This window comes from Bradyrhizobium shewense (genome assembly GCF_900094605.1).
Taxonomy (GTDB): Bacteria; Pseudomonadota; Alphaproteobacteria; order Rhizobiales; family Xanthobacteraceae; genus Bradyrhizobium; species Bradyrhizobium shewense.
The window spans coordinates 114,198-170,473 of record NZ_FMAI01000011.1 but is presented as its reverse complement, the minus strand read 5'-3'; the positions used below and the strand labels follow the sequence as shown (position 1 = coordinate 170,473).

Genomic DNA, 56,276 nt, shown 5'->3' with positions numbered 1-56,276 from the left:
CTGGTCATGACCCGTCCACGACCTTCACGGTGCCGTCGGGCTGGACCACGCCCCTGATGATCACCCCGGTATCCGTGTTGCGCACCGGGATGAGCGCGCCGGACGCACCCGACTGCATCGCCGAGCCGTAAGTGACGATGGACAGGCCGCTGTCTTCCACCACGACCTTGACCATGGCGCCGCGGGCGACGGTCCAGGGGTCTTCCACCGAGTTGGTTGGGATGGGCTGGCCCGGCAGCAGCGCGCGCCGCGCCATGCGGCCGACCAGGACCTGGCGCCCTTCGATGAACATGGCGACGCCGAGCAAGCTCGGCGCGAAGGCGCGCTCGGTGATCATGTCGTCCCGGATCAGCTCGCCGGCACGGATCGAAACCGCCGGCACGGGAAGCCGCTTCTCTTCGGCCTCGGCGAGCCGCGCCGAAGCCAGAACCAGCAGCACGGCGGCCAACCCGCGCACGATCAGGCCCACCCTGTTCAACATCGAGACACCGGAACTAGCGCATGCCCTTCGATACTGTCTGGGCCATTTCGTCCGAGGCCTGGATGACCTTGGCGTTCATTTCGTAGGCGCGCTGCGCCGAGATCAACTCGGTGATCTCCTTGACCGGGTCGACGTTGGAGGCTTCGAGCCATTTCTGGTTGATCTTGCCGTATCCGGAATCGCCCGGCAGGCCAACGACCGGCGTGCCCGACGCCGTGGTCTCCTTGTAGAGATTGCTGCCCAGCGGCTCGAGGCCCGCCTCGTTGGCGAAGTTGGCGAGGTTGAGCTGGCCGATCTGGCGCGGGTTCACCTCGGTATCCAGCTTGGCGAAGACCTGGCCGGTCTGGTTGACCGTGACCTCGACCGTGCCCTGCGGTATTGTGATCGCGGGATCCAGCAGATAGCCGTCGATGGTGACCAGTTGGCCGTTGGCATTGGTGTTGAACGAGCCCGCGCGGGTGTATTGCACCTCGTTGTTCGGACCGAGCACCTGGAACCAGCCGCGACCGTTGATCGCCATATCGTAGGGGTTGCCGGTCTGCGTCAGCGCGCCCTGGATGTGCAGCTTGCGGATCGCCGCCGACTTGACGCCGAGACCGAGATTGGCGCCTTCCGGGATCGGCGACGAACCGTTGACGTTCGCGACGCCCTGCATGCGGTCCATCTGGTAGAACAGATCGGTGAACTCCGCGCGGGCGCGCTTGTACGACGTCGAGTTGATGTTGGCGATGTTGTTCGCGATGACTTCGATGTTGGTCTGCTGGGCGTTCATGCCCGTGGCCGCAATGGCGAGCGATTTCACAGCTTCATTCCTTCAGATCAAATCGACATCCGGACGACTTCTTGATAGGCCTGCACGACCTTGTCGCGAACCGCGACCGCCGTCTGCAGGGCCTGCTCGGCCGACATCAGCGCCTCCACGACTTTCCGGGTAGATTCCTTGCCCTGCATCGCCGAGATCGACGCCGCTTCGCCTGCCTTGAGCGTCCCGATCGCGTCGGTCGTCACCTGCTTCATCACCGATTCGAACCCGACATCGTCGGTGGACTGAATGGCGGTCGGCGCCGCCGGCGAGATGGCCTGCGCCTCGGTCGCACGGCTCGCCGCTTGCCCAGCGGAAATCGCAGTGGATGAAATTGCCTCAAGCATTGTCAGCTCCTCAAGAGGTCGATGGTCATGCCGAGCATCGACCTCACCTGTTTCACGACCTGGAGATTGGCTTCATAGGACCGGTTGACTTCCCGCATGTCGGCCATCTCGATCATCATGTTGACGTTCGGCAGCTTGACGTAGCCGGCCTTGTCGGCAGCGGGATGTCCCGGGTCGTACTCCACGCGGTACGGCGTGGTGTCGACCCCGATCTCCTTGACCTTCGCCAGCTGCGCGCCCGAGGCGCGGTCCATGGCGGCATCGAAGGTGATGGTCTTGCGCTGATACGGATCGGCGCCGGCGGCACGCCCCGTCGAGGTCGCGTTCGCGAGATTCTCAGAAACGATGCGCATACGCGTCGACTGCGCTTCGAGCCCGGAGCTCGCGACCGTCAATGACGCTTGCAGTGAGTCCAGCATCTCAATTCACCTCAGCTCTTCGCGCTCGACAGCAGCATGCGGTGAAACGACCGCACGACTGCCGAGTTCATCGAGTAATCGCGACTGACGTCGCTGCCCTTGATCATTTCCTGCTCGAGGCTGACCGAATTGCCGGAGTGAACCACTTCCCAGCTGTCCTTCTTCGCGGTCGCCCGCGTGTCGGTCTCGGCCGCGGCCAGCTGCATGTGCGACGGCGACGTCATGGCAAGCCTCACCGGCATGCCGTCGAGCACCTTGTTGAAGGGCTCGACGTCGCGCGCCTTGAAACCGGGCGTGTTGGCGTTGGCGACGTTGGTGGCGATGGTCGACTGGCGGAGTTCGAGGTACCGCGCCTGCGACGATGCGAGTTCGAAGAGATAAAGCGGTCCCACGACAGCCCCGTTCTGGTCCATTCGGGAGAAGCCTAGGGCGTTAAGCTTTCGTCAAGCTGTTGGGCCGGACGTCGTCCTCGCAATTCTACTGGACCTTCTCGGTGCGCGACGCCTGCTTCGACTGGAGGAAGTAGATGATCTCGGCCACGGGGCGGAAGAATTCCGCCGGAATCACCTGATCGACCTGGACCGCCTCGTAGAGTGCGCGCGCCAGCGCTTTGTTCTCGATCACGGGAATCCGGTTCTGCTCGGCGACCTCGCGGATCTTCAGCGCGATCACGTCCATGCCCTTGGCCACCACGAGCGGCGCCGGATTTTCCTCGCGCTTGTAGCGCAACGCGATCGCGAAGTGCGTCGGGTTCGCGATCACCAGCGTCGCGCGCGATGCGGATGCAATCATCCGCTGCCGCGAGCGGTCGCGCGCCAGCGAGCGCAGGCGCGCCTTGATCAGCGGGTCGCCTTCCGCCTGCTTGTGCTCGTCCTTGATCTCCTGCTTGGTCATGCGTAGTTGGCGCCGCCAGTGGAAGCGCGCCCAGGCGAGATCGATCGCCACCAGGACGATGGTCGCGATGCAGATTGCCGAGACGATCCGCATCGCGATATTGAGGATCATCTCCGGCAGCGCAACCGGATCGGTGTACATCGCCTCGAACGCCTTCGCCTCCGACGCGCGCAGCACGAAGGCAACCACGGAGGTCACGGCGGCCAGCTTGAACAGCGACTTGGCGAACTCGACCAGTCCCTGCGTTCCGAACAGCCGGCTCCAGCCGCTGATCGGTGAGATTCGCGACAGGTCGGGCTTGATGCGCTCCAGCACCAGACGCGGTGCGTTTTGCAGCAGCGAGGCGGCGAGTCCGAACGCGCCGAGGGTGACGACCAGCGGCACCAGGAAGCGCAGCGCCTCGAGACCGACCACGGTGAGCAGGTTCTGTGCGTCCGCGCCGGTCGAGAGCGGGAAGCCCTCGGGATCGTCCAGGAGGTTCTTCAACGTCGGCGTCAATTGCTGCACGCCCTGGCCGATCAGGAACGCCTGAATGACCATCAGCGCGGCCATCGAGGCGAAAATAGAGGCCTCCCGAGAGACCGGGATCTTGCCCTGTTCGAGCGCATCACGGACTTTCTTCTCGGTCGGCTCTTCTGTCTTGCTCTCCTGATCGGATGATTCTGCCATGCCCGTTCAGCGGTCAGCGGAAGACCAGCTCATCCTCCTGGTCGGGGTTGAGCTCGATTTCGCCCTTCTCCGCGAGGTCGAGCGCCAGGTCGGTGATGACGCGGCGCGCCTCCAGCACATCGCGCTGGTTCGACGGCTCGCCGATGGCGAGCTCGTGCTCGACGACGCGGCGGACGCGCGAGGCGACCGCGGACAGGATCAGTTCGCGGAAATGCTTGTCGGTGCCCTTCAGCGCGACGACGATACGATCGGTCGGCACCTGGTCGAAGATCATGGTGCGCGCCTTCGGCGCCAGGTTGATGACGTCGTCGAAGGTGAACAGCAGCTCCTTCAGCACTTCGGCCGACTTCGGCCGCTTCTCCGACAGGCTCTTCAGCATGTCCTCGATATGTCCGCGCTCCATCTTGTTGATGATGTCGGCGACGCGGGCGTAGGTGTCGGCGCCGAGGTTGCGGGCGAAGTTCAGCGTCAGATCCTCGTGCAGTGTCTTCTCGAGCACCCTCATGGCGTCGTCGGCGATCGGCTTGAGGCTCAGTACGCGCCGCATCAGTTCGTTGCGCAGGCTCGAGGGCAGCTGGCTCATGACCTTGGCGGCGCAGGCCGGCTTGACCTTGGACAGGATCAGCGCCGCGGTCTGCGGATGCTCCTTAGACAGGTAGCTCGCGAGCGAGTTCTCGGACACCGACGAGACACGGTCCCACACCGACCGGCTCGAATTGCCGAGCAGGTCCGACATGATCGCCGACACCTGGTCGGCTGGAAGCACGTCGCCGAGCACCGCCTCCAAGCCACCGAGGGTGCCGAGAATGTTCGCGCCCATCGAGAATTGCTGGGCGAACTCCTCGACGATGGATTCGAGTTCTTGCGCCGTGATCGGCCGCAGCTCGGCCGCGGCCTTGGTAACGATGCGAATGTCCTGCGGCTCGAATTGCGCAAGCACGCTCGCGGCCGCCTGCCGGCCCATGGCCAGCAGGAGCGCCGCGACCTTTTCCGTACCGCCCAGCGTGGCAACGCCTCGCTGTTTTACGGGAGCGATGCCGACCTGTGCCGCCATGGTCAGCTGTCACCCTGCCCCAAGGGACCGACGATCTCCGTGAGCGAGACGCCGAAGCGGGAATTGTCCTCTTCGACGACGACCACCTCGCCGCGGGCGACGATGCGGCCGTTGACAACGACGTCGACGGGCTCGCCCACCCGGTGGTCGAGCGGAACCACCGCGCCGCGCCCGAGCTTCATCAGGTTTGCCACCGGAATGGTCGCCGATCCCAGCACCACCTGCATGGTGACCGGAATGCGCAGGATGGCATCGACGTTGGCGAACTTGCCGCTCTCCTCCGCCGTGCGCGCGGCGATCTCCGCCAGCCGCTCCAACGGAGACGCTTCGGTATGGCCCTCGTCGGCGGCCGGTGCTCGTGTGGCAGACTCATAGTCGAAGGATTGCGCCATCTGGTATCGCCTCTTGGTATTTCCGCTCCCGGAGCGCCTTGGCGTTCCGCTCGTATTGGTTCTGCCGGCTCTCGCTTCAGTGCTTGTTCACCTCAGCGCCGCCTGCGGTCGCGGCCGACGTGAGCCCGCTCCTCGCATCGAGTGCTGCGATCGCCTCATGGGCCTGATCGATCTTGGTGGTCAGCACGTTGGCGAGCCGTCCGAGATTGGCTGTGGAATCATGCGCCGCGGTGATGACAGTGTCGAAGGCGCCCGCGGTCTCGTGGACGATGGTGGAGAATTCGCCCTGGTAGCTGCGCAGCCGCGCCAGCTCGCGGTGCATCCGGGTCACCCGCATGCTGGTGAAGGCGAGCGCGATCAACAGCACGGCATCAACGAGATAGGATATCATCGACGAACTCCCGTTTCTGATCGACGGGATCGGCCACCTGCATGGCGTAATAGCCATCGAGCTGGCCGATCTGGCACCAGAACAGCACCTGGTTGTTGCTCTCGAGACGCGCCAGCGTGCGCGGCGTCGCCTCCAGCTCGAGCACCTGCCCCACCTTGAATTTCACGACGTCCTCGAGCGAAATCATCTTCTCGTCGAGCACCGCGCTCAGCGTCACCTCGGTGCGGTGAACCTCGCTCTCCATCTGCTCGCGCCAGCGCGGATCGGTCGCCCGGCCGTCGCTGACGACGACGTGAGCGAGCTTCTGCCGCAGCGGATTGAGCGCGGAGTGCGGAATGATCAGGAACATCTGGCCGCCGCGGTAGAGTGCCTGCACCATCATGTTCGCGCAGATCGACATGTTGCTGGCGCGCCCGATCGCCAGCGAGGCCATCGCCGTCTCGACCCGCTCGACGCGGAAGGTGACGTTTGACGTGCCGGCAAAGGCGCTCTGCAGCGCCTTGGCGAACCGTTCGAACAGCGCCTGGACCAGGCGAATCTCGATGTTCGAGAACGTGCGTTCGACATCGAGCGGCGGTTCCGCGCCGTCGGATCCGAACATCGCCTCGACCATCGTAAACACGAAGTCGCGGTCCAGCATGATGATGACGCGCGAGTCCCACTGCTCGGCATAGAGCACCGCCGCGACCGCGTTGCCCTCATAGTCCTTGATAATGTCGCCGAGAGGATCGTTGGTGATGCCGTTGACCGAGAAATAGCACGGCGTTCCCGCCATCGGCTGCAGGCTGTCGGTACACGATGCCGCCATGCGATCGAAGATCACATTGAGCATCGGCATGCGTTCGATCGATATGCCGGCCGCGTCCAGCAAATAGTTCGGCAGCTGCTTGCGCTGATCGACCTCGACGTCTTCCATCATCATGCGCGGGCAGCCTTGGGTTCGGGCTCGGTGACGACGGCCTTGGGACCTGCGATGGTCTCGTTCTCGACGACGTCGATCGACGGCCGCTCGGTGCTCGCGATCATCTTGCGGCCGTGCTCGACGGCGATCTGCGGCATGGCGCCGTTCATGAACGCCAGCAGCGTCTGCTTGACGATGATGTAGGGCCGGCACTTTTTCTCGCGCGTCATCTTGATCTTGATCGCGAAGGGCGAAAGGACGCCGTAGGACAGGAAGATGCCGGCGAAGGTGCCGACCAGGGCCGCGCCGATGAAGCCGCCGAGCAGCTTCGGCGACTGGTCGAGCGCGCCCATGGCCTTGATGACGCCGAGCACCGCGGCGACGATGCCCAGCGCCGGCAGCGCCTCGGACACCGTCACCAGCGCATGATAGGGCGCCAGCTTGCTCTTCACGATGGTGTGGATCTCCTCGTCCATCAGCGCCTCGATCTCGTGCGTGCGCGCGTTGCCCATGATGATGAGGCGGACGTAGTCGCAGATGAACTGGAGCAGCGAGGGGTCTCCGAGCACGCTCGGAAACGCCTTGAATATCTCGGAGGACGCGGGATCGTCGATATGGGCCTCGACTTCGTTGCGGCCCTTGCCCCTGAGCTCTCGCATCAGGGCGTGGAGCGCGCCGAGCAGATCAAGGTAGTAGCGTTGGCCGGGCACCGCGCCGGTGATGGCCTGCATGCAGGCAACCCCGGTATCCACCACCGTCTTCCACGGATTGGCGACGATGAAGGTGCCGACCGCGGTCCCCATGATGATGACGAACTCCCACGGCTGCATGAGCACGGCCAGATGCCCGCCCATGGCGGCAAATCCGCCGAGCAGCGCCGCTACCGTGATGAAAATCCCCACGAAACTGCCCAACGCGCCGCTCCATCGCCAATCCCACCGGGAATATCTAGCCGGCGAGCCTTGCGCGAAGCTGGCTTCCCGCCTCGCCAGCCCCGCGCAAGCAATCGGCGGCAGCTTGGGGCGGCGTCGCAACAGCGGCCAGAGGGGCGCGTGTCATGCTATCCACCATCGCGGACTACACCAGACTGACCAAGGACATGGGCAAGTCGCTGACGCAGGTCGCGACACAGCCGGATGTCAGCCGCGAGACCGACTATTTCCTGAGCCATATCGGCAACGTGAAGACGATCGACGACTTCCTGAAGGACTTTCGCCTCTATTCCTACGCGATGAAGGCCTTTGGCCTCAGCGACATGACCTACGCCAAGGCGTTCATGCGCAAGGTGCTGACCGAGGGTGTCGGCAACAAGAACACCTTCGCCAACAAGCTGACCGACACCCGCTACCGGGAATTCGCCACCGCCTTCAATTTCGCCGCCCTCGGCAGCAACGCGACGAAGACCACCCAGGCCACGACCGGGACGGCGACCCATTATGTCACGCAGACGATGGAGCAGAAAGCCGGTGACCAGAACGAGGGCCTGCGGCTGGCGCTCTATTTCACCCGCAAGGCGTCCACAATCACGACCGCCTACCAGGTCCTCGCGGACAAGGCGCTGACGCAGGTGGTTCAGACTGCGCTCGGCCTGCCCTCGACGATCAGCGCGGCCAACATCGACGCCCAGGCCAAGATGATCACGAACAGGGTCAAGCTCACCGATTTCCAGGACCCGGCCAAGGTCACCAAATTCGTGCAGCGCTTCGCGGCGATGTGGGATGCGACCCAGGCCCAGAGCAACAGCTCGACCAATCCCGCGCTGGTCCTGATCGGCGGCGCCAGCTCGGCCAGCATGGATATCGACATGCTCTCGAAACTTCAGTCCCTCCGGTTCGGAAAGTAGATCATGCAATCGGCCCTCTATGTGGGATTGTCGGCCCAGGTCGCTCTCGAAAAGCGCCTCCAGACGATCGCCAACAACGTCGCCAACGTCAACACGGCGGCATTCCGCACCGACGTGGTGAAGTTCGAGACCGTGCTGTCCAAGGCCGGCGCGAACCCGGTCGCCTTCTCCTCGCCCGGCGAGAACATCATCTCGCGCGAGCAAGGCAACATCACCGAGAGCGGCAATCCGCTCGACGTCGCCGTGGTCGGCCAGGGCTGGATCGCCTTCGCAGGTCCCAACGGCACGGTTTACACCCGCGACGGCCGGCTCCAGATCGCCGCCAACGGCGATCTTCAGACCGTAAGCGGCTTTCCCGTCGTCGATTCCGGCGGCGCGCAGATCACGCTGGACCCGAACGGCGGACCGGTCTCGATCTCGCGCAGCGGCGCGATCACCCAGGACAACAACGAGATCGGCACCATCGGCCTGTTCAACATCCCCGCTGACGCCAATCTCGAGCGCTACGGCAATTCCGGCGTGACGCCGGACCGGCCCGCGAGCGCCATCGCCGATTTCTCCCGCGACGGCTTCAAGCAAGGCTATGTCGAGGGCTCCGGCGCCAATCCGATGATGGAATTGACCAAACTGATCGTGGCCTCACGCGCCTTCGACGGCACCAATTCGATGATCGAGGGCACCGAGAGCTCGCTGCAGAACGCCATCCGGACGCTGGGCGAACCCGGCAAGTAGACCGCGCCCCGCGCGCATTGAGATTGAGGTTGGACGGTTTCCTTGAACGCTCTTCGGCAACTCGAGTGGGCGCTGCTGGAGCTTCAGCAGAGCACTCCCCTGGCAAGCGTCAGCGGCGCGATCTCCGAGATCGCGCCGACGCATTTCCGTGTCTCCGGCCTGTCGCGCTTCGTCAGGCTCGGCGAGCTCATCGGCGTCAATTCGGGCGGCAAGCCGCAGATCGGCGAGGTGGTGCGAATCGACAGCGAGGGCATCATCGCCAAGCCGTTCGACCGGCAGTTCGCCGGCGGCCTCGGCTCGGTCGCCTACCGGATGCCGCCCTTGTCCTTTGCGCCCGATCCGAGCTGGAAGGGTCGCGTCATCAACGCTCTCGGTGCGCCGCTGGATGGATTGGGGCCCCTCACGCCGGGCCCACAAGCGGTCTCGGCGGAGGCTGAGGCGCCGTCGGCGATGAAGCGCGCACGCGTGCACAAGCCGCTGCGCACCGGCGTACGTGTCATCGATTTGTTCGCGCCGATCTGCGCCGGCCAGCGCGTCGGCATCTTTGCCGGCTCCGGCGTCGGCAAATCGACGCTGCTTGCGATGCTCGCCCGCAGCCAGGGTTTCGATACAGTCGTACTGGCCCTGGTCGGCGAGCGCGGCCGCGAGGTGCGCGAGTTCATCGAGGATGTGCTGGGCAACGATCGCCAGCGCGCCGTCACCATCGTGTCGACCGGAGACGAAAGCCCGATGATGCGGCGGCTGGCGCCGAAGACGGCCATGGCGTTCGCGGAATATTTCCGCGACCGGGGCGAATCGGTGCTGCTCATGGTCGATTCGATCACGCGTTTCGCCCACGCCGCCCGCGAGGTCGCGCTCGCCGCCGGCGAGCCTGCGGTCGCGCGCGGCTACGCGCCGACGGTCTTCACCGATCTGCCGCGCCTCCTGGAGCGCGCCGGGCCCGGCGAGGAAGGTTCCGGCACCATCACCGGGATCTTCTCGGTGCTGGTCGACGGCGACGATCACAACGAGCCGATCGCCGATACCATCCGCAGCACGCTCGATGGGCACATCGTGCTCTCCAGGCACATTGCCGACCAGGCGCGCTATCCGGCCGTCGATGTGCTGGCTTCGGTCTCGCGCCTCGCCCACAACGTCTGGGATCCCGAAGAGCGCGAATTGGTCAGCAAGCTGCGCGCCTTGATCGCCAAATACGAGGACACCCGCGACCTTCGCCTGATGGGCGGCTATCAGTCGGGACGTGATTCGGGCCTCGACCAGGCGGTCGACATGGTTCCGAGAATCTACGGCGCGATGCGGCAAGACGCTTCGGCTCCGCCGAGTGCCGATCCGTTCCGCGAGCTGCGGGACATGCTCAAGGGCGAATAGCAGCGCGAGAGGCCGCGACCGCCGGCAACATGCGCCGCTATCCTGCTCCTGCCCGTTGTTTTCGACAGGAGATTGCGCATGCCGCCACGCCGCCGGCGCATGCGCCGCACGGCCGTCGCCGGTTTTCCGTCCTAAGCGCCGTCACCACTCGGGTGAGAACAGCGGACGACAGCGCTAGAAGCGACCGCACCGGCGATTCTGCGAGCATAACGGTCAACAACCGACGCGTGTAGTTCCTCCGAGTTCCCTTGACGATTCTCCGGCTCCACCCACAAGTTGTGGATGACGTGCCGAACTCATCGTCGTCGTGCACAAGCTTCGATCAATTTGCGTCGATCACGGTCAGCAGGATGCCGTGCAATCATGGCGTCGCAGAATTGAGTGCATGTTGCTTGCCGGGCAGCGTATTGCGTTCACTATCATGTGTCCCGATGAGCGAGATTGTCTTGAACGTTACATTCGCCTGCAACGACATCTGGGCTCGCGAGCGTCTCTACTTGATTTTGTTGAGAAGCTCATTCATCGTTTCAATGGAATATAAGAAACGTCTGCGTGTGACTTGAACTCAGGGGCTTTGGTTGAACTATTCCGATCCATCGTCGGCTGGCGACGGCAACTCGGGCTCCCGTGCGACGACGCTGTTGGGACGCCAACGACGCAGTTCGTCACTCCGAAGCACGCGACGCGCATCGGTCCAGATCGGGCGCACTGCGATTCGTTCCTTCGAACGAGAGCTCGACACGACGTGTTCGCCGGACAGCTGCAACCGTTCGATGTCTTTCGATGGTTTCGCGGGCCAGGGTGCAAAGCGGCTTCGGGGCGCCGCAGACGAAGTTCCGGGGACGAGGTAGATTCATGCCGTTGGCACGGGAAGCCGTCGAGCTGCTGGTTCAGGCGGCGAGGGCTTGGTATTTCGAAGGCAATCAGCATGGATTGCGCGATCGCGAATGGATGGCGCTGCGCTTTCTCGGCCGCGCCAACAGGTTTTCGCGCACGCCATCCGCGCTGGCCGGCTTCATCGGCGCCACCAGAGCAACTGCATCGCAGATCGTGAAGACGCTGGAGAGCAAATCCTTTCTGGTGCGCAAGCCGTCGCAAGAGGACAAGCGTTCTGTCGTCCTGCACGTCACCGCCCAAGGCGAGAAATGCCTGAACCAGCACGACCCGATCAATCACGTGGTGAATGCGGTCACCTCGCTTGGAAACGACGAATGCGTCAGGCTGCGCGACTCGCTCCGCGAAGTTCTCAATCACCTCGACGCGGCCCATCAACGGCTCGATGCCAGCGTCTGCCGGGACTGCATGTTTCTCGCCGAACGCGGCCCGGGCACCTCCAAAGGTCGCGCGAGCGCCGAATTCATGTGCCGGCTGTATCGCGCTCCGGTCTCGCTCGATGAGACCGAACTGCTGTGCACCAGTTTCGAGCGCACCCGCGACCGCCCCAAGATCGAGGAGCATCTCGACCGCGCGCGGATGGCAAGCCAGGGCTGAGGCGCACGCAATTTCCGCGCGAGTGGTTGCGGCACAGCCCGCGGACAACTTCGCAGCGCCTGTCTCTGAACGACGCATGCAGTTCTCTCGTGTCCCGGACAAGCCGCAACGCTGACAGCGTTGCGGCGCAGAGCCGGGACCCAGAAAGCGACAGAGTGCGACGCGGATAGATGGGCCCCGGCGAGCAGTGTTATGACGCCCGCTCTCTCCACGCCGTCATTGCGAGCGCAGCGAAGCAATCCAGAGTCTTTCCACGAAAGGATTCTGGATTGCTTCATCACCAGCGCAAAATTGCTTCGCAATTTGTCGCGGGCTCCTCGCAATGATTGAGCGTCCTGCAATCACCACTGTCGCCGAAACCGAATTTCGATAGATCGGAATATTTGCGCGAGGAGCTTCTCAGAGCAGCGAAACAGGCTCGGTGCCGTGGCCCGGATGGAGCGCCAGCGTAATCCGGGACCGGCGCGCGGTACCGGGCGAACGGTCCCTACACCATCGGGCAGCGCATTCGCGCGACCCGTTGGCTCGATCCGGGCAACGCGGGCGTCAGGCATTACGCCGCATGCGCGCACAAAAAAACACCCGGCGGTTTCCCGCCGGGTGTTCATCACGTGGTTCGAAAGATCTTACCAGTTGCGCTGGGCGCGGAGCAGCAGGGTGACGCTGTCCTGATCCTTCAGCTCGTACAGGGCGGCCGGCTTGGCCGTCGTGCCGGCACCGGCGTAACCAACCGTGCCCGAGTACTTCTGGTCGAGACGGGTCCAGTTCAGGTCGCCCGAGAACGTCAGGTTCTTGACCGGGGTCCAGCGGGTGATGATACCGACCTGGCCGACGGCGAAGTCAGGGTTACAACCCGTGACACCGGCGAGACCGCCGAACACGCCGCCTGCACCGCCAGCGCCGCAGAGAGCGGTCTTGGCGACCGAGCCGTACTGCGCCTGAGCGTAGGCACCATACAGCGCGGTGTTCCAGTAGGGATCCCAGTTATGGGTGTAAGCACCGCGGAAGCCCCAGGTCTTGACGGTTTCCTGCTGGCCGCCCGTGACGAACACGGTATCCGGAGCATAGGCGAAGCCGACGCTCTGATAGGCAACGCCCGAGCTGCCGAACATCGAGTAGCTGCTGCCCGCCAGGTTCTGGAAGTTGTAGCGGGTCGCACCGTCGGTGTAGACGCCCGAAATGTTGATCACGTCACCCGCACCGGTCGGGATGTTCTTGATCGACAGAGCGAGCTGAACAGCCCAACCCCACTTGTCGTCGGGGTGGCCGGTGGCTTCGGTCGCGCCGTAGTAGGCGACGTGGTTGTCATGCGCAGCGACCGACGCCTGGAACATGCCCCAGGCCTGGTCGACACGGACCATACCGACGAGGTTCGGCGAACGCGAGCCGCCGATGGCGTTGGTGCCGTACGTACCGCCGACCATGCTGCCGACGGTCGCGCCGGTCAGGTTCACGTTGCCGGCCTGGTAGTAGGCCGTCGCGTCTTCCGCCGAGAACGAAGCCGTCACGCCCTGACCGAAATCAGCGGTGTAGGTGAACTGGTTGACACCAGTGACCGTGCCGGAACCGCCGACGAGGCTGTCGATGTTGTTGCCGGGATAGTTGGTCCAGGGCGCGTCGAACTGCGACACGGCCTTACCCATGGTGAAGCCGGCGAACTGGATGAAGGCGTAGTACACGCCGAGCGAACCGCCCGAGGTGTTGCCGTCGGTGCCGTTGATCGACGAACCAACGAGCGCCGGCGTCGCGCCGGAGGTGTTGAGGCCGAGGTTGCCGGTATAGACCGTGCCGCCCGTCGCCGAGCCGGAGCCCTGATAGCCACCGGTGGTCCAGGTGAACACGCCGTCGAAGAAGGTACGGACGACGCCGTATTCGGTCGCGGTGCGCGTGTCGATGTTGAGATCCTGACGAGCGCGCATCTGGTAGTAGTTGCTGAGGCGGTTGTGCGCACCGGCCGGAGAGCCGTTCGAAATGCCGTAGTTGCTGTTGGTGTTGAACGCGACTTCAGCGCGCAGATAACCACCCAGCTTGATGCAGGTGTCGGTGCCCGGGATGTAGTAGAAGCCGGCGCCGTACAGCGAGCAGATCTTCACGTATTCGACGGCCTTGGCCTTCACGGGGAGATCGGCTGCGAACGCCCCGGAGACGGCCATCAGGCCGGCAGCCGAGCCGAGAAAGAGCGTCTTCGTCAACTTCATTAGTAAACCTCCAGGTCGGTTCAGGGGGCTCGGCTCCTCGGAGGACGCCGCTTGACCCACTTAATTTCCGTTCAATTCAGGTCCGCACTGAAGGTCCGGACTGAAACGACAGTGAGGTGCCCCCCCTCCGTCGTAGCTTCACGTATAGTTTATAAAAACAACGGCCTCAATTTATTGATTTAGTGAATCGTAACTTCCGTCAGAGATGTTGCCCGATGGCAACAGAGGCGGTCGGAATGGCACCTAACTCCTTAATCCAAAACGAAAAAGCCCTCAGGGGGCATCCCGAGGGCTTTCTTGGAGGTCTCACATCGCTGTCCATCGACAGGGTCAAGAGCAGCAAAGATTGAGTGCTGCGAGACGTAATTTAATTAATTGCTTTTTGCAAGTACTAAACCGTCAAACCGTTTTCGCCGCGCGGTGTCCGCCACAATTGTCTATGCGCGATATGCGAGACGATTCCCCAATATCCCATTAAAAGAGTGAACTGAGGGAAACGGGGGGCAGCCACATGATCGAGAAAAAACTCGACAGGGCGATTACGGACTTCATCTGGAACGTCGTCGAAATTCACTCCCAGCTGGAGGACATCCATACCTGCTGGGCCGGACTGCTGGGCATTACCGAGCCGCAGTGGCTGATCTTGATGGCGATCACCGAACTGGACGACGGGCGCGGCGTCGCCGGCATCGACATCGCGAACAAGTTGCGGGTCCACCCGGCCTTCGTGACCAACCAGACCAAGAGCCTCGAAAAGGGCGGCTTCCTGTCGCGGCGGCCGGCACCGGACGATGCCCGCTTCGTTCTGATGTCGCTGACCGAGAAGGCCACGACGGAAATCGAAAAACTGTCCAAGAGAAAGCTCGCCTTGAATTCGACCATCTTCAACGAGCTCGACGAGAAGACCCTGGCTGAACTGAATGCCGCGCTCGCAACGATCGGCAGGAACGCCCGGCTGGCGGCACGATTGCTGGCTATCGACGTGTCGTGACGCGCGCCTCGGCTTCGAGACGATCGCCTCGAAGCATGGCCGCAAACACCGCTCTCGAAAGCGATCCCCCCAGGGCTAGAGGTAGGTCACGGGATCAAGCTGACGGGCCGTTCCGAGCTTGCTGCCGAGCCATTCGAAGACGAAGTCGTCGACAGCGATGAAATTCTCGACCTCGCCGAGCGGGTGCCGGACATTGTTGGGCACCACGACCGAGCAATCGGCTCCGGTCTGCCGATAGCCGGCTTGCAGATCGAGGGCGTCCTGCTCCCATATCATGGAGCGGCTCCCGACGACCATGAGCAGCGGGCACGGGAGTCGACGCGACGGCGCCAGCGAACCCGTCGAGGCTCCGTCAGGGACCGCCTGCCCGAAACCGGTCATCCAGCGAAGCGATGCTCGACGCATCACCGGCGTCAAAAGGCCACCGTCGCACACGGCGGCCGCTATTCTGCGATCCGAGAGGGCAAGGCGGGACGCATGAGAGGCGCCCTCCCCTTCGCCATAGATTGCGATCCGCCGCGCATCAACATCGGGGCGAGCCTCCAGATAGTCCAACCAGCACTGAAGCCTGTGCTCCGGCTTGAAGGAGCGATGCACGGTTGAATTGCCGGCATCGACGAACAAGAGCGACATGGTCCCGCAGAGTGAGGCCGGCAACAGCCTGCTCATCATCGAGCCCAGGGTGATGTCCTCGTCACTGAGGCAGATGACCGTCGGCGCGGAAGTCCCACGACGGAGCGCCGGCAGAAAGAAGGCGGCCAGCGCCCCCTGGTCGAAGCAATCAATCTTGACCCGCTCGATCGCCAGTCCGGCCTCCGCCTCGAAACCTCTCAGGCTGATGCCGACCTCGTCTGCGAGGCCGGCACTTTCGACATCTTCCGGACAAGACAAGCGTCTGACGACTTCGAGGGCCGTCAACGAACAGAGCCACGCTTCCCGCGAAACCCAGGCGGAACGGTTTTGGTGCGCGGATTCGGCCAAGGTCCGGTAGTCGTCCGCGACCTTCAACCACTCCGAAATCCACAGATGCCGGTCCGTCTCACGCCCAAGCTCCGCGACGGACAGGCTTTGGAAAAATTGGGACGCGCGATCCCGCAAGCGCGCCAGGCTTTGCCCGGCGCCGTCGCACGAGCCGTGCGGCCAATGATCACCTTCCATGTCAGCCCCCGAGCGGCGCCGTCAACGGTTGCCCGGACTTGCGCCCAGACCTGCCGGCTTCGCGTTCTGCGCAGCACCCTGCACACCTGCTCGATGCGATCGCTGCCGCCCCTGATCGCGTCCATCGCGCTTACGCCTGTCGATGCTGCCCGCCGCATCGACGTCTTTCGTCACCATTCCCAACCAGCCCGCTTGGGCACAAGGTCGAGGCCAGCCCAACTCAATCGTCACGTCCCAGCTCCATCGCTGAACACAGTTGTTTGCCGCGCACTCCGCCAGTCTTGCGATCAGACTTGCGATGCGGCCCTTGTCGTTTCTTGTTGCGATCGGCGAACCGAAATGACGTCAGTTCGCCGACGTAAAATACATGCCTGCGTAGGCCGGCATTGTGAAAGCACGATATGGTGAGAGATGCGGCGGATTGCCGCTTCATCGACGCCGATTGCGATGTGACGATAAGATGACAGCGAGACCGACGTGCCGATCATCGGCGCGAAGTGTGACGACTCCGATCGCGCCTCACAGCGAGCCGATGAGCGAAACATCCGACGGATCGAATTCGGTAAAGTCGCATGCGAGCGAGCCGATGGACCACCACACGTGGCGGGACAGCGAGGACCCGTCGGGTGATAAAATGAGGACCCGTCGCGGATGAGCGCCGCACAGCCGGGGTCATTGCCGGCGAGCGGAAGGATTGCCGGAGGGATGCTCTCACTCCGTACCGGCCGCCGGAATCCGGCGCCGCCTTGTATGCATTATCCCAGTTGCCATCCCCGCGCACTTCGCTTTACATGCCGGCAACTCGCCCGCGGATGACGGCCGGGGCTCAAAAATCACACACATTGTCAAAGGGACGGAATATGGCGCGCAACATATTGATTCTCGGGGCTTCTTACGGCTCGCTGCTGGGCACGAAGCTGCTGATGGCGGGGCACAATGTGACCCTGGTCTGCCGCGCCAAGACCGCGGAGCTGATCAACCGCGAAGGTAGCGAGGTGCGCATCAAGCTGCGTGACGAGGCGGTGCATCGGGCGATCTTTTCGCGCAACCTGCCCGGCAAGCTCGACGCCGTGACCCCCGCCAATGTCGACCTCTCCCGCTACGACATGGTCGGCCTTGCGATGCAGGAGCCGCAATACACCAACCACACCGTCCGCGTTCTCATGGTCAAGATCGCCGCGGCGAAGCTGCCGTGCCTGTCGATCATGAACATGCCGCCGCTGCCCTATCTGAAGCGGATCCCGGCGCTCGCCGACATGGATCTGGAAGAGGCTTACACCAATGCCCAGGTGTGGGAGCGGTTCGAGCCGGGGCTGGTGACGCTGTGCTCGCCCGACCCGCAGGCGTTCCGTCCGCCGGAAGAAGCCGCGAACGTGCTGCATGTCGGCCTGCCCACCAATTTCAAGGCGTCGGTGTTCGCCGACGAGAAGCACAACAAGGTGCTGCGCGAGCTCGAGGCCGACATCGACGCGGTGACGCTCGACGGCCACGACGTGCCGGTGAAGCTGAAGGTGTTCGATTCCCTGTTCGTGCCGCTGGCGAAATGGTCGATGCTGCTCACCGGCAATTACCGCTGCATCACGCCGCACGATCCGCAATCGATCCGCGACGCCGTGCACGGCGACCTCAAGCGCTCGCAGACGATCTACGACCACGTCGACGCCATCGCCCGCAAGCTCGGCGCCGACCCGCAGGACCAGGTGCCGTTCGCGAAATACGCCAAGGCCGCCGAGAGCCTGCTCAAGCCGTCATCGGCGGCGCGCGCCGTCGCGAGCGGCGCGCCCTTCATCGAGCGCGTCGACCTCCTGGTGAAGCTGATCTCGCATCAGCTCGGCGTGCCCAACGCCGAGATCGACCGCACCGTCGAGACTGTCGATCTGAAGCTGAACGAGAAGATCGTGCAGGGCGGATCCGGCGCGCAGTAAGCGCTTCCGGTGACGTCGGCGCTCACGCGCTCAGGAATGATTGAAGCCAGATCAGGCCGGTCACCGCGACAAGCGTGACCGCGCCGGTGCGCGTGACCAGGTCGGGATGCCCGAGACGGCGCGCGCCGCGGCCGAGCGTTGCGCCCAGAGTGATCCACGCGGCGCCAGCGGTGACAATCTGAAGCGCAATCGCGCCCAACCAGGGCAACAGTTCAAGCGGCCCAGCTCCAACTGGCAGGAGCAGGAAGGCGAAGACGAGCGCTTTCGGGTTCAACAGGGTTGCGAGCAGCACCTGGCCGAACGTCACCGGTGCACCGTCGCGCAGCTCGCGCGTGTTGACTCGCCAGAGCATGACGGCAAGGCACAGGATGTAGATGGTCACCGCGACGCGGAGCAGGACGGCCGCGAGCGGGATATCCATGACGATGGGCCCGAGCGCCAGCCGCAACAGCGCGATCGCCAGCAGATAGCCGGCGAGCTCCGCCACAAGCAGATGAAGCGAGCGCACAATGCCGATCCCTGCGCCCGATGTCGCGAGCAAGGTGTTGGTCGGCCCGGGCACGGCCAGCAGGAAATAGGTCGCCGTGAAGAAGGTCAGGAAGCTCATGCGCCTGAGCTAGCAGTCCCTGCCCAGGCTTGGTTTGATCCTCATCATCGAATCCGGTCGTCAAAGCCCGGAATCGACCCGAATCCGCCCATTCCGTGATCGCAGATTTGCGAAAACGTTGCATCCATGCGAGGTCTGGCCTTACGTAACAGAGGCCGCCGAGATGCCTCGGCAGAGACACCAGATGCCGGCTGCGGGCAGCAGGTTCCAAGCCTGCCCGCGATAGCCGGATTGACGGGCGAAAGAACAAGTCATCGAAGATGGATCAGTCGACGTTGCAGGTCGCTCGCGCGGTGGAGGCCGGCGCGACAACCATGAAGAGTGTCATCGACGCGACCGGATTGTCCCGTCTCAAGGTCGAGCGCGCCTTGAACACGCTGGAGAAGCAGAAGCTGCTGGTTCGCGACGGCCAGGGCTTCAAGGCAGCCGGCCAGCCGAAGACGGCGCCGTTCGCCCGGCAATGCGGATCCTGCAACGCCTGCTGCGACATTCTCGAGGTGGCCGCCGTCGACAAGCCGGTGAACCAGCTCTGCAAGCACTGGCAGACGGGCACCGGCTGCACCATCTACGACCGCCGTCCCCAGATGTGCCGCTCCTTCGTCTGCGCCTGGCTGCAGGGGCATCTCGACGACGACTGGTTCCCGGCGAAGTCGGGGATCATCGTCCATTTCAGCCAGGATGCCGTGAACGTCACGGTCGACGACCATTGCCCCGATCGCTGGCGCGAGGAGCCTTATTTCGGCAAGCTCGCCGAATGGTCGCTGAATGGCATCAGGCGGATCGGAAACCGGGGCTATGCGACCCTGATCGTCTCTGGCGCCGACCGCTTCCTGCTGCTTGGACGCACGGTCGTTCCCGAGCCAACCCTGTTCGGCACGGCCTTCGTGCCGCTGACCGCCGACACGTTCCGGTTCTGGCGGGCGACATCGCCGGAGCATTTGCAGCGATTGCATGAGCGCATCGCCGAGATGGAGCGGATCAGGCAGGAATTCGGCTCCTGCGTCATCCCGGAGAACGAGGACGACGATCCGCAAGCCCCCTATCGGCCCGCACTTTTACGGCTATCGAATCACGCCTGAACGCCGCCGTGGGCAACGCGGCTTGATCAGCGCCGTGCCGCTCGACGCGCCGCGGCGGGATTGATAAGCCCCTGTCCGCGAATGACGGGGACTTGAGTCGGGCATGACGGTTGCAATTGAGATGGGGCAGACCACGGCGGGCGCCCCGGCCGCCATGGACCTCGAGGAACTCTTGGCGACCCGTCTCCTGGTGCAGGGCAATTCGGGCTCCGGCAAGTCGCATCTGCTGCGGCGGCTGCTGGAACAGAGCGCGCCCTGGGTGCAGCAGGCCATCATCGACCCCGAAGGCGATTTCGTCACGCTGGCCGAGCGTTTCGGCCATCTCGTGATCGAGGCCGAGGATCACACCGAGCGCGGCCTTCAGGTCGCCGGCGAGCGCGCGCGGCTGCACCGCGTCTCCACCGTGCTCAATCTCGAAGGTCTGGACGCCGAGAACCAGATGCGCCGCGCCGCGGCGTTTCTGGGCGGGATGTTCGACGTCGACCGCGACCATTGGTATCCAATGTTGGTGGTCGTCGACGAGGCGCAGCTGTTCGCGCCGGCCGTGGCCGGCGAAGTCTCGGACGAAGCGCGCAAGCTGTCGCTCGGCGCCATGACCAATCTGATGTGCCGCGGCCGCAAGCGCGGGCTCGCCGGCATCATCGCGACCCAGCGACTGGCGAAGCTCGCCAAGAACGTCGCGGCGGAAGCCTCGAATTTTTTGATGGGGCGCACCTTCCTCGACATCGACATGGCGCGCGCCGCCGATCTGCTCGGCATGGAGCGGCGGCAGGCGGAATCCTTCCGCGATCTCGAGCGTGGGCAGTTCATGGCGCTGGGACCTGCGCTGTCGCGCCGGCCGCTGCGTTTGCATATCGGTCCGACTGACACGAGCCCACGCAATTCCACGCCGCGGCTGATGCCGCTGCCGGAATCCTCGCTTGAAGATATGCGCGCCGTGATCCTGGCCGCGCCGCCGCCCGATGCCAGCCGCCCGCAGCGCCGGCCGGCGCCTGATTTGCTCGAGCAACTCCGCGCCGCGAGGGCAGCCGCCACGCCGGAGATCCGGCCCGAATTGGTCGAGGTGCCCGTCAGCGCCGAGGAGCTCGCGGAACGGCGCGAGCGCGTGGCTCGTACGCTGCGTGCCGTGCTGGCCGAGCCCGACGCCGGCTTCCGCGCCATCGGCGTGCTCTATCAGGAGTTCGTGGTCCGCTGCCGCATCGAGGGCTTAGGGGCGGCCGTGCCCGATCTCAACGAGTTTCGCCGCATGCTGACGCATGCGCGCGCCGGCCTCGGCACTGATCTGGCTGAAGACGACGCCTGGCAGGACGTGTCGCTGCGCGCATCCATTTTGCCCGACGACATGCAGGGCGTGTTCATGATGATCGCGCGCGCCGCGAAGGAGGGCTGGCCATGTCCCGGCGACGTCGCGATCGCGCGCGCCTATGGCTCGCATTCGCTGCGCCGGGCGCAGCGGCTGCTCGGCTACATGGAGGAGCAGGGCCTGATCGTGGTCCAGCTCGACGGCGGCGGACGCAGGATCGTGACGCTGGTAGAGCTGGCCTGGGCCACGGCCCCCGGCGATCCCAATGGCGATGATCTGCCGGCGGAGCCAGCAGCGACCGCCGTGTCCGCCTGAGCGTCAGGCGGCCTCGGAGCCGCCGAGATAGGCGTCGCGGATTCGAGGGTCGTCCTTCAGCGCGCGTGCCGGGCCTGACAGCACGATCTTGCCGGTCTGGAGCACATAGGCTTCATGTGCGATCTCCAGCGCGAGGCTGGCGTTCTGCTCGACCATGAACACCGAGACGCCCTCCTGATTGATGGTCCGGATCAGCTCCAGCACGCGGTCCACATAGAGCGGCGACAGGCCCATGGTCGGCTCGTCCATCACGATCATCCTGGGACGGCTCATCAGCGCCCGCGCCATCGCGACCATCTGCTGCTCGCCGCCCGACAACGAGCCCGCGCGCTGCGACAGCCGCTGGCCGAGCTTCGGGAACAGCGTCAGCATCTTGTCGAGATCCTGCGCCACCGCGTCGCGGTCGTTGCGCACGAAGGCGCCCATCAGGATGTTCTCGCGCACGCTCATGTCCGCGAACAGCCGCCGCGCCTCCGGCACCGAGGCGATGCCGCGACGGACGATCTGCGGCGTGGTCAGCCCGATCAACGATGCGCCGTCGAACGTGACATCGCCCGAGCGCGGCTTCACAAGGCCCAAGATGATCTTCATCGTCGTCGACTTGCCGCTGGCGTTGCCGCCGAGCAGGCAGACGATGTGGCCGCGCGCGACCGTGATCGAGAGATCGAAATGGACCTGGGCCTGGCCGTAGAAGGTGTTGACGTTCGATAATATGAGCAGCGGCTCGGGAGAGGAGTTCGTCATGCTGCGCTCTCCTGCTCCGACGTTCCTGACAGACCGTGGCCGAGATAGGCCTCGATCACCTTGGGATCGCTCCGCACCGCGTCGCCCGGCCCTTCCGCGATCTTCTTACCCTCGTCCATGACGATGACGCGATCGGACAGGAGCATCACCATCTCCAGCTTGTGCTCGATCAGGAGGATGGTCAGTCCTTCCGCCTTGAGCTCGGCGACCAGCGCCTGCATCTCCGCGGTTTCGGTCGGGTTCATGCCGGCCGTGGGCTCGTCGAGCAGCAACAGGCGCGGCTTCAGCGCGAGCGCGCGCGCGATCTCGACGCGGCGGCGGTTGGCGTAGGACAGGCTATAGGCAGGCTGGTCGATGCGCGGCAGCAGCCGCTCGCCGAAGCGGGCGAGAATGGCTTTCACCTCCTCGCGCAGCCGCTCCTCTTCGTCCCTGACACTCGCGGGCCGCAGCAGCGCCAGTCCCAATTCCAGCAACGGGCCGATCACCGGCACCGCCGGCTTCACCGCACGCAGCCGCGTGTGCGCGCCGATCAGAACGTTGTCCATCACGCTGAGATTGCCGAAGACGCGGCCGAGCTGGAACGTGCGCGCGATGCCTTCGGCGGCGAGCCGCTCCGGCGACAGGCCCGTGATGTCCTGGCCTTCGAAGTGAACTGTACCCACGTCGGGCCGATCGAGCCCGGTGACGAGATTGAACAGCGTCGTCTTGCCGGCGCCGTTCGGGCCGATGATGCTGACAAGCTCACCTTTGGCGAGGTCGAGATCGATGGCGTCGACCGCGGTGAGGCCGCCGAAGCGCCGCGTCAGCCCGCGCAGGGACAGCATGGAATTGAGCTGTGCCATCACAGCGTCCCCAACAGGCCCTGCGGCCTGAACCGCACGAGCAGCAACAGCACGATGCCGTAGATCAGGATGCGATACTCCGCTGCGATCCGGAAGACCTCGGGCAGCCCGACCAGCGCGACCGCTCCGAGCATCGCGCCGACGACATTGCCGAGGCCGCCGAGGATGACCACGGTCAGCGCCAGGATCGATTGCTGCGTGTTGAAGGTCTCGTGGTTGATGTAGGAGTAGAGGTGCGCGGCGATGCCGCCGCTGACGCCGGCGGCGAACCCGCCGAAGATGAAGGCCAGCGACTTGTAGCGGTTCAGGCTGAGGCCATAGGCGCGCGCTGCGATGTCGTCGTCGCGGATGGCGCGGAAGCTGCGGCCGAGATGCGAGGTGAGCAAGCGTCCCTGCAGCAGCGCCAGCACGACCATCACTGTGAAGCTGAACCAGTAGATCGAGGTCGGGCTGATCAAATCGTAGCCGAACAGCGACAGCGGCGGGATGCCGGAAATGCCGATCGGGCCCCGTGTGACGCTTTCCCAGTTCAGGATCACCAGCGACACGATCTCGCCAATCGCGAGCGTGGCGATCGACACATAATGCCCGCGCAGCCGGAACGACGGCGAGATCAGCGCGGTGCCGAGCGCAGCGCACATCAGGCCGCCGCCGATGATCGAAAGGCCTACCGGTACGGAGAGGGTCAGTGACAGCAGCGCGGAGGTGTAGGCGCCGATCGCGAGCAGCGCGGCGTGACCGAGCGAGACCTGGCCGATCGTGCCCGCAACCAGCGTCAGACTGAGCGCGAGCATGCCGAGCAGCCAGGCATTGATCAGGGTCTGCAGCACGTAGAACGACACCGGGAAGAACGGCAGGACCGCGAAGATCGCGGCTGCAGCCAGCAGCGCCCAGCGCGGAATGCGCACCGGGCGGCTCGGCGCGATGAAGGTGCCGGTGAGCGGCTCGGGCGGCGCCTGCCGCGCGCTGGCGAACAGGCCGTTCGGCCGCAGCACGAGCACGACGACGAGAAGCAGGAACGCGAACAGATTGCGATAACTGGTGCCGAACACCGCGACGCCGTAGCTTTCGACGAGACCAAGCAGCAAACTGCCGATCACCGCGCCGGGCACATTGCCGGCGCCGCCGACGACTTCAGCGACGACGCCCTTGAGCGTCGCCTGCAGGCTCATCGCGGTGTCGATCTGGTTGTAATACATGCCGACCAGCATGCCGGAGACGCCGCCGAGCGCGGCGGCAATGCCGAACACCGCCTGATTGACGCGGTTGACGTCGACGCCCATCTGCATCGCCGCATCGCGGTCCTGCGCGGTGGCGCGCACCGCCCAGCCGAGCTTGGAGTAGCGCAGGAACACGAACAACAAGAGCGCGCTCGTGAGGCCGACGCCGGCAATGAGCAGATCAAGCGGGCCGATCGTGCCGCCGCCGACCTGGAAGCGGACATCCGGCAACTGGCTCGGCAGCGCGCGCGGATTGGGCGAGAAGGTCAGCATCACAAGCTGATCGAGCACGAAGCTGATGCCGATCGTCGCGAGCAGCGGCGCGATGCGCACCGAGTTCTGCAGCGGACGCAGGCCGAACCGCTCGATGATCAATCCGACGAGCGCGGCAGCCACCGCGACCACGATGATAGTGAGCGGCAGCGGCGTATGCAGCTGCACCACCGCGACCCAGCCGATATAGGCACCGACCAGATAGATCGAGCCCTGCGCGAAGTTGATCAGCCGACTGACGCCGAAGATCAGCGCGAGCCCGACCGCAACGAGGGCGTAGACATTGCCGACGATCAGCCCGTTGATCGTGTAGTCGAGCCAGGAAGACACACAGCGTTCCTACTGAAGGGAGAACGGGTCGGAGCGATCGCTCTAGCCATTAGGTCAGGTCGGCTTGCCGTCCCAGAGCGCGAACTGGCCCTTGCGCACGACGAGCTCGGCGTTCATGGCGCCCTTGACGCGGCGGCTCTCGACGTCGAACGTCGCGGAACCGAAGATGACGCTGGAGACGTCCTTCACTTTCGCGAAGGCATCGCGGACCGCACGGCGGTCGGTGCCGCCGATCTTGACCACGGCGGCCGCCATGTTCATCGCATCATAGGAATAAGCGTTGAAGGCGTCAGGCTCCTGCCCGCCGTACTTCGCCTTGAAGCCAGTAATGAATTTCTTCACCTCGGGCCTGGGATCCTCGGGGAAATAGCGCGTGCCGAGATGGACGTCCTCGACCGCCTCGCCGCCGAGCTCCAGAAATTTCGGCGAGTAGACCGAGCTTGCGGCGCAGATCACCTGCTTCAGGCCGACCTGCCGCGCCTGCCGGGCGATCAGCGCGCCGTCGGAATAATAGGAGATCAGGATCAGCCCGTCGGGACTGGCGTCGCGCACGCGCACCAGCGTAGAACGGAAGTCGCGCTCCTCCGCGATGTAGCCCTCGGTGACCGCGACCTCGGCGCCGTACTCCTTCGCCGCCTTGACGAAATAGTCGCGGCTGGTGCGGCCCCAATCGGTGTTGAGATGCAGCACTGCGAGCTTCTTGAGGCCGAGACGCTTCACGGCATAAGCCGCCAGCAGCGGCTGCTCGTCGGCCTGGCTGACCGAGGTGCTCCACATGAAGTCGCCGCCCTTGGTGAAGTCGGGATGCGAGTTGGTGAAGCCGAATTGCACGAGGCCGCCACGCTGATAGATCGGCGAGGCCGCCATCGAGGCCGGGCTGGAGAAATCGCCGAGCTCCATGACGATCCGGGGATCGGAGACGAACTTCTGGGCGATCGCCACCGACTGGCGCGGATCGCTCTGGCTGTCCTCGAACTGGTAGGCGAGCTTGCGGCCGTTGATGCCGCCGGCCGCCATGATCTCGTCGAGCGCGAGATCAAAACCCTGCTTCCACTGCGTGCCATATTGCGCGTTCGGCCCCGTCAGGGGACCGCTGACGCCGAGCAGGATCGGTTCGGACGATTGCGCGAAGGCGCCGCGCGAGACGGCCGCTCCCGCCATCATGGCGGCGAGCGAGCCCTTGACCAGGCTACGACGATCGATGTTGCTCATGCACGGCTCCATCCACTTAGACGTTGAAAAAAACAGCAATTCTTGCGCCGGTGAGATTGCCTATTTCGAGGGCTCGCCGAGCGACAGCATCAGCCGGTTCGCCCAGTTGAAGAACGAGGCGCCGTTGATGACGTCGACGATCTCGGCATCGTCGAGACCGGCGCTACGCAGCTCCGCGATATTGTCGGGTCCGAACGCGATTGGGGTTGCGGCCAGCGCCACCGAGGCCTTGACCACGGCATTCCAGCGCTCGTCGAGATCGGCCTTGATGCCCTCGTCGAGCAGGCGCTGCACGTCGTCGCGGCGCTTGGAATAGGTGCTGGCGAAACGCGCATGCACGGAGGCGCAATAGATGCATCCGTTGTAGCGCGAGGTCGCGGCGGCCGCGAGCTCACGCTCGGCGCGCGGCAGGCCGTCGGCGACGTTGTAGAAGATGTCCTTGTCGGTCTTGGTGCGGGCTTCCAGCACTTCGGGATCGCGCACCAGCAGGCGGAAATATTCCGACTTGGCGCGGGAGCGATCGACGAGGCCGGCGAAATGCCGCTCGGTCAGATCGGCCTCGGGCAGCGGATCGATCCAGGACACCCAGCCGAGCTCGTTCTGGGTGAAGACGACGGGCGGATTGACGGTGGCGCTCATGATTGCGGTCTCCTCTTATGCGTTCACCGCGGCGAGCGTGCGCAAGCCGCTGACGACACGCACCTGGAACGACAGGAACGCGACGAGCTGGGAGAAGGTGACGATGCCGGTGGTCGACCAGCCGGCGTCAAGCAGCGCCTTCATGTCGCTAGCTGCCGCATCGCGTGGACGAAACACCAGGAGGTGCGCATGCTCGAGCGCCGCTGCGAGCCTGGTGCCGAGGGCCGACTTGCTCGCGGCACTCACGCGATAGATCAGGCCGGCGGTGTTCTCGATCGACAGCGGGCCGGCCGGATACGAGCCGTAGGGACCCGAGGTCCTGCCTCGTGCGATCTCGGCGTCGATCGCCTCCAGCAGACGCGCGCCGTCCGCGTTTGGGGCAAGCTTGTCGCGATAGAAGGTGGCAACGGAGGACTCGCCATGGAGCCCGGTCACGAAGGCGGCAACCGCCGCGCGCTCGGTCAGCGAGACATCGCCGGCGTCGATCGGCTCGAACAGCGAGAGATAACTCTTCTGCGCGTTCTCGCGCGCCTGCAGGCGGCGGGCGCGGATGGCGTCCAGAGCCGAGCCCGGCTCGATCCCGGCGAGTGTGTCGATGATATCCTGCGTACTCATCATTCGGCCTCGTGCAACGCGATGCTCTTCATGTCCAATCAGCCCGCCAGCGCCACGTCGAGCGCCGTCCGGGTCCAGCCCAGCGCCGGCGCGACCTTGTCCGCGACCAGCTCGATCGAGCGCAGGACATGGGGATGCGGCGCATCGACCGAATGCACCTGGAAGACGAGGTCGGTCACCCGCTCCAGCGTGGCATCGGTGCGCAGCGAGGCGATGACCTCGTCGGCGCCGCCGACATGGGTGTCGAACGCCTGGATCATTTCCTCCAGGGTCTCGCCCGGCTTGGCGTGGCCGCCCTTGAGAAACTGCGGCAGCGCACGCCGCAAGCCAATGTCTGCAAGCCGCAACGCCTCACGATGATCATCGGCGACGAACACGCTGCGCGAGGCCATGATGCGGGGCTCGCATCCCGGCGGCAACGCTGCGAGATAGGCATCGATGACCGGATTCTGGATCTCGGCAAGCGTCGCCTTCGGCGCCTCCTTGGTCCGCGGCTGCGTGCGCGACAGCAACAGGCCATCGCCGGCCTTGCCGGCACGGGCGCCGCCTGCGACCGAGAACGTGGCCTGCCAGATCCGCTTGTCCAGCTGTGGCCGTTGCGGATAGATCGTGTCGCCACCCTCGAGCGGCTTGCCGACCAGGGCGGTGCGGACGACCTCCAGATTTCGCGCAAAAATCTCGTTGCGTTGGGCGCTGTCGAGACCGAAGGCGGCAAAGGCCGACGGATTGCCGCCGGTACCGACGCCGAGCTCGAAGCGGCCGTTGCAGATCAGATCGAGCACCGCTGCGTCCTCCGCCACCCGCACCGCGTTCTCCAGCGGCAGCGTGACGATGCCGGTGCCGAGGCGGATGCGCGAGGTCTGGGCTGCGACGTAGCCGAGAAAGGTGAAGGGCGACGGCAGGCCGCCTTCGCGCTCGTGGAAATGATGCTGGGCGATCCACGCGGAATCGAGGCCCGCCTTTTCGGCGCGAACGATCTGCTCGGCCGCGAAGCGATAGCGCTCGGCGGGCGAGGCCTCGTCCAATAGCCGCGTGAAAAATCCCAGGCGTTTCAGATTTGCAAAGCGTTGCATGCGACCCCTGTCGGGCGAGGATGGCCAGGCCGCCGATGATGTCGGTTACTGCTGCTCCAGACAAGCGGGCATTGCGCAAGGCTCATACGCAAGGCTGCCCGCCGGGATCGCCCCTGCACTGGACTTCGCTGGACGTTGGCTGGGCAGATTGCCTACCAGCTCGGCAGCACCGCGCCCTTGAACTTGGTCAGGACGAACTCCTTGACCTCCGGCGTGTGGTAGCTGTCGACGAGGATCTTGACCCAGGGCTTGTCCTTGTCGGCGGTGCGCACGGCGATCAGGTTGACATAGGGGCCCTTCGGGTCCTCGCGCAGGATCGGATCCTTGACCGGATCGAGGCCCGCCTGGGTTGCATAATTGGTGTTGATCGCGGCGGCGTCGACATCATCGAGCGCGCGCGGCGCCTGCGCCGCGTCGACCTCGATGAACTTCAGCTTCTTCGGGTTCTCGGTGATGTCGAGCACCGTCGGCTTGAAACCGGTGCCGTCCTTCAGCTTGATCAGGCCCTTGTCGCGCAGCAGCAGCAGCACGCGGCCGCCATTGGTCGGATCGTTCGGGATCGAGACCTTGCCGCCCTCGGGGAGGTCGGCAATGGCCTTGTGCTTCTTCGAATAGACACCGATCGGGAAATTCACAGTCAGGCCAACGGCCTCGATCTTGTAGCCGCGGTCGGCTTTCTGGTTGTCCAGATAAGGCTGGTTCTGGAACGAATTGGCCTGGATCTCGCCGGCATCGAGCGCGGCATTCGGCACGACATAATCGGAGAACTCGAGCAGCTGGATGTCGAGGCCCTGCTTGGCAGCGATCGGCTTCACTGCCTCGAGGATCTGCGCATGCGGGCCCGGCGTCACGCCGATCTTGATGGTCTCGGCGGTGGCTGCTGCCGACCAGGCGGCGAGCGCGGTTGCGAGGATCAGGGGAAGGCGAAATGACATCTTGGTCTCCATGGCACGGCGAGAATAATTGGAACCGTATTCGCTTCTCCGTCGGATGAAATCAATGAAATGGAAAACCAAACTTGCCGCCCGGCGCGGACGACGCTTCTCCGTTCGATCCGATGTGGGGAACAAACGCGCCTGCGCAAGCGTGAGGCGCAATCAGCCCCGGCGTATCGCCATGACCAAGCCTCGCCGCTTCCGGGCGGCGAGCCGGGTCGTGGCCCGCAAGGGCGCTCCCCATCGTCATTTCGTCGCATGGCCCGGCAGTCACGCCGGCATTGCCGCCTCGTGCATGATGCAACATGATGGCCGCCGGCGACGATTTGTCTTCGCGGTGGAGGGTCATCTGATGAACGAGAACGAAATCCGGGGTCTGGTCGCGGAGGTGAAGCAAGGCACGCTGTCGCGGCGCTCGTTCATCCAGAAGGTGGCCGCAGTCGGAATCGCAGCGCCGATCGCGAGCCAGATCCTGCTCTGGCACGATGTGGCGATGGCAGATGCCACGCTGCCGTACAAGCCGACCAAGGCCGGCGGCGGCGGCCCGCTCAAGCTGCTGTTCTGGCAGGCGCCGACCCTGCTCAATCCGCACTTCGCGCTCGGCACCAAGGACCAGATGGCCTCGCGCGTGTTCTTCGAGCCGCTCGCCGGCTGGGACAAGGAGGGCAACCTCATCCCGTGCCTTGCCGCCGAGGTCCCGACCAAGCAGAACGGCAACCTTGCGGCCGACGGCATGAGCGTGGTCTGGAAGCTGAAGCAGGGCGTCAAATGGCATGACGGCCAGCCCTTCACCGCCGACGACGTCATCTTCACCTGGCAATACGCCGCCGATCTCGCGACTGCGGCCTACACCACGGGATCCTACAAGGACATCAAGGTCGAGAAGATCGACGACCACACCGTCAAGGTGATCTTCAGGGCGCCGACGCCGTTCTGGGCCGATCCGTTCGTCGGCTCGGTCGGCTTGATCCTGCCAAAGCATCATTTCGGCGACTATGCCGGCGCCAAGTCGCGCGAGGCACCGGCCAATCTGAAGCCGGTCGGCACCGGCCCGTACAAATTCGTCGAGTTCAAGCCGGGCGATTTGATCCGCGCCGAACGCAATCCCGACTATCACATCAAGAACCAGCCGCATTTCGACACGCTCGAGATCAAGGGTGGCGGCGATGCGGTGTCCGCGGCGCGCACCGTGCTGCAGACCGGCGAATACGACTTTGCCTGGAACATGCAGGTGGAGGAGGAGGTGCTCAAGCGCATGGAGGCGGGCGGCAAAGGCAAGCTCGACATCACGCCGTCCGGCAACGTCGAGTTCATCATCCTCAACACGACGGACCCGTGGACCGAGATCGACGGCGAGCGCTCCAGCGTCAAGTCCAAGCACCCGACGCTGTCCGATCCGGCGGTGCGCCGGGCGATCAACCTCCTGATCGACCGCGACTCGATCCAGAAATTCATCTACGGCCGCGGCGGCATCGCCACCGCGAGCTTCGTCAACGCGCCCAAGCAGTTCAAGTCGCCCAAGCTGAAATACGAGTTCGACATCGACAAGGCGAACAAGATCCTCGACGAGGCCGGCTGGAAGAAGGGCGCGGACGGCATCCGCGAGAAGGACGGCAAGAAGCTCAAATACGTGTTTCAGACCTCGATCAACGCGCCGCGCCAGAAGACGCAGGCCATCATCAAGCAGGCCTGCCAGAAGGCCGGCATCGACATCGAGCTCAAGTCGGTCACCGCATCGGTGTTCTTCTCCTCCGACGTCGGCAATCCCGACACCTACTCCAAATTCTATGCCGACATGGAGATGTACAACACCACGCAGCCGCAGCCCGACCCGGAGCGCCTGCTGAACCAGTGCGTGTCCTGGGAGATCGCCACCAAGGACAACAAATGGCTCGGCCGCAACAACTCGCGCTATTCCGATCCCGAAGCCGACAAGGCCTACAAGGCCGCGCAGAACGAGCTCGACCCGGTCAAGCGCGCCGCGCTGCTGATGAAGGTCGACGAGATCTTCTGCGAAGCCCACGTGTTCCTGCCGCTGCTCTCACGCCCCATCGTCAACGCCGGCGCCAACAACCTCATGATCGACATCTCCGGCTGGGACACCATCACGTGGAATCTGGCGGCGTGGTATCGCGCCTGAAGGGGCTGGATCGACGCTCGTGTCCCGGACAAGCTGCAACGCGCATAGCGCGTTGCAGCGCAGAGCCGGGACCCAGGAGCGACACGGTCCAATGCCGCGACATGGGCCCCGGCTCTGCAGCGCACCACCCGGCCGATGCTTCGCATCGCCCGGGGCGCTGCGCAGCGTCCGGGGCACGAGAGCGGAGTGCGGCGCATGCTCATTCCACGTCTTCATTGCGATGCTCCAGTGCACATCCCAGCGGCGGTGCCGTAGGGTGGGCAAAGGCGCATAGCGCCGTGCCCACGAATTTAAGCAATACGGGAGAGTGGTGGGCACGCTGCGCTTTGCCCACCCTACGAGATCGAGATTGTGGCACGCAGCTCAACCCGCAGACACGCCTTCGCCTTCTCGCGGCTCAATCCGCCCGAGCTTTGCTTCGTCGCTCCACCCTCATAGCCAAGAGGGCGCAGGGAAGGCCGGGTGCCAGCTGGCACCCGCGGTCTGCTGCGCGAATAATGCGCAAAGGAGACCGCACAGCAGCATACAGGTGTCGCCGATCACTCGGCCTTCCCTGCGCGATGGTCGGACGGCTTATGCCGTGATCTCCCGGGAGCCGACCTTTCCTTCTGGCCTCCCTCGCCCCGCGAATTGACGATGCCGTCTGCCCGGTTGGGCTCGCGCGCATCTCCGCAGATGCTTGACCGTAGCAACGACGGCCAGGACCACACGGTTTTGCCGTACGCACGGCCCGCTTGTTCGCCGCAGGGTTCGACGACGTTGTGCACGTTGCCATCGACCTGCCGGCGAGACGAACCTAACAGCGCCGCTCGTCGCACGCGGTTACGGACTCACAGGGACTACCCGCCCTGCCCGCACCTCTCATGCCGACGCTGCCGCGTCCACCGCAAGCCCGGCTCGCGACAGTGACGACACAAGATCGCCCCTCTTGGATGAGCCGGGATGGGCGACACATACGCCGAAACCGAATTTCGGTAAAGTGGAATATTTTTATGGGAAGGGGTTGACGGAGGGCGACACAGGGGCGGGGTTCTGCCCGCCGCCATCCTACACACTGCCTCCACTCAGGCTTCATCAGACACTTAGACGTTTGCGAAGAACGCCTGCACATTGATCTGACCGTCAGTGAGAGCCCGCTTCTCAGGTATTATTCGGCCGGTGGAATCAGCGCGAAGGCATTCTCTATACAGCGGCGCAGTGTAGCGAAGCGAAACCCATCTGGGTGTATCCAATGCGAGGGCAAGACGGGTTTCGCAAGTACTCTACCGTCCTACCTGCCCGCTCTCGTGACATTATCCCAGCCGTCCCCATCCTCTTTTCCACTGTGTGCTTCAGATCACAGCAGAATCACGCGCCCTCCCTTACAATGACCCAGCATGGCCGCAAACAAGGTAACGGCGGTACGCGTGAGGCTGCGGAGGCGATCGACAGCTAGGGACTTTTGAGGCCGCCAGGGTGGAGAGCCCGGCGGCTTTTTTTCTCATTGCAATGCAGCACCTGAAAGCGTGGATGCCCGGGCCTTCGCGGCGCCGAAGGGGCTTCGGCCCGCAGGCGGGACAAGCCCGGGCATGACGACCTTGCAAAGATCCGAATGCGATGCTCATCGATCGGGCCGGTACCTGTCGCCTACGAACCACCCGCTCCCTTCCGCTCCTCGCGCTCCTCCTCCATCTGCCGCTCCGCTTCGAGCCAGAACTCCAGCTCGCGATTGCTCGGCCGGCCCGCCTGCTCCCAGAGCTCGTAGGCGCGCGCGCGCACCTGGCCGCGCCGCATCATGCGGCGGAGCTTTCGTTTCAGCTCCTCGGCAAAACTGCGGAAGCGCTGGCCGGTGGTTTCGTCCCTGACGAGCGCGGCCGCTCGCGTGGCGAGTTCGATCTGGTGCTCTATCTTTTTCTGCTCGTCCACCGCCGACACTGCCGAGGGAAAGGATTGTTGTCAGAGCCCGTGCTGTTCGGAGATTGAATTCCTTTCGGGGATGGTCTGTTCCCTCGACAACAGCGAGCGGGATGGGAGAGCGTAGGATGGGTAGAGCGAAGCGAAACCCATCGGGGGTCTAGACGACGTCGACGCATGATGGGTTTCGCAAGGGCTCTACCCATCCTACGCACCATCACATCGAGTCGACGCTGCTAGTGCCACGTCGTATCGGCTTCGACGATCACCACTCTGATTTCCGGATCTTCCGCCGTGTTGCAGGTGCAGGGCATGCCCTCGCCGCAGCGGCAGCCGCCGAGCTTCTCGTTCCAGGCCCGGAGCGGATGGTTTTCACAGACCCATCCCAGACCCTGGCAGAATGGGCATTTCTTGTCGGTCACAGCGTATCCGGCGTCCGCAGCGTGTTCGACTTGTCCTCGTTGCGCAGCTCTTGCTCGGCCGCGTTCCAAAATTCTTCTTCGCGGCCTTCGGGCTTGCCGGCTTGCTCCCACAAGCGGTGCGCGCGTTCTCTGATCTCTTGCTCGGTCGGGTCGGGCAATTCTCGTCTCCTCTGTGAAGCACGGCCCACCCTGGGGGGTATGGGGGGCTTGGAGGCGGGCCGTGCAGGCCAGCGATCGGCGGCGAGGCTGACCCGCGGATTCAAGCTTCGATCGTGCGCGGGAGTTCCTAATCGCGCGCGCCCGGGCGACGACGTCCTCATCAATACCTTGAGACAGGAAAGAACAGGGCGCCCAGCCAGAACAGGAGCCACTCGGGCAACGCCCTGGGCTCTCAAGAAGGCCAGGCGGCCGCCATCACCGGGATCACGACCGCACATCCCAGGCCGCAAAAGTCAGGACACCAGGCAGGTCGTGCAATGTCTCGGGAGGATGGAGATGCGAAGCTCGGGGATATTGGTAGCGGGAGAGGGGATCCGCCACCACATTAAAAAAAATCAAAATCCACGTAAATTCATGGACTTGCCTGGATCGGAGGTGCGAGCCCGAGCGTGACACATCTCTTCCGGATGTAGCACCTTCGCCGCGCCTTCAGGAAAGACACGGAAGGCGGTCAGACCAGGATCGTACCACGTCGGGAAATTCGGCTTCTGTCTTGAACCCGCACAAGCGCCGGAATTCGCTCGACCAGGTCGACCGCGCCTTGGCGTGCATCACGTCCCGCTCGTATGGGATCGCATCCCACAGTCCAATGCCACGATGCAGTGACAGCGTCTCGAGTCACTCAGCCTTGTGGACGAGCTCGTTGTCCCGAATAAGCCCCCTTCGACATGCCCCCTCGACCATTCGGCCGGATTCGCGTGCAGTTAGATGACCTGTCACTGCGTTGTTGCGCTACTCTCGAAGGGCTTGTTTTCGGCGATGAACCTCGCCGCCAACACCAAGGCCCCCATCGAAAACTCCTTTCCGTGCGCGGCAATCATACGCTCGGAGAGCTCCGCCAGTTCCTGGAAGAAGTGATCTTTGCTTGTGGCTTCGCTTCGCGCTTCGGTGGCTGTCATGAACTTACTCCTGGAGCTCGCGGCAAGGCTCGTCGCCCAGCACGCCGTTACTTGAAGATTTGCGGCGGAAACGTCACGATTGCCGCCTCGCCGCCATGTGTTCCGACCGCAAGATGCTGGCCGTCGTCGGACCAGCGGACGGTCTGGACCGCGCTCCCGCCCGGCGGTTTGACGACCAGTTCGTCGGGTTCGCCAATCCTGGCAACGACGACCCTGCCGTCGGTGTATCCTGCCGCGACCAACGGACGTCCCGGATGCATGTCCACTGCCTCGACAAGTACGAAGCCACCGCGGCCGGTGCCAACGCTCGTCGGCTGTTCGCCACCGTCGTCGAAACTGGAAACGTCCCATGCGATCATGCGGTAGGCTCCGCTCGTCACGAGAACGCGGGAGTCTGCACTCCACGAAAGAGACCGGACGCTTGCAGGATAGCTCGGAATCCGAACGGCGCGCGCATCGGAAAGGCGCAGCAATACGATACCTCCTTCTGCGACGGACATTGCCAGCCAGCTTCCATCGGGACTCCAGGCCAAGCTGGAGATGACGCCCAAAGCCATTGTAGCGGTGGGCTCAGGTCGAGGTCCGAAGGCACGCACAAGCAGACAACCGTCAGCTCCTATCGCGAAGCTCCGACCGTCTGGCGAGACGGCCATCGCGGATGAACGCCCTCCCGCACGCTCCTGAAGCCATCCGACCTCGCCGTTGGAATCGCAGAATATGACCGACCCGTCGGAAGCAGCCAGAATACCTCCGGCATGCACCGGGGCAACGAGATCGATCGGGGGCGCTAATTTTGCGGCCTGTCGCGTGACGCCGGATGCCGACACGTGCAGCAACTGACTGCCATCGCTTGCGATGAAGCCCTCGGGCTCGATCGAGGCGAGATGAAGCGAAGCATCGCTGATGACGACTTTCGTCAAGGGCGGGACCGGATTCCGCCGCGGTGAGATCGTCGATCGGCCGCCGTCCAAGGCCATACGATAGCGATCCTTCGGCGGTTCGCTGTCGGCCAGCGGAGCGATGGCCAGAGAGCCATCGGCAAGCGCGAACGCCACTGCCTGTCCCGCAACGTCGAACGCCGCGTTCGTAACGGGCGCTCCCATGGTCCAATGCCGACCAAGCAAGTCATAGAGCGTAGCCGTCTCAGCTTCCATCGTGTCCATCGGTCGTCTCACCTGCCGGTCGCAATACACTTGTCGAGTTCTTCAAGGCGTCGTTCCAGCGCGGCGCACTGGGCGTCGCATGCTGCCATTCCGGCCTTTGCGTCTTTCCAGCGCTCGTGCGCTTCCTCGATAATTTGGGCGAATGCATGCGAATCGCCCGTCGCCGCGATCTCCTGCTCAATCCTCTGAATCTCGAATTCTGCTCCACCGGCAAGCTGACGGTTCAGAAGGTTCCACGATTGAGCGGCCGACATCTGCTGAACGACGAGCAACCGCTCCTTCAGCATCTCGACAAGAACCTCCGGATCGACACTCATGCGCTCGGCTCGATTTGATCAAGGATCCGCTGGAGACCCCGGGCATCGGACACGAAGTGTTGCTGCGCGTCATTGACGTAAGATTGCACCGAGTCCCACAGATCGACCCTCAGCAACCGCGCCGGATCGCCCATCATCGTCTCGATGGTCTGGAGACCGAACTGATGCCGCAAGCCGATCCCCTGCAATACGAAATCCGACAGCTCGCGTGCATGCGTTTCGACGAACGGCCGCAGCAGCGGATGTACGCCGTAGCTAATGCCGCGCTTTGCGAGCTCGGTCTCGATGAACAAGATGAAATGCCGCACCAGCAAACTTTGGCTTTCGCCAACCAGGTGCACCACGAAAGTGACGTCGCGGTCGGCGCGCGCAAGGATCTGCGAGGCCAGCGTCGCCGCGGGGGCCGGACCTTTCCCGCTCTTTTGCTCATCCCAGACAGCCGCCATGAAAGGCTCCCCGATCGCTAGGTCCGGGAACGGTATTGGTGCAATTTGCGGTACAGCGTAGCGCGCGAGAGCCCCAGCTTTTCCGCCGCAGCCGCAATATTGCCGCCGGCGTTTGCGACGGCCCTCTCGATCGCACGCCGCTCCATCTCGTCAAAGCGCGCGATCTCGTCGCCCTCCGATCCCGTCGCGCTGTTCTCCGACTGCACCGACATTGAGGGAGGTTGAGCCGGCGTGACCTCCACGAAATCCTCTGGCAGGTCTCTGGGCGTGACGATGCCGGTTATCGTCATCAGCACCAGGTTCTCAATCAGATTGCGCAGCTCGCGAACGTTTCCCGGCCAGGAATAGCGGCGCAGCAACTCCATCGTGGCCGCCTCGAAGCGCAGCGGCTGGGTGCTGTAGATCGTAGCGAATTGCCTGTTGAAGTGATCGATCAGGATCTCGACATCGCCCAGCCGATCGCGGAGCGGCGGGATGGTGAACTTGACGACGCCAATCCGGAAGTACAGATCTTTCCGGAAACGTCCCTCGGCCACTTCCTGCTTCAGGTTCCGATTGGTCGACGCCACCAGCCGGACGTCCACCGGGCGCGCCTTGCTGTCACCCAGTCTGTACACCGCGCGCTCTTCCAGCACACGGAGCAGGTAAGGTTGCAGGTCCATCGGCATCTCGCCGATCTCGTCCAAGCTGAGCACGCCGCCATTGGCAAATTCGAACCGCCCAGGCCTTCCCTCGCGCGTAGCGCCGGTATAGGCGCCCGGCGCATGCCCGAACAATTCGCCGCCGAGCAACTCTTTCGAAACCGCACCGCAATTGAAGGCAACGAAAGGCTCCTTGCCGGTCTTCTGACTGGCGGCATGAACCAAGCGGGCGAAGAGTTCCTTGCCGACGCCCGTCTCGCCCTCGAGCAGGATTGCTGTCCGGCCGAGCGCCGCCCGCTCGATTTTCTGCACCACCTCAAGCAATGCCTCGCTACATCCGACGATTGCTTCCTTTGCCGACATCAGGGCGGCGCGGGTTGTCGGCGACATCTCGGATGCAGCAGGATTAATCCGCGGCTTCGAAGCAAGCACGAGCATTGCGCCCTTCACGACCCCGTCAACGATTAGCGGCTCGATCCGCTGCTCGCGCAGCTCCTCGGGCAACCCCTCGGCCAAGTCTTTTCCCAACAGGCCTTCGCGACTTGGAAGAATCTGTGACCCAATGCTCAACTCACGAGACTGCGCGAGCCGCCGCCAGCGAGCCGACGCCATGTCGTTGTGATGGACCACTCGGCCAAAGCGATCCAGGATCACCACGCCGTCGGCGCTGCCCATCCCCGGCATCCGAGAGATGCTCGCCTCGAGGAGCAGTATTCTCTCGAGCCGGATCTTTTCCGAGAGCGCAAGCTCGATATGGTTGGCGGCGATCACCGCCAATGCGACGTTGTGCCGGTGAAAGATCGCCTGTGGTCCGGAAAAATCGATGATGCCGATGATGCTGCCGTCGATCGGGCTGCGAATGGGGCTGCCGACGCAGGTCCAGGCCTTGATGCCTTCGGAGAAGTGCTCCGCCGCGTGGACATGGACCGGCTTGCCCGTGACAAGCGCCGTGCCAATTCCGTTGGTGCCGGTCACCGTCTCGCCCCAGTCGGCGCCGACTTCGAGGCGAATATCGTGCCCCGCATCGATCGTCCGCTGGTCGCCACCGACATCGAGCACGACGCCGTTCCTGTCGGTGATGACCAACATCGTGGCGGCATCGCCGAGGACATCCGCCACCCGGCGAAACGTCTGAGCGCTGGAGCCGAGCAGATCGTCGTTCTTCAGACGCAGCTCATAGAGATCGTCCGGCGAGGCGATGAGACCGCTGCCCTTGCAACGGGCATCGACGCCCGACTGGATGCTGCGCTGCCACGACTCCTCGATGACGCCTCGCACCAGCGCGTCCTCGCGCTTCGCGTCCCCGAACGTCAGGAAGTTTTCCCACGCTCTGTTGGTCTCTCGTTCATCGTAGGGCCGCCCCTGCTCCGCATCAGTCGCGTCCGGAACTTTGTAGCCTTCCAGGGAAAACGGCGGCTTAGCCATGAACGTTTCCGTCAGCATTGGGGCACCAAATCTGAATGGGCAAACAGCAGCTTGATCGGCAGAAACGACATGAGCCGGACCCGATCGAGATCGATATCCCGCAAGGTCCAGGTCGTGGAGACTATTCGATGCTTCTGGCGATCGCGTCCAAGCCGAGACGATTTGAGATGACCTGCTCCAGCTGCGCCTCCGACGCCTCATCGGGGACGCTCACGCCTTCCAGGTCGATCAGGACCTTGTACAACTCGTCGTCGAGCGGATCGAAGATCCCGTTCTCGCGTGTCGCCAGCGCGAAGTGGCGCGATCGGCCGCTGCCGCGCAGCTCGCCGACAAAATGGAGTTGCCGGCCCGAAGCGAGATCGGCGATCACGACACGACCATTAAAGCTGATCCGCACATAGGGCTCGAGCTCTTTTGGCCGCGCCGGAGACGTGGACCAGAGCTTGCCCGATGGCTCAGGCTGTGAAGGAGGCTTCGGATTGCGCAACTCCTGCCAACGCCCGAGCGTCAGATGATTGGCGAGCGAGTTGATGGTGGTGCGGTTCTTCTGAAGGAAGTCCTTCGCCGCAACCTCTTCGCGGTGCGGACCGTCGCGTTTGGAGATGATGTAGGCCATGTCCCGCTTCCTCCTGCCCGGCTAGTCGGATGTCCGTGGAGGCTTGTTACACGCCTCCTTCGGCTCATGCCGGAGCTTCCAAGATTGTACCGCGTTCCGGATCGTTGTCACCTAAGATATCCCGACCGCTTCGAGCCTGAAGCGGTGCGCCGGAACATGAGGCGCCACGCCTCATGCGCGGCCAAGCTTCTCTGCTCCGCCGCCGAGTGCCGGTCCCTGCGTCGGATCGGTGTATTGCGGCACGTCCGCAACCAGCGTGTTGGTGGTCAGGACCAGCGTGGCGACGGAGGCTGCGTTTCGAAGCGCGGTATACGTCACCCTGACGGGGTCGACGATGCCGGCCGAAACCATGTCGATGAACACGCCGTTTGCGGCGTCGAATCCGACACCCGTCCGCGAGCTTTGCAGCTCGGCCACGACTTTCTGCGCGTCATGCCCCGCATTCCGCGCGATGAAGGCGGCAGGACGCGACAAGGTTTCACGTACCAGCCTGATGCCTTCACCCAGATCGCCATTGATGTTGCCGAGCGTGCGCGCCACCACCGGCGCGCACTGCGCCAATGCCGTGCCACCACCGGGTACGATGCCCTCCTCGGCCGCGGCCCGCGCCGCGCTCAACGCATCGTCGATCAGCTGGATCGTACGCTTCTGCTCGACCGGCGTGACGCCCCCCGCAAAGATGACCGCGGTTCCGCCCGACAATTTGGCGAGGCGCTCCTTGAGCTTGTCCTGCTCGATGTTGGGCGGTGCCAGATCGTGCTGCTTGGCCACCTGCTGGCGCCGCGCCGCAATCGCCGCATCGTCGCCACCGCCCCGGATGATGACCGTCTCACGCGCACTCGCCCGCACCTGCCGCGCGGTGCCGAGATCGCCGATGCCGATCTCCTCCAGCCTGCCGCCAAGCTCGCGGGCGATGACCCGCCCGCCGGTGATGATGGCGAGATCGTCCATCATCGCCTTGCGCCAGTGGCCGTAGTCTGGTGGATTGACCACCAGCACCTTGCCGCGGTTGCCATCGCCCAGCAGCGTGACGACGACCTCCGGCGCGATCTCCTCAGCGACGATGACGAGCGGCCGTCCGGTCGCAGCCACCATCGCGCGGACCGGTGACAGTTCGCTCGGCGTCCTGATCTTCAGATCGGTCAGGAGAATGTAGGGCTGATCCAGCACCACTTCCATCTTCTCGACGTCCGTCACCATATGGTGGGAAATGTAACCGCGGTCGAACGACATGCCTTCGACGACCTCGAGCGTCGTGCTCGTCGTCAGCCCGTATTCGGAACTGATGATGCCGTCCTTGCCAACGCGCTCGACCGCCTCGGCGATCAGACCGCCCAGGTGAGCGTCGGTCGATGCGATCGTCGCCACCGCCTGCAGGGTCTTGCGATCCGTTACGGCGACCGCCGCACCCTTCAGGGTTTCGACGACCACCTCGACGGCCCGGTCGATCCCCTTGCAGAGATCGACGGCCTTGGCGCCTCGCTCCAGGGCCACAACGCCGCCTTGAATGAGGCCGTTCGCGAGCACCATCGCCGTCGTCGTACCGTCGCCGGCGACTTCGTTGGTCTGCATCGAGACCTCGCGCACCACCTGTGCGCCCATGTTCTCGAACCGGTCCGGCAGTTCGATCTCGGAGGCGATGGTCACGCCGTCTCGCGATACGATGGGCGTACCGATCGGCCTGTCCATCATCGCGTTCATGCCCTTCGGACCGAGCGTCGATTCGACCGCCGCGGCGAGCTTCTGGACCCCGCGCGCGAGAGCACGGCGAGCTTCGATGTCATGCAGCAGAACTTTTGGCATTGCGCTTCACTCCCACGTGGTCGTCTCTTGGTTGTCAGCTCGGGCGGGCTTGCTGTCCGCTCCGTCTATTGGCGCTCGCTGGCGCTTCGTGTAGCGGCCCAGCCTCACACAAGCGCGGCGGAATGTGTCTTCATGACTGCCGGTCCCACAGCCTGCGCGGAACAACCACTGCCGCAGCCACCGCATGGCCCCGGCGTCTGGCTCGACCGATCCCCATCGACCTCGCGATAGCGGACCGCAAGAAGCCCTCTGCACAAGGAGCTGTTGAACTCCATGTTGATACGCACGCCTCGCAACCGCTGCAGATACGAGACCATTTCGTGTCGCTTGATGGTGCATCCATCGTAGGTGACAAAGGCGCGATCGCCGGCGAGATTGGCGAGGTTCCGCTCGACCAGAAGCTCCCGATAACGCGGCTTCTGGCGGGCAATCTCCTCCGAGTCGAAGTTGATCGCGTCAAACGTGCTCAGGTCCATCCGGCAGATCGCCGGATCCTCATAACCCATCCCTCGCAATGCGAGTATCATTGTCTCCTGGCGCCGTTCGAATGCCTTGCGGCGAAATTTCTCCCGCAGCTCGTCAAGCGACCCGCCGGCCGCGAAGTCCTTGAGTGCATCACCAAACGACATGCCTTCGCGGACACCCTTGTTGATCTCCTCGGCGACCATGTGATCCCGAAGCTGCGGACGGGCCTCGCGAACCCACGGCAGCGAGGATACCGCCCGGCGCATGTCATCGGCCATCAGGAAGGCGAAGTTCGCCGAACACCAATAGGTCGGCAGACGAAAGACGATCTCGACGCCGTCGTCATGATCGACGGAGACTTGCTCGACAAATCCGAGCTCCGTAACCGACTCGTCCAGCTCGGGATCCGTCACCATCGCAAGGCGCTCCCACACCTCGCCGGTCTTACGATCATGCTGATGTTGGAGCGCGCTCATGATGTCTACTCCGCCGCAGTCGCGTGAACCTGCTGTGCAAGCTTCGCCTTCTGCGCCTCGACGTCGACGCCATAGAGGCGCGCCGCATTGAGGCCCAGAATCTTCCGCTTCGCCTGGGGGGTGAGGTCGACGCCGTGCTCCTGCTTCAGGTCTTCCGGCAGCTCGAAGTTCCAGAACTTCTCGACCAGCCAGCGAGGCGTCCAGATCGCGTAATCGCTGCCGAAGAGAATCTTGTCCTCACCGACCCAGAACAGCAATTCGCTGATCACCTCGGCGAAGTAGCGCGGACGTCCGTGGATGAACGGCAGTGCCACCGCCAGGCCGCCATAGACGTTGGTCTCCTGCACGGCGATCCAGCAAAAATCGTCGAGTCGCGGCAGGCCGCAATGCTCGATGATGAAATTCAGCCCCTGGAAATCGGTCGCGGCATGGTCGACGTCGTGAACATCGAAGGCATCCTTGTCCAACGGAATGATCGTCGGCCCCTTGTGGACGTGGATGTTGGTGATCCCCAGCTTCTGGCAAAGTTCGAAGCAGCGATAGGCGTTGGGATCCGTTAGCTTCCAGCCACGCGAGTCACCCTTCCACTCGGCCGTATAGAGCTTGACGCCCTTGATGCCGAACGTCTCCTTCATGTAGTGGATGTACTCGAGAGCCTTCTCGCCCTCCCGCGGGTCGAACGCGCCGTTGACGATGAAGCGGTCCTTGTACCTCTTCGCCATCTCGGCATTGCGATCGATGGTGTTGAACCCGTTCTTGTAGAACTCGGTCAGGTAGGTCGACTGAACGACGGCCATGTCGTCCGGACCATCGACGAACAGATCGTGATACATCTGATCGGCACTGTATTTCTCGAACTGCTCCTTCGGCCAGAGCTTGTCCTTCGGGCTGAGCGAGGTGTGATAGGCGTAGAAGCAGTCGATGAACTGCTTGCCGTGGATGTTGAGCTGGTTTGCCGGGCTACCGTCCCAGAAATGGGTGTGGCCGTCGATTACGAAAACTTCCTCGCCGCTGGGAGTGATGAACATGGTGATCTCCAGGAATTCTTGGTTAGCTCTATTCGATCAATCGATGCGCTGACGTCGCGCTTGAACGGTTCGAGAAGAGGTGGGGCCACGAAGCGGCCCCACCCAGTCAGGGAGAATGGAGCTCACTCGATGTATTCGAAGACCTCGTCCATGTTGCCGAACAGCGTCACCGTGTTGTCGTCGATGCGCACCATCCGGCCGTAGTGGGTCGAGGTATTCACCTCGAAGATCTCGGCGGTCATTTCCTTCCCGAGAATTTCGCTGATCTCGTCCATCTTGAAGATCAGCTTGCCCTCGCCGTCGATGCGGATCAGCGCGGGCTGGTAGGTCACGGTGACGTTCGGCTTCTTTCCCATGAACTCGGCGATGGCTCGCGCCTCGACGCTGTCGTTCATTGTGACGCCGCACTGATGGGAAATCGTTTGCTCGAAACGAAGATCTCCCATCTTCTGAAAGATGTTCTGGTTGGTCGCAGACCTGGAAACGACGGACATTGCAATTTACTCCTTGGGAAGGGTGAGGCCGAGCTCGCCGAGAATTTTCTTGATGCGTTCGACCGACTGCGCACGGGCATCGGCGTATTGCGCCGACTTCGAGTGCGGTTGCGACCAGATCGGCTGAAGGCCGGCCGCCGCCTTGTTCGCGAGCGCCACATGCTTGTTCACCCAGCCCTGGAACAGCTTCTTGTTGTGGGCTGCGTGCTGGTTGTCGGTCACCAGGAGGTGCATCAGATCGATCGTGTTGGCGAGATTGCGCTCGTAATCCGCTTCCGCGGACGAAATCACCGGCGGGGTGATGAAATCGCCGTTCGACGAGGCCACTTGCATCAGGAAGCCGCTGCGGAACAATTCGCCGACGAGTGGCTCGAACACGATGTTCGTGGCGAAGTACTGCTCGAGATAGTCGGGCGAGCCCATGATCGATTCGATCGCTTCCCGGGTACCTTGCCAGCCCTTGTCTTCGAGCCAGGCGCGTTTGCCTGCCGCGTCGTCGAAGCCCGGAATGTCCATTCCGATCTCGGCCAGATAGAGCGTGATGTCCTGGGAAAGGCGGAGCTTGTACGACGAGTTGGTCAGCGTCGCGTTGTTGATCATCTGGGTGTAGCCGTAGCGCTGAGCCTGCATCAGCGACGTGCCGAGGCCGAACTCCGCATGCTTCCAGGCGCCCAGATGGTTCTGCAGGATCTTGATCCAGGCCTTGTCGAAGCTCTTCGGTGCGCCGGACTTGCGGCCGTTGGCGATCACCGCCTGGACCATCGCCTCGATCCTGGACTGCCGTTGGTAGTGAGTGCGCTCCCACTCCTGGTCGGGGGCGCGGAAGGCATGCCAGTTCGAGCTGAGCGCCGCCGTGTTGTCCTTGGTGTAGGCACCCTTGCCGTTCGGAAAGGCGATGATCCAGTCCTGCAACAGGTAGCGTTCCGGGTCGGGTTGGACGTCGACCGTCACGTCTTCGTAGTGTGTGGCTCGCTTGCTGCGTGGCTCGAAATACCGATATTTTCGGCTATCCGAGTCCGGGAACACCGCAGAACCTGCTGCACCGGATTTGGCTGATTCAGTTTGAACGGCAGTCATGGTCGTCTTCCTCCTCCTGTTGTTGGGCTTTATGATTGGTCGCTCGGCGGTCAAAGGCCGCCCTAATTGTTGGCTGGCGTAAACTTGTCGAAGAAGGTTCGGTCTGACTCGACGTCGTTCATCTGCAGTACCGGCGTCAACGCCTCGATCATCGGCGATGGTCCGCAAGCGTAGACGTCGACGTCTTCGCCATATCCGGCGCCGCGAAGGTGGGATCCGACCGCTTCGTGCACGAAGCCCTTCGCTCCACTCCAGGCCGTATCGTCCGCTGCATGGGAAAGGACGGGGACGAAGGTGAACTCCGGATGATTGGCTGCGAGCTCGGCGAAGCGATCGAGATAGAAAAGGTCGCCCTGCGTTCGAGCTCCGTAGAAGAAGTAAACCGGGCGCACTTCTCCCGAGCTGATGTGATCATGCAGGATGGACCACAGTGGCGACATCCCGGATCCACCGCCGACCAGGATCATGGCTCCGGTTTTGTTTTCTCGTCGGAAGCAGGTCCCGTAAGGTCCTTTGATTCCGACTTCGGTTCCGACGACAAGGTCTCCGTCGAGTCGTGAGGAGAAGCGTCCGTTGGGGTACTTCTTGATGATGAACGCGAGTTTTTGGCTTTCGCCCGGCGGATTTGCCATGGAAAACGAGCGCGTAATCGTCTCTGGTCCCGGGAGCGTGATGTCGACATATTGACCCGCCCAGAACTTCAGAGGTTGCTCCAGCGTGATCTCGAGGAGGCGGATGTCATGGGTCAGCGCAGCGACGTTCGTGACCGTGCCCGTGAAATCCTTGACGGGGATCGATTTCGACAGCACCTCCTCATCATAGTTGAGCAGCTCCACCTCAAGATCCGAATAGGCCAAAGTCCGGCAGAGCAGGATGTAGTCCTGGCCACGTTCCATCTCATTGAGGGCAAACGTGGAGTATTTCTTCAGCTCCACGTCCCCTCCGGTAAGCACGCATTTGCACGCCGAGCACTGTCCTTCCTTGCAACCATGCGGCAGCGCGATCCCTTGGCGAAACGCGGCGTCGAGAACGGTCTCGTTCTCCTCGACCTCGAACTCTATGCCAACCGGCTGCAGGCGAACGACATTCGTGGGCGCGCCCATAGGGGGCCTCCTCAAACCAACGCTTCATATCTTCCGGGGAACGATCGGGAAGGAGCCGGCCGAAGCCGGCCCCTTCGGTCTCGCTTAGTTGCAGGGATTGATCGTGAATCCCTTGCGGTAGTCGGCAAGATGAGTCTCGCGGTCGGCCGGGCTCATCTCCCGCAGCGTCTGCAGCGGGCTCTTGAGGATGTGGCCGCGGACATCGTCGAGCGTCCACATTTCCTTCTGGTCGAACCGCAGGTGCGGCTGGGCGACCAGCGTCTTTCCGTCCGTGCGCACGAAGCCGAGATCCTTGATGGCGTCGGCGATATCCACGTTGTGGTAGACGCTCTCCCACTCGCGACGGCCGCTGAACCGTCCCATCGCCGGGGTCGGACGTCCCTGGTACTCGCCGGCGAAGGCTTCGACCGCCGTCCAGCGGTCGAGCTCATGGGCGAAGGTGTGCAGCTTGCCGTCGATCTCGTCGGTGACCATGTCCTCACGGATCAGGCATGGAACGAGGCACGACCAGCAACGATGCGGATAGACGTAACCGACATCGCTATTGAACAGGATGTTGGTCTGGCCGCGATGCGACAGCTTCTCGTACCATTTCCAGAACTCGCCGAACTGCGCGTACCAGCCCGGATATTTGTGCTCGAACCACTCGAAGTCCTTGTCGGTCTGGGCCTCGATGCGCCAGAAGTTCGCCGACCAGCCGACTGCGAAGAATTGCGCGACCTTGTGGACGTAGTGCTTCTCGGTCAGTCGCTTCCAGGCGGTCTGGACGTCGTCATGATGGATCTTGATGCCGTATTTCTCGAGGGGCAGCATATAGGTCCGGTAGTAGTCCTCGAAGATCCAGCGGTGCCACATCTCCGCATACGATTCCTTGTTCTTGTCGCGGTTCGTGGTTCCGTATTCGATGAAGGTGCCGATCGCGGCATCGACGATGGCATGGTTCTGCCAGAAGGCATACCGCATGTCGCGTTCGAGCAGCAGGTGGTTCTCCGGCTCCTTCAGCATCGACATCAGCATCGAGTGGCCGTTGCCGATATGGCGACTCTCGTCCGACTGGACCGACAGGAACACGGTCGGCAACGCATAGTCGCCATTCCGGGCCGCCTCCGACGGCATCGCGACGAACAGCGTGTTGGTGAAAGCGGTCTCTGCGACCACGGTCAGGTAGACGTTCGCCGACGTGATGGCGTCACCGGTGATGAAGCCCTCGCCGAACTGCCGGCCGATCGTGGTGGCGTAGCACTTGCCGAACGCCTCCTCGGTGATGTCGAATCCGGCCGGGTCGATGTAGTTCTCCATGTACCATTTCTTCAGGTTCATCTGGATGGTCGAGTGACGGAACTCGTCGACCATCTGCATCGTGAAGCCGGTGCGGAGATCCTCACCCGGGGCCAGACGGCCGACCATCGCCATGGACCGTGCGGCGGAGATTTCCGGGAACGGAATGATCGCCAGGAACAGCTTCATCCACTCGACCCATCGCGGCTCGACGTTACGGAACATGTCGCCGCGGAGCGCCGCGTCGAGCGCGCCGTAGACGCGATTGTCCTTTTCCTCCTGCATCGGGAAGTAGGAGCGGAGGACCTGCTTCATCGGATCCTTCGGCGCCTTCGTGATCTTGTAGTCCGTGGGGAAGGTCATCGCTTCCTGGACGTAGGACGGATTCCATCCGAGGTCTGCGATCTTCTTTGCAGCCTCACCCACGGAAATGCCCCGCTGGGCCGTGATCTTGTTGAGAGTTAAAGTTCCAGACATCTAGTCTTTCCTCCTGATCGGGTCAGAAACCACATCGATATTTCGCCTGCCCAGGCCCTCCACGGGCCGGGCAGTGCCTACCCGTGCGTTACGGGCCACCTCGCGGCCGCTTGCACGGCCGGACGCTTGATATCGGCAAGGGTCCTGGGACGACTGTGGAGCACTAGGAGGATGAGGCGATCATCGGAGCGGCGGTCCTCCGATCGCAGTTACGTCATCCCGCACGTGATGCGCCCTTAGCTCGACGTCCCTTCCCTCGTTCTTTTCGCGGCTCGCCCCATACAGAGCAGTCGGCGTTCTTGTATCGGAAGCTTTGCAACGGTCGTGCCAGCGGTCGGGACGGCTCGCCGGATCGCTTCCGGCCGCGCGGAAGCGGAGATCGGCGCAAACGCAGGCATTACAGCTACGAGCCCGCGGACGAGGCCGATGCAAATTGCGACAGAAATTGCAGATTGAGAATCTCAGCGAACCAGAAGCGTGAGTTTGCGCCGCACTATTTGCAATGCAGCAGCGATCACGCACCCGGGCACTGGACATGCGTTATGGGGCGTTGATCCCCGCAAGGCCCGACCCAAGCTTCACGGCCCAGCGACAGGAATAGAGCGCGTAGCATTCGTGATCGCAGAACGACAGCCCGGTGCTGAGTTCTCTCAAATAGCCTGCATGGATTGGCGCACAGCAATGCATGCAAAGCGTCTTCGAACATGGCATCCTGCCATTCACCAGGACGAACCTCATCTGACGCTCCCAAGGCGAAGCCGTACGATGTTATTTGAGAGTTCTGCTCGGCCTATCCGGCCAACAAGCAGGGAAGCCATTTGCGATCGGCCTCATTACGTCGTTTGAACCGATCGACGCCCCTCCCGGAGCCCGGCGCCGTACGCCAGAGATGATGCCGGTGAAGCGCAGATGGCGCGGCATCTGGTCCGGGGACTCTGGAAGCTTCGGCGCATTTTGCTTCCCCGCTGCGACGCAAATTGAGACGACGACGCAGAATGAGACTCTCAGCGCCTGCGTTTGGTTGCCTCGACGGCTTGGCGCACAAGCAGGTCAGGACGCCCGAGTATTTTGACCGAACGCCCTCCAAAACTGCACGCCCATCTCAGAGCCAGAGCCCTCGAAGTCCATCGCGAGCAAGTGCTTACCCGCGATGGATCGGGTTGGATCAGGTTCAGGGAATAAGCACTGCACGGCCGTGAATTTTGCCGGCATTGAGGTCGTGAAGAGCCTTGTTGGCATCGGCAAGGCGATACTCAGCTGTAGCGAGCTCGACCAAACCTCTGTCCGCAAGCGCCATCAACTCGGTCAACTCGGCCCATGTGCCGACCAGATTGCCGATAATGTTCTTCTCGGTAATCACCATGTCGACGGTCGGCACCCGGATGTCCTCACCATAGCCGACGACGTAATAGCTCCCCATCGGGCGGGTCATTGCCAGCCCCTTCGAGGTCGTGCCTTTCTCGCCGACGAAGTCGATCACCGCTTCGGCACCGTTTCCAGCGGTCAACTCCAGAACGGCTGCCACTTCATTGCCGTCGGCCTTCACGAGGTGATCGGCGCCTGATTTTTCCGCTAGTTTCAGCGATGCCTCGGACTTGTCGACGACAATGATGTCGGCCGCACACATCGCTTTGAGGCACTGGATTCCGATGTGACCCAAGCCGCCCGCACCGATGACGACACAGAATTCGCCCGGCAAAAGGTGACGCGTGGCTTTCTTCGCTGCGCGATACGCCGTGAGACCCGCGTCCGCGTATGGCGCGACCTCCTTTGGCGCAAGCGTCCGCGGCAGAGGGACAATGTTCCGTTCCGAGGTGCAAAGAACTTCTGCATAGCCCCCGTTGCAATCGAGACCGGGAAATGTGCCGGGACCGTGCATGTCGAAGCCCCGACGGCAGGCGAGACACGTCCCGCCGGTGATCTTCGGGTGGACGATCACGGGATCGCCCTTCTTCAGCCCCTCGACCTCCTTGCCGACCTCCTCGATCCAGCCGGCATTTTCGTGTCCCATGATCAGGGGCAGCAGCTTGTCGCCTGTCGGATCCATGTGCGGCTTCCACACGCCTTCGATGATGTGCAGATCGGTCCTGCATACGCCCGCACCGCCAATGCGAACGATGACGTCGGTCGATTTCGTCAGCTTCGGATCAGGCACTTGTTCTTCGCTAACCCAGCGCTCGCCGGAAAGCTTTTCGTCATACGCTCTCAGTACTTGGGCTTTCATGTTGTCCTCCGTCCGCGGCGAACTTCATGCTCGCCTTCGCCGAGGCGGCTCAGCATTTTTCGTGCCAGCGAGCTTGCTCGAATGTCGCAACGCACCAGGGAATGCTTATGCTGAGGGCCCCTTGGGGCCGAGCGAGTGGACTGGCGACGACAAGGCCAGCCACCCAGGCGCTGTACGCGAGATTGCGGTATTCCAGGTTAGCCTCCGCTTTGAGCGCCGTGCCAGCAACAGCCTGCGCCCGCAATGCCGAAGCATACGCTCGACGCATCCGGTTGATCGCGGGATCGCTGCCGACCTCTTGCTCACCGCCCCTGGAAGACCGCCGGGCGCCGCTCGACAAAGGACTGGATGCCCTCGCGCGCGTCGGCGCTCTTGAGCACACGGTCGCGGATCGCCGGAATGCAGGCGATCGCAGCCGCCTCACCCTGCTCGGTGTATTTCGCGGCCGCTTCCTTGGTCACCTGAATCCCAAGCGGTGCGTTGCGGGCGATGATTGCCGCGATCTCCATGGCACGGCCGATCTGCTGGCCGGCTGGAACGACCTCCTGAACGAGACCGATCTCGCGCGCACGCTGCGCCGTGAATTCATCGCAGAGGAAGAGGTGGTACATGGCGTTACCCCAGCCTGCGCGGGACAGATATCGGAAGTGCGCGCCGCCCAGGGGCGCGATGCCGCGCTTGGCCTCCATCTGGCAGAACCGGCTGTCGTCGGCGGCCACCACGATGTCGCCGGCCAGCATCAGCTCGATGCCGACGGTGTAGACGATGCCTTGTGTCGCGGTGACGATTGGCTTCTTGCAGCGCTTGGTGAGGCCGAAAACGTCGACATTGCCTTCCTTGACAGTCCGCTTCTCGGCATTCGGGCCGAAGAATTTCGGCATGTCGAGGCCCGCGGTGAAGTCCTTGCCTTCCGCGCAAATCACGCCGACCCAGTAGCCGTCGTTGTCGTGCAACTCGGTCAACGCGTCCGACAGCAGATCCATCATCTGTGGCGAGAAGGAGTTCTTCTTCGCGGGATTGTCGATGATGATCTTCAGGATGTGATCATGCGCCTCGGTGCGGATCGTGCCTTCGGTGGTCATGCGAGCGTCTCCTGTCTACCTGTCGTTCTTGATGGCGAGTGCGGTTCGAATGGCTGCGGCCCGCTCCGGCGGGAACGCCGCTGCGCCCTCCTGGAGAATGTCGAGGAAGGACAACACGCCGCCGCGAGAGCCCCAATTGCCCTCTTCGATGATGCGGAAATTGACCCACCAGCTCGGAGAGGGCTCCTTCATCTCGCAAGCATCGGCGAGCGCCCTCAGCACATTGCGAATGACGGCGGCTCGATCCTCGCGGGTCCAGCAGCAGTCCATCACGACGACGTCCACCACCATGACGTCGCTCGGCTGGTCCGAGAGCAGCTCTCCGCCGTGCGCGATCATGTCGAGCGGGCGCTCGAGGAAATGCACCTGGTAACCTCGCCGCGCCTGGGGAACGAGCCGGCCGACCTCCGGCACCAGCACGGCGTCCGTCAGCGTCTTGGCAAGCACCCGGCGCTGCTGACCGGTCAATCGGCCTTGCGGGGTCATCACATGGATAAAGGTCATCTTGAGCTCTCCGGCTGACTATGTCACGTGACATACACCCACACGGCGCTAGCTATGTCAACTGTCATATTGTAGCGTCGGACGACGAGGTGCCCGATGACGTCCGATACGAGAGCGAAAATGGTGGCCGGGGCCGCCGATCTGATGAGCCGCCGCGGCGTGAATGCGACGAGCGTACGGGAGGTCGTGCGCCACACCGGCACGCCGCGCGGATCGATCAGCCATCATTTTCCCGGGGGCAAACGGCAGCTCATCGAAGATGCCATTGTCTTTGCTGGCACCCAGGTCAGCGGTCCCCTGCGGCATCTCACCAGCGAACGGGGGGCCATGGCCGGCCTGCGCGCCTTCATCACGCTTTGGAAGAGGACGCTGGAGCAGACGAATTATCAGGCCGGATGTCCGATCCTGGCAGTTGCCGTCGAGGAATATGTCAGCGATCCCTCCGATCAGGAAACCGCCGGCGGACAGGCGATCCAGCGCCATCTGCTTGATCTCGCTCAGGGCATCTTTGCGGACTGGCAGCAGATCCTGTCCAACGCACTGAAGCAGGAAGGCCTCACCGCGTCGCGCGCACGGCGGCTTGCCACGCTGATCGTCGCATCGGTCGAAGGTACGGTCGCCATGTGCAGGGCTGCGCGTAGCGCCCAACCCCTGGAGGAGGTCAGCCACGAGCTCGAGCTCCTGCTGAAGGGCGCAATCGACAAGCCATAGCGTCGAGAAAGCGAGAGCCGCACAGGTCAACGTCAGGCTCCCTCGTCAAGCGCCACCAGTTCGCGCTTTCTGCGCAGCGTCGGCAACAGCGGTCCGATCAGCAGCACCAGAGCAAGCGCGAGGCACACCGCCGAGATCGGCCGCGTCACGAAGGTGCCGAGATCGCCCTGCGAGAGGATCAGCGACTTGCGCAGATTGTTCTCCAGCATCGGCCCGAGCACGAAGGCCAGCACCAGCGGCGCCGGCTCGTAGCCGAGCTTGCGCATGAAATAGCCGATGATCCCGAACGCGATCATCACATAGACGTCGAAGACGTTGTTGCCACTGCAATAGACGCCGATAATGGTGAAGAGGATGATGAGGGGGAAGAGGATGTTGTAAGGCAGCTTCAGAAGCTGCACCCACATGCCGATCATCGGCAGATTGAGCACCAGCAGCATCAGATTGCCGATATACATGCTGGCGACGATGCCCCAGAACAGCCCGGGGTTCTGCGTGATCATCAGCGGTCCCGGTTGCAGCCCGTGAACCACGAAGGCGCCGAGCAGCAGCGCCATCACCACATTGGGCGGAATACCGAGCGTCATCAGCGGAATGAACGCGCCGCCGGCTGCGGCGTTGTTGGCCGCTTCCGGCCCTGCGACGCCTTCGATGGCGCCATGGCCGAAACGTTCGGGCGTCGCGGAGAGCCGCTTCTCCAGCGCGTAGGAGGCAAAGGACGCCACGACGGCGCCGCCGCCCGGCAGGATGCCGAGGAAGAAACCGAGAATGGTGCCACGGCCGACCGGGCCGGCGCTCGCCTTCCAGTCCTCCTTGTTCGGGAGGAGCCGGGTGATCTTGGCATTGATGATGTCGCGCTTGATGGCCTGCTCGGTGTTGAGCAGGACCTCGGCGACGCCGAACAGGCCCATCACGACCGGCACGAGTCCGATGCCGTCCATCAGTTCTATGCGACCGAAGGTCAGGCGCGGCTGCGCCGTAATGCTGTCGAGCCCGATCAAGCCGAGCACGACGCCGATACAGGCCATCAACAAGGCCTTCGCCATCGAGCCCTGGGTGAGGAAGGTCAGCACCACGAGCCCGAGCGCCATCAGGCTGAAATACTCGGCCGGACCAAAAACGATGGCGACGCTGGCGAGCTTCGGCGCGACCAGCATCAAGGCGACCAGCGAAAAGGTGCCGGCGATGAAGGAGCCGAAGGCGGCGATGCCAAGCGCGGGACCCGCGCGGCCCTGCTTCGCCATCTGGTGGCCGTCGATGCAAGTGACGACGGATGCCGCCTCGCCGGGGATATTGACCAGGATCGAGGTGGTGGAGCCGCCATACATCGAGCCGTAATAGATGCCGGCCATCATGATAATGCCGGATTCCGGCGTGCCCGAGAGCGTCACGGGCAGCAGCAACGACATCGCCGAGATCGGCCCGATGCCCGGCAGCACGCCGACCAGCGTGCCAATGAAGACGCCGATGAAACAGTAAAGCAGGTTGATCGGTGCCAGTGCGACCCCGAAGCCATGCGCGACATTGACGAGAGTATCCATGACCGTGCTCAGCCGATACCGAACATGCCGGACGGGAGCTGAATGCCAAGCGCTTGCTTGAGCAGCCACCACATGCCGACGGGAACGAGGATGGAAATTGGAACCGCCAGCGACCAGCGCACCGGGTCGATCAGGCGCATCAGCAGCAGCGTCAGAGGAATGGCGGCGAGCAGGAAGCCGAGCGGATCGAGCGCGATGGCGAACCCGGTGAGGCATGCGATGACGATGACCGGCTTGGCCCAGCGCGTATCTTTCCAGCGCGAGCCGAAAGTCGGCCCGCCTTCGGTGATCGCGGCAACCATGATCGTTGCCGCAAACGCGCAGATCAGGATGCCGGTATAAAACAGCACGAAGCCCGGGCCCGGATCGTGGATGGTGCCGAGCTTGAGCTTCAGGCCGGACCGGATCACGAAGATGCCGAGCCCGAGCCCGATCAGCCCGCTCCAAAGCTCCGAATTGTCGAGGCGGACCTTGACGTTGCTATCGCCGCTCATGGGTCAGTTCTTCTTGCCGAGCCCGAGTGCATCGATCACCTTGCGCTCAGATTCGGTGACCTCGACGACGAACTTCTTGTAGTCCTCGCTGTTCTTGTAGTTCGGCACCATGTCGTATTTGGACAGCGTCGCGACCACGGCCGGATCATCCAGCGCCTTCTTGAAGGCGTCGTGCAGCTTGGCGACGATCTTGGGGTCCATGCCCTTCGGGCCGGCTATGCCGAACGGCGAGTCGTAGACCACGGGATAGCCGAGTTCCTTCAGCGTCGGCGCATCGGGAAAGTTCGGCGAGCGGCTCGCGGTCCACACCATCAGCAGGCGCAGCTTGCCGGCGTCGACCAGCGGACGCCAGCCGGTGGCGTCGGCCTGCAGCATCGTATGCTGACCGAGCACTGCGGCATTCGTCTCCGCGCCGCCCTTGAACGGGACAGCCGTGAGCTTGATGCCCGCGAGCATGGCGATCTGTTCCATCCCAACATGCGGCGAAGTCCCGACGCCAGGCGTCGCATAGGTGACCTTGCCCGGATTGGCCTTGGCGTAGTCAACCACGTCCTGCCATGTCTTGAACGGACCTTCCGCACTGGTCGTGACGCCGAAGGTGTAGCCCGAGAGGTGGATGATATAGGTGAAATCCTTCGACGGATCCCACGGGACTTCCTGCATCAGCGGCAGGCGGAACACTCCCATCGGGAGCTGCGCGATGGTGTAGCCGTCGGGCTTCGCGGATGCGGCCATGGTGGCTGGGCCGACCGTGCCGCTTCCTCCGGCCTTGTTGTCGATCGCGATCGGTTGTCCCAGCACCTTCGAGGCGCTCTCGGCGATCGCGCGCATGGTGAGGTCGGTCGATCCGCCGGCCGGCCAGGGAATGATCAGCGTGATCGGCTTGATCGGGTATTCCTGTGCGCCGGCGCAGACGGGCACGAACATGGCGAGTGCCGCGATCGCAATCATCAAACTGCTGCGTTGAAACATAAAATCTCTCTCCAGTGGTTCGCTCGAGCTCGTGTCTTCATGTGTCCTGCCGGCGGCCTGCCATCGGCACCGTGAATCCCCTCCCCTGGCGGACCACGACTGCCGATGGCTTCTCCCGCCTCAATCAATTCGCAGCGCGATCGAGTTGATGACGTCCCGCCATTTGGGAATTTCCTGCGCCATGAACGTCCCCAGATAGGCGGGACTGCTCGACGGCGCCGGGATGATTCCCTGCGCATCAAGGATCGGCTTGATCGAGCTGTCGTTCATGGCGGCGACGAACGCCGCGTTGAGCTTCGCGATGATCGGCTCAGGCACGCCCTTCGGCGCGACGACGCCGAAGAACACGCTGACGTCGAAACCTTTCAGGCCCTGCTCGTCGAAGGTCGGCACATCGGGCAGAACCGGCGTCCGCTCGATCGTCGTGACGCCGAGCGCGCGAAGGAGTCCGGCCTTGATGTGAGGTGCGGAGACAAAGATGTCGGCAAAGCTCATCTGAACCTGGCCGCCGATCAGATCGTTGATCGCTGGCGCGCCGCCACGGTACGGCACATGCAGGATGTCGGTGCCGGCAATGGCATTGAACATGACGCCGGCGAGGTGAGTGGATGCGCCATTGCCGGACGAGGAGAAGCTCAGTTTTCCCGCATTCGCCTTCGCATACGCGATCAACTCCTGCACATTCTGCGCCGGCACAGAGGGATGCACCGAAAGCACGTTGGGCATTTTTCCGATCATGATGACCGGATCGAAGCTCTTGATCGGATCGTAGCTGAGCTTCGCGTACAGGCTCACATTGATGGCGAGAGGGCCCGACGTCCCGAACAGGAGGGTGTAACCGTCGGCCGGCGAGTTCGCGACGAAGTCGGCTCCGACGTTGGCGCCGGCGCCGGCACGGTTTTCGACGATGACGGGTTGGCCAAGCTTGACCCTGACACCCTCGGCCAGAGACCGCGCCAATGCGTCCGTCGGCCCGCCGGCTGCAAAGGGCACGACGAATTTGATCGGTCGCTCGGGAAATTCCGCCCACGCCATCGCGGGCATGGACAACGCGATGGCCGACCCAAGAAGTAATTTGCGGCAAAGACCGATGAACTTCATAGGCTGCTCCCCTCCCCGCAAG

At 63.4% G+C, this 56,276-nt stretch carries 56 protein-coding genes (1 of these 56 only partly in view); 10 read left to right on the top strand and 46 right to left on the bottom strand.

The features are described from left to right. From flgI to motA, 12 genes are all read right to left on the bottom strand, one after another. Positions 1-8, bottom strand: the 5' portion of a protein-coding gene (gene flgI, locus GA0061098_RS21925; RefSeq protein ID WP_091960828.1) for a flagellar basal body P-ring protein FlgI. 1,123 nt of this gene lie to the left of the window's left edge; the window shows 8 of its 1,131 coding nt (coding positions 1-8); its start codon is at positions 6-8; the stop codon falls past the left edge of the window. Continuing rightward, a complete protein-coding gene (gene flgA, locus GA0061098_RS21920; protein WP_091960825.1) occupies positions 5-481 on the bottom strand; it encodes a flagellar basal body P-ring formation chaperone FlgA in 477 nt (158 codons plus the stop codon). Before flgA ends, flgI begins: the two co-directional genes overlap by 4 nt. 13 nt (positions 482-494) lie before the next feature. Continuing rightward, positions 495-1,283 (bottom strand): flagellar basal-body rod protein FlgG, encoded by a 789-nt coding sequence (flgG, locus tag GA0061098_RS21915; protein WP_018318441.1) that lies wholly within the window; start codon positions 1,281-1,283, stop codon positions 495-497. 17 nt (positions 1,284-1,300) lie between these two features. Beyond that, a complete protein-coding gene (gene fliE, locus GA0061098_RS21910; RefSeq protein WP_018318440.1) occupies positions 1,301-1,630 on the bottom strand; it encodes a flagellar hook-basal body complex protein FliE in 330 nt (109 codons plus the stop codon). 2 nt (positions 1,631-1,632) lie between these two features. Then, the gene (gene flgC / locus GA0061098_RS21905) at positions 1,633-2,049 is read right to left on the bottom strand and encodes a flagellar basal body rod protein FlgC (protein ID WP_074120477.1); all 417 of its coding nucleotides are present in this window, start codon (positions 2,047-2,049) and stop codon (positions 1,633-1,635) included. Positions 2,050-2,060: 11 nt separating this feature from the next. Continuing rightward, on the bottom strand, positions 2,061-2,462 hold the full coding sequence (gene flgB / locus GA0061098_RS21900) for a flagellar basal body rod protein FlgB (RefSeq protein ID WP_091960822.1): 402 nt from the start codon (positions 2,460-2,462) through the stop codon (positions 2,061-2,063). Positions 2,463-2,526: 64 nt separating this feature from the next. Further along, on the bottom strand, positions 2,527-3,612 hold the full coding sequence (flhB, locus tag GA0061098_RS21895) for a flagellar biosynthesis protein FlhB (protein WP_038970828.1): 1,086 nt from the start codon (positions 3,610-3,612) through the stop codon (positions 2,527-2,529). A gap of 13 nt (positions 3,613-3,625) precedes the next feature. Next, the gene (locus GA0061098_RS21890; protein WP_091960819.1) at positions 3,626-4,666 is read right to left on the bottom strand and encodes a flagellar motor switch protein FliG; all 1,041 of its coding nucleotides are present in this window, start codon (positions 4,664-4,666) and stop codon (positions 3,626-3,628) included. Between the two features lie 2 nt (positions 4,667-4,668). After that, positions 4,669-5,058 carry a flagellar motor switch protein FliN gene (fliN, locus tag GA0061098_RS21885; protein WP_091960816.1) on the bottom strand — a complete coding sequence of 130 codons (390 nt, stop codon included), beginning with the start codon at positions 5,056-5,058 and terminating at the stop codon, positions 4,669-4,671. Positions 5,059-5,134: 76 nt separating this feature from the next. Continuing rightward, positions 5,135-5,449, bottom strand: coding sequence for a hypothetical protein (locus GA0061098_RS21880; protein WP_091960813.1), 315 nt, complete (start codon positions 5,447-5,449; stop codon positions 5,135-5,137). Further along, positions 5,430-6,371 carry a flagellar motor switch protein FliM gene (locus GA0061098_RS21875; protein ID WP_028145750.1) on the bottom strand — a complete coding sequence of 314 codons (942 nt, stop codon included), beginning with the start codon at positions 6,369-6,371 and terminating at the stop codon, positions 5,430-5,432. Before GA0061098_RS21875 ends, GA0061098_RS21880 begins: the two co-directional genes overlap by 20 nt. Next, a complete protein-coding gene (motA, locus tag GA0061098_RS21870) occupies positions 6,368-7,264 on the bottom strand; it encodes a flagellar motor stator protein MotA (RefSeq protein ID WP_028145751.1) in 897 nt (298 codons plus the stop codon). Before motA ends, GA0061098_RS21875 begins: the two co-directional genes overlap by 4 nt. Positions 7,265-7,407: 143 nt before the next feature. Here motA and GA0061098_RS21865 point away from each other — a divergent pair, with 143 nt between their 5' ends. The 4 genes from GA0061098_RS21865 (at position 7,408) to GA0061098_RS21850 (ending at position 11,784) form a co-directional block, all read left to right on the top strand. Next, on the top strand, positions 7,408-8,193 hold the full coding sequence (locus GA0061098_RS21865) for a DUF1217 domain-containing protein (RefSeq protein WP_091960810.1): 786 nt from the start codon (positions 7,408-7,410) through the stop codon (positions 8,191-8,193). 3 nt (positions 8,194-8,196) lie between these two features. Further along, positions 8,197-8,925, top strand: a complete 729-nt coding sequence (gene flgF, locus GA0061098_RS21860) for a flagellar basal-body rod protein FlgF (RefSeq protein ID WP_091960807.1) — start codon at positions 8,197-8,199, stop codon at positions 8,923-8,925. A gap of 42 nt (positions 8,926-8,967) precedes the next feature. Next, positions 8,968-10,293 (top strand): flagellar protein export ATPase FliI, encoded by a 1,326-nt coding sequence (gene fliI, locus GA0061098_RS21855; protein ID WP_091960804.1) that lies wholly within the window; start codon positions 8,968-8,970, stop codon positions 10,291-10,293. Positions 10,294-11,148: 855 nt separating this feature from the next. Further along, positions 11,149-11,784 carry a MarR family winged helix-turn-helix transcriptional regulator gene (locus GA0061098_RS21850; protein ID WP_091960795.1) on the top strand — a complete coding sequence of 212 codons (636 nt, stop codon included), beginning with the start codon at positions 11,149-11,151 and terminating at the stop codon, positions 11,782-11,784. Between the two features lie 626 nt (positions 11,785-12,410). On the opposite strand, the gene GA0061098_RS21845 is transcribed toward GA0061098_RS21850, so the two are convergent. Beyond that, positions 12,411-13,982: a porin gene (locus GA0061098_RS21845; RefSeq protein ID WP_091960792.1), complete on the bottom strand. Its 1,572-nt coding sequence runs from the start codon at positions 13,980-13,982 to the stop codon at positions 12,411-12,413. Positions 13,983-14,493: 511 nt separating this feature from the next. On the opposite strand from GA0061098_RS21845, the gene GA0061098_RS21840 reads away from it, so the two are divergent. After that, positions 14,494-14,973 carry a MarR family winged helix-turn-helix transcriptional regulator gene (locus GA0061098_RS21840; RefSeq protein ID WP_091960789.1) on the top strand — a complete coding sequence of 160 codons (480 nt, stop codon included), beginning with the start codon at positions 14,494-14,496 and terminating at the stop codon, positions 14,971-14,973. A 75-nt stretch (positions 14,974-15,048) separates the two neighbouring features. Here GA0061098_RS21840 and GA0061098_RS21835 read toward each other — a convergent pair whose 3' ends face one another. Continuing rightward, positions 15,049-16,131, bottom strand: coding sequence for an alpha/beta hydrolase family protein (locus GA0061098_RS21835; protein ID WP_091960785.1), 1,083 nt, complete (start codon positions 16,129-16,131; stop codon positions 15,049-15,051). An 860-nt stretch (positions 16,132-16,991) separates the two neighbouring features. Here GA0061098_RS21835 and GA0061098_RS21830 point away from each other — a divergent pair. Continuing rightward, positions 16,992-18,056 carry a ketopantoate reductase family protein gene (locus GA0061098_RS21830; protein WP_091960782.1) on the top strand — a complete coding sequence of 355 codons (1,065 nt, stop codon included), beginning with the start codon at positions 16,992-16,994 and terminating at the stop codon, positions 18,054-18,056. A 22-nt stretch (positions 18,057-18,078) separates the two neighbouring features. Here the strand turns inward: GA0061098_RS21830 and GA0061098_RS21825 are convergent, their stop codons facing one another. Beyond that, on the bottom strand, positions 18,079-18,663 hold the full coding sequence (locus tag GA0061098_RS21825) for a LysE family translocator (protein WP_091960779.1): 585 nt from the start codon (positions 18,661-18,663) through the stop codon (positions 18,079-18,081). 260 nt (positions 18,664-18,923) lie between these two features. On the opposite strand from GA0061098_RS21825, the gene GA0061098_RS21820 reads away from it, so the two are divergent. Continuing rightward, positions 18,924-19,742, top strand: a complete 819-nt coding sequence (locus tag GA0061098_RS21820) for a YkgJ family cysteine cluster protein (RefSeq protein ID WP_091960775.1) — start codon at positions 18,924-18,926, stop codon at positions 19,740-19,742. 103 nt (positions 19,743-19,845) lie between these two features. Then, the gene (locus tag GA0061098_RS21815; protein ID WP_091960772.1) at positions 19,846-21,360 is read left to right on the top strand and encodes a helicase HerA domain-containing protein; all 1,515 of its coding nucleotides are present in this window, start codon (positions 19,846-19,848) and stop codon (positions 21,358-21,360) included. A gap of 3 nt (positions 21,361-21,363) precedes the next feature. Here GA0061098_RS21815 and GA0061098_RS21810 read toward each other — a convergent pair whose 3' ends face one another. From GA0061098_RS21810 to GA0061098_RS21775, 8 genes are all read right to left on the bottom strand, one after another. Then, positions 21,364-22,104, bottom strand: a complete 741-nt coding sequence (locus GA0061098_RS21810) for an ABC transporter ATP-binding protein (RefSeq protein WP_091960769.1) — start codon at positions 22,102-22,104, stop codon at positions 21,364-21,366. Continuing rightward, a complete protein-coding gene (locus tag GA0061098_RS21805; protein ID WP_165637517.1) occupies positions 22,101-22,946 on the bottom strand; it encodes an ABC transporter ATP-binding protein in 846 nt (281 codons plus the stop codon). Before GA0061098_RS21805 ends, GA0061098_RS21810 begins: the two co-directional genes overlap by 4 nt. Beyond that, positions 22,946-24,769, bottom strand: coding sequence for an ABC transporter permease (locus GA0061098_RS21800; RefSeq protein WP_091960760.1), 1,824 nt, complete (start codon positions 24,767-24,769; stop codon positions 22,946-22,948). Before GA0061098_RS21800 ends, GA0061098_RS21805 begins: the two co-directional genes overlap by 1 nt. Before the next feature lie 54 nt (positions 24,770-24,823). Further along, positions 24,824-25,981: an ABC transporter substrate-binding protein gene (locus tag GA0061098_RS21795; protein ID WP_091961164.1), complete on the bottom strand. Its 1,158-nt coding sequence runs from the start codon at positions 25,979-25,981 to the stop codon at positions 24,824-24,826. 60 nt (positions 25,982-26,041) lie between these two features. After that, positions 26,042-26,620 carry an alkylhydroperoxidase domain protein gene (locus GA0061098_RS21790; protein ID WP_091960757.1) on the bottom strand — a complete coding sequence of 193 codons (579 nt, stop codon included), beginning with the start codon at positions 26,618-26,620 and terminating at the stop codon, positions 26,042-26,044. A 15-nt stretch (positions 26,621-26,635) separates the two neighbouring features. Continuing rightward, on the bottom strand, positions 26,636-27,238 hold the full coding sequence (locus GA0061098_RS21785; protein WP_091960754.1) for a CMD domain protein: 603 nt from the start codon (positions 27,236-27,238) through the stop codon (positions 26,636-26,638). A gap of 35 nt (positions 27,239-27,273) precedes the next feature. Beyond that, the gene (locus tag GA0061098_RS21780) at positions 27,274-28,308 is read right to left on the bottom strand and encodes a putative FMN-dependent luciferase-like monooxygenase (protein WP_091960750.1); all 1,035 of its coding nucleotides are present in this window, start codon (positions 28,306-28,308) and stop codon (positions 27,274-27,276) included. 152 nt (positions 28,309-28,460) lie between these two features. Next, the gene (locus GA0061098_RS21775; RefSeq protein ID WP_091960743.1) at positions 28,461-29,255 is read right to left on the bottom strand and encodes a MetQ/NlpA family ABC transporter substrate-binding protein; all 795 of its coding nucleotides are present in this window, start codon (positions 29,253-29,255) and stop codon (positions 28,461-28,463) included. A 340-nt stretch (positions 29,256-29,595) separates the two neighbouring features. Here GA0061098_RS21775 and GA0061098_RS21770 point away from each other — a divergent pair, with 340 nt between their 5' ends. Then, positions 29,596-31,383, top strand: coding sequence for a peptide ABC transporter substrate-binding protein (locus GA0061098_RS21770; RefSeq protein ID WP_091961161.1), 1,788 nt, complete (start codon positions 29,596-29,598; stop codon positions 31,381-31,383). Positions 31,384-33,009: 1,626 nt separating this feature from the next. On the opposite strand, the gene GA0061098_RS21760 is transcribed toward GA0061098_RS21770, so the two are convergent. The 19 genes from GA0061098_RS21760 to GA0061098_RS21660 form a co-directional block, all read right to left on the bottom strand. Beyond that, positions 33,010-33,288: a DUF2934 domain-containing protein gene (locus GA0061098_RS21760; protein WP_165637515.1), complete on the bottom strand. Its 279-nt coding sequence runs from the start codon at positions 33,286-33,288 to the stop codon at positions 33,010-33,012. Positions 33,289-33,512: 224 nt separating this feature from the next. After that, positions 33,513-33,698, bottom strand: a complete 186-nt coding sequence (locus GA0061098_RS21755; RefSeq protein ID WP_091960739.1) for a hypothetical protein — start codon at positions 33,696-33,698, stop codon at positions 33,513-33,515. Then, positions 33,695-33,856, bottom strand: coding sequence for a DUF2934 domain-containing protein (locus GA0061098_RS21750; protein WP_091960736.1), 162 nt, complete (start codon positions 33,854-33,856; stop codon positions 33,695-33,697). Before GA0061098_RS21750 ends, GA0061098_RS21755 begins: the two co-directional genes overlap by 4 nt. 777 nt (positions 33,857-34,633) lie before the next feature. Continuing rightward, on the bottom strand, positions 34,634-34,816 hold the full coding sequence (locus GA0061098_RS21740; RefSeq protein ID WP_091960733.1) for a hypothetical protein: 183 nt from the start codon (positions 34,814-34,816) through the stop codon (positions 34,634-34,636). A gap of 47 nt (positions 34,817-34,863) precedes the next feature. Then, positions 34,864-35,979 (bottom strand): WD40 repeat domain-containing protein, encoded by a 1,116-nt coding sequence (locus GA0061098_RS21735; RefSeq protein ID WP_245323467.1) that lies wholly within the window; start codon positions 35,977-35,979, stop codon positions 34,864-34,866. Between the two features lie 8 nt (positions 35,980-35,987). Next, positions 35,988-36,296 carry a hypothetical protein gene (locus tag GA0061098_RS45115; protein ID WP_165637514.1) on the bottom strand — a complete coding sequence of 103 codons (309 nt, stop codon included), beginning with the start codon at positions 36,294-36,296 and terminating at the stop codon, positions 35,988-35,990. Then, a complete protein-coding gene (locus GA0061098_RS21725; RefSeq protein ID WP_091960727.1) occupies positions 36,293-36,742 on the bottom strand; it encodes a hypothetical protein in 450 nt (149 codons plus the stop codon). Before GA0061098_RS21725 ends, GA0061098_RS45115 begins: the two co-directional genes overlap by 4 nt. 17 nt (positions 36,743-36,759) lie before the next feature. Then, on the bottom strand, positions 36,760-38,826 hold the full coding sequence (locus GA0061098_RS21720; RefSeq protein WP_091960724.1) for a sigma-54-dependent Fis family transcriptional regulator: 2,067 nt from the start codon (positions 38,824-38,826) through the stop codon (positions 36,760-36,762). Between the two features lie 103 nt (positions 38,827-38,929). Beyond that, positions 38,930-39,424, bottom strand: coding sequence for a hypothetical protein (locus tag GA0061098_RS21715; protein ID WP_091960721.1), 495 nt, complete (start codon positions 39,422-39,424; stop codon positions 38,930-38,932). A gap of 171 nt (positions 39,425-39,595) precedes the next feature. Next, positions 39,596-41,227: a molecular chaperone GroEL gene (groEL, locus tag GA0061098_RS21710; RefSeq protein ID WP_091960718.1), complete on the bottom strand. Its 1,632-nt coding sequence runs from the start codon at positions 41,225-41,227 to the stop codon at positions 39,596-39,598. Between the two features lie 104 nt (positions 41,228-41,331). Further along, positions 41,332-42,168, bottom strand: a complete 837-nt coding sequence (locus GA0061098_RS21705; RefSeq protein ID WP_091960715.1) for a metal-sulfur cluster assembly factor — start codon at positions 42,166-42,168, stop codon at positions 41,332-41,334. A 5-nt stretch (positions 42,169-42,173) separates the two neighbouring features. Beyond that, positions 42,174-43,196 carry an amidohydrolase family protein gene (locus GA0061098_RS21700; RefSeq protein WP_091960711.1) on the bottom strand — a complete coding sequence of 341 codons (1,023 nt, stop codon included), beginning with the start codon at positions 43,194-43,196 and terminating at the stop codon, positions 42,174-42,176. Positions 43,197-43,318: 122 nt separating this feature from the next. Continuing rightward, positions 43,319-43,690 carry an MmoB/DmpM family protein gene (locus GA0061098_RS21695; RefSeq protein WP_018319956.1) on the bottom strand — a complete coding sequence of 124 codons (372 nt, stop codon included), beginning with the start codon at positions 43,688-43,690 and terminating at the stop codon, positions 43,319-43,321. Between the two features lie 6 nt (positions 43,691-43,696). Next, positions 43,697-44,767 carry an aromatic/alkene monooxygenase hydroxylase subunit beta gene (locus tag GA0061098_RS21690; RefSeq protein WP_091960708.1) on the bottom strand — a complete coding sequence of 357 codons (1,071 nt, stop codon included), beginning with the start codon at positions 44,765-44,767 and terminating at the stop codon, positions 43,697-43,699. 62 nt (positions 44,768-44,829) lie between these two features. Then, entirely contained in the window at positions 44,830-45,870 is a 1,041-nt protein-coding gene (locus tag GA0061098_RS21685) for a 2Fe-2S iron-sulfur cluster-binding protein (protein ID WP_091960704.1), read from the bottom strand. 84 nt (positions 45,871-45,954) lie between these two features. Continuing rightward, on the bottom strand, positions 45,955-47,625 hold the full coding sequence (locus GA0061098_RS21680) for an aromatic/alkene/methane monooxygenase hydroxylase/oxygenase subunit alpha (RefSeq protein WP_091960700.1): 1,671 nt from the start codon (positions 47,623-47,625) through the stop codon (positions 45,955-45,957). 1,171 nt (positions 47,626-48,796) lie between these two features. Next, positions 48,797-49,849: an NAD(P)-dependent alcohol dehydrogenase gene (locus GA0061098_RS21670; RefSeq protein ID WP_091960696.1), complete on the bottom strand. Its 1,053-nt coding sequence runs from the start codon at positions 49,847-49,849 to the stop codon at positions 48,797-48,799. A gap of 302 nt (positions 49,850-50,151) precedes the next feature. After that, positions 50,152-50,931, bottom strand: a complete 780-nt coding sequence (locus tag GA0061098_RS21665; RefSeq protein WP_091960692.1) for a crotonase/enoyl-CoA hydratase family protein — start codon at positions 50,929-50,931, stop codon at positions 50,152-50,154. 15 nt (positions 50,932-50,946) lie between these two features. Next, positions 50,947-51,435, bottom strand: a complete 489-nt coding sequence (locus GA0061098_RS21660) for a tautomerase enzyme (protein WP_091960689.1) — start codon at positions 51,433-51,435, stop codon at positions 50,947-50,949. A 120-nt stretch (positions 51,436-51,555) separates the two neighbouring features. Here GA0061098_RS21660 and GA0061098_RS21655 point away from each other — a divergent pair, with 120 nt between their 5' ends. Further along, entirely contained in the window at positions 51,556-52,146 is a 591-nt protein-coding gene (locus GA0061098_RS21655; RefSeq protein WP_245323464.1) for a TetR/AcrR family transcriptional regulator, read from the top strand. Between the two features lie 32 nt (positions 52,147-52,178). On the opposite strand, the gene GA0061098_RS21650 is transcribed toward GA0061098_RS21655, so the two are convergent. The 4 genes from GA0061098_RS21650 to GA0061098_RS21635 all read right to left on the bottom strand — a co-directional run bounded on the left by GA0061098_RS21650 (position 52,179) and on the right by GA0061098_RS21635 (position 56,254). Continuing rightward, on the bottom strand, positions 52,179-53,687 hold the full coding sequence (locus tag GA0061098_RS21650; protein ID WP_091960681.1) for a tripartite tricarboxylate transporter permease: 1,509 nt from the start codon (positions 53,685-53,687) through the stop codon (positions 52,179-52,181). A gap of 8 nt (positions 53,688-53,695) precedes the next feature. After that, complete coding sequence (locus tag GA0061098_RS21645; RefSeq protein WP_091960678.1) at positions 53,696-54,181, bottom strand: tripartite tricarboxylate transporter TctB family protein; 486 nt, start codon at positions 54,179-54,181, stop codon at positions 53,696-53,698. A gap of 3 nt (positions 54,182-54,184) precedes the next feature. Next, positions 54,185-55,132: a tripartite tricarboxylate transporter substrate binding protein gene (locus GA0061098_RS21640; protein WP_245323475.1), complete on the bottom strand. Its 948-nt coding sequence runs from the start codon at positions 55,130-55,132 to the stop codon at positions 54,185-54,187. A gap of 141 nt (positions 55,133-55,273) precedes the next feature. Continuing rightward, positions 55,274-56,254: a Bug family tripartite tricarboxylate transporter substrate binding protein gene (locus GA0061098_RS21635; RefSeq protein WP_091960669.1), complete on the bottom strand. Its 981-nt coding sequence runs from the start codon at positions 56,252-56,254 to the stop codon at positions 55,274-55,276. Positions 56,255-56,276: the final 22 nt, after the last annotated feature.

Excerpts from the sequence above, each read along its gene's own strand:
- GA0061098_RS21695 (WP_018319956.1), bottom strand. The coding sequence starts at position 43,690 with ATGTCCGTCGTTTCCAGGTCTGCGACCAACCAGAACATCTTTCAGAAG.
- GA0061098_RS21705 (WP_091960715.1), bottom strand. The coding sequence starts at position 42,168 with ATGAGCGCGCTCCAACATCAGCATGATCGTAAGACCGGCGAGGTGTGG.
- GA0061098_RS21790 (WP_091960757.1), bottom strand. The coding sequence starts at position 26,620 with ATGAGCGCCACCGTCAATCCGCCCGTCGTCTTCACCCAGAACGAGCTC.
- flhB (WP_038970828.1), bottom strand. The coding sequence starts at position 3,612 with ATGGCAGAATCATCCGATCAGGAGAGCAAGACAGAAGAGCCGACCGAG.
- GA0061098_RS21850 (WP_091960795.1), top strand. The coding sequence starts at position 11,149 with ATGCCGTTGGCACGGGAAGCCGTCGAGCTGCTGGTTCAGGCGGCGAGG.
- GA0061098_RS21725 (WP_091960727.1), bottom strand. The coding sequence starts at position 36,742 with ATGGCGGCTGTCTGGGATGAGCAAAAGAGCGGGAAAGGTCCGGCCCCC.
- GA0061098_RS21880 (WP_091960813.1), bottom strand. The coding sequence starts at position 5,449 with ATGATATCCTATCTCGTTGATGCCGTGCTGTTGATCGCGCTCGCCTTC.
- GA0061098_RS21690 (WP_091960708.1), bottom strand. The coding sequence starts at position 44,767 with ATGACTGCCGTTCAAACTGAATCAGCCAAATCCGGTGCAGCAGGTTCT.
- GA0061098_RS21845 (WP_091960792.1), bottom strand. The coding sequence starts at position 13,982 with ATGAAGTTGACGAAGACGCTCTTTCTCGGCTCGGCTGCCGGCCTGATG.
- fliN (WP_091960816.1), bottom strand. The coding sequence starts at position 5,058 with ATGGCGCAATCCTTCGACTATGAGTCTGCCACACGAGCACCGGCCGCC.
- GA0061098_RS21660 (WP_091960689.1), bottom strand. The coding sequence starts at position 51,435 with ATGACCTTTATCCATGTGATGACCCCGCAAGGCCGATTGACCGGTCAG.
- GA0061098_RS21815 (WP_091960772.1), top strand. The coding sequence starts at position 19,846 with ATGACGGTTGCAATTGAGATGGGGCAGACCACGGCGGGCGCCCCGGCC.
- GA0061098_RS21740 (WP_091960733.1), bottom strand. The coding sequence starts at position 34,816 with ATGACAGCCACCGAAGCGCGAAGCGAAGCCACAAGCAAAGATCACTTC.
- GA0061098_RS21635 (WP_091960669.1), bottom strand. The coding sequence starts at position 56,254 with ATGAAGTTCATCGGTCTTTGCCGCAAATTACTTCTTGGGTCGGCCATC.
- GA0061098_RS21810 (WP_091960769.1), bottom strand. The coding sequence starts at position 22,104 with ATGACGAACTCCTCTCCCGAGCCGCTGCTCATATTATCGAACGTCAAC.
- GA0061098_RS21795 (WP_091961164.1), bottom strand. The coding sequence starts at position 25,981 with ATGAGCAACATCGATCGTCGTAGCCTGGTCAAGGGCTCGCTCGCCGCC.
- GA0061098_RS21770 (WP_091961161.1), top strand. The coding sequence starts at position 29,596 with ATGAACGAGAACGAAATCCGGGGTCTGGTCGCGGAGGTGAAGCAAGGC.
- GA0061098_RS21720 (WP_091960724.1), bottom strand. The coding sequence starts at position 38,826 with ATGCTGACGGAAACGTTCATGGCTAAGCCGCCGTTTTCCCTGGAAGGC.
- GA0061098_RS21785 (WP_091960754.1), bottom strand. The coding sequence starts at position 27,238 with ATGATGAGTACGCAGGATATCATCGACACACTCGCCGGGATCGAGCCG.
- GA0061098_RS21835 (WP_091960785.1), bottom strand. The coding sequence starts at position 16,131 with ATGGAAGGTGATCATTGGCCGCACGGCTCGTGCGACGGCGCCGGGCAA.
- GA0061098_RS21685 (WP_091960704.1), bottom strand. The coding sequence starts at position 45,870 with ATGGGCGCGCCCACGAATGTCGTTCGCCTGCAGCCGGTTGGCATAGAG.
- GA0061098_RS21700 (WP_091960711.1), bottom strand. The coding sequence starts at position 43,196 with ATGTTCATCACTCCCAGCGGCGAGGAAGTTTTCGTAATCGACGGCCAC.
- flgA (WP_091960825.1), bottom strand. The coding sequence starts at position 481 with ATGTTGAACAGGGTGGGCCTGATCGTGCGCGGGTTGGCCGCCGTGCTG.
- flgB (WP_091960822.1), bottom strand. The coding sequence starts at position 2,462 with ATGGACCAGAACGGGGCTGTCGTGGGACCGCTTTATCTCTTCGAACTC.
- GA0061098_RS21715 (WP_091960721.1), bottom strand. The coding sequence starts at position 39,424 with ATGGCCTACATCATCTCCAAACGCGACGGTCCGCACCGCGAAGAGGTT.
- GA0061098_RS21840 (WP_091960789.1), top strand. The coding sequence starts at position 14,494 with ATGATCGAGAAAAAACTCGACAGGGCGATTACGGACTTCATCTGGAAC.
- GA0061098_RS21680 (WP_091960700.1), bottom strand. The coding sequence starts at position 47,625 with ATGTCTGGAACTTTAACTCTCAACAAGATCACGGCCCAGCGGGGCATT.
- GA0061098_RS21775 (WP_091960743.1), bottom strand. The coding sequence starts at position 29,255 with ATGGAGACCAAGATGTCATTTCGCCTTCCCCTGATCCTCGCAACCGCG.
- GA0061098_RS21650 (WP_091960681.1), bottom strand. The coding sequence starts at position 53,687 with ATGGATACTCTCGTCAATGTCGCGCATGGCTTCGGGGTCGCACTGGCA.
- GA0061098_RS21670 (WP_091960696.1), bottom strand. The coding sequence starts at position 49,849 with ATGAAAGCCCAAGTACTGAGAGCGTATGACGAAAAGCTTTCCGGCGAG.
- fliE (WP_018318440.1), bottom strand. The coding sequence starts at position 1,630 with ATGCTTGAGGCAATTTCATCCACTGCGATTTCCGCTGGGCAAGCGGCG.
- GA0061098_RS21665 (WP_091960692.1), bottom strand. The coding sequence starts at position 50,931 with ATGACCACCGAAGGCACGATCCGCACCGAGGCGCATGATCACATCCTG.
- GA0061098_RS21825 (WP_091960779.1), bottom strand. The coding sequence starts at position 18,663 with ATGAGCTTCCTGACCTTCTTCACGGCGACCTATTTCCTGCTGGCCGTG.
- GA0061098_RS21820 (WP_091960775.1), top strand. The coding sequence starts at position 18,924 with ATGGATCAGTCGACGTTGCAGGTCGCTCGCGCGGTGGAGGCCGGCGCG.
- GA0061098_RS21645 (WP_091960678.1), bottom strand. The coding sequence starts at position 54,181 with ATGAGCGGCGATAGCAACGTCAAGGTCCGCCTCGACAATTCGGAGCTT.
- GA0061098_RS45115 (WP_165637514.1), bottom strand. The coding sequence starts at position 36,296 with ATGAGTGTCGATCCGGAGGTTCTTGTCGAGATGCTGAAGGAGCGGTTG.
- GA0061098_RS21805 (WP_165637517.1), bottom strand. The coding sequence starts at position 22,946 with ATGGCACAGCTCAATTCCATGCTGTCCCTGCGCGGGCTGACGCGGCGC.
- GA0061098_RS21875 (WP_028145750.1), bottom strand. The coding sequence starts at position 6,371 with ATGATGATGGAAGACGTCGAGGTCGATCAGCGCAAGCAGCTGCCGAAC.
- GA0061098_RS21655 (WP_245323464.1), top strand. The coding sequence starts at position 51,556 with ATGGTGGCCGGGGCCGCCGATCTGATGAGCCGCCGCGGCGTGAATGCG.
- flgC (WP_074120477.1), bottom strand. The coding sequence starts at position 2,049 with ATGCTGGACTCACTGCAAGCGTCATTGACGGTCGCGAGCTCCGGGCTC.
- groEL (WP_091960718.1), bottom strand. The coding sequence starts at position 41,227 with ATGCCAAAAGTTCTGCTGCATGACATCGAAGCTCGCCGTGCTCTCGCG.
- GA0061098_RS21735 (WP_245323467.1), bottom strand. The coding sequence starts at position 35,979 with ATGGACACGATGGAAGCTGAGACGGCTACGCTCTATGACTTGCTTGGT.
- flgF (WP_091960807.1), top strand. The coding sequence starts at position 8,197 with ATGCAATCGGCCCTCTATGTGGGATTGTCGGCCCAGGTCGCTCTCGAA.
- GA0061098_RS21830 (WP_091960782.1), top strand. The coding sequence starts at position 16,992 with ATGGCGCGCAACATATTGATTCTCGGGGCTTCTTACGGCTCGCTGCTG.
- GA0061098_RS21865 (WP_091960810.1), top strand. The coding sequence starts at position 7,408 with ATGCTATCCACCATCGCGGACTACACCAGACTGACCAAGGACATGGGC.
- GA0061098_RS21640 (WP_245323475.1), bottom strand. The coding sequence starts at position 55,132 with ATGATTGCGATCGCGGCACTCGCCATGTTCGTGCCCGTCTGCGCCGGC.
- GA0061098_RS21890 (WP_091960819.1), bottom strand. The coding sequence starts at position 4,666 with ATGGCGGCACAGGTCGGCATCGCTCCCGTAAAACAGCGAGGCGTTGCC.
- GA0061098_RS21780 (WP_091960750.1), bottom strand. The coding sequence starts at position 28,308 with ATGCAACGCTTTGCAAATCTGAAACGCCTGGGATTTTTCACGCGGCTA.